The following is a 57,671-nucleotide window of genomic DNA, read 5'->3' on the forward strand; positions in this document are numbered from 1 at the left end:
TACCGTTATATCCGTCAGAAATAATCATTCTGTCTTTCACAATAAGCGCGCCAACCTGTCTACGATTACAGTGAGAAAGTTTCCCCCATTCTCTGGCGATCCTTAAATACGCCCGATCAAACTTAAGCTGCTTTGTTCTTTGCATAGTCAAAAAATTCGTCTGCAATATAGAAAGCTTTTTAAGTTGCTGAAAATTTGGGCTTTACTAAAATATTGCAAGACTTAAATTAATCCAATAAAGGAAAGTTAAATTTTAAAGAGCCAGGTAATTTTCTTTCAGAATAGGCAGAATTATACCTATAACAATCGCCGACACTACAATAATCCAGTCGCGCCTTGCCACCCGCAATACATTTTGTAGCAGGAAGCTGAGCACCAGCACACACAATACCACGATGATTTGAGCAGTTTCTATTCCTAAAGCAAATTCCAGCAAGGGGAGAAAAACACTGTCGGTACCCGATGCGATCATTTTAAAATATGAAGAAAAACCAAGGCCGTGGATTATTCCAAAGAAAGCGGTACTAAAATAAAGTAAACTTATGTTGTTCTGGCTTTCTCTCTTTTTGGCGTTGATAATATTAAACACGGCAGTGGCCAGAATAGTCACCGGAATCAGAAATTCCACCCAGGTAGTGTCAACAAGCACAATTTTATATACCGACAGGAACAGTGAAATCGTGTGTCCCAGGGTGAAGATTGTTACCAGCCAAAAAACTCTTTTCCAGGTGAGGAAGGAGTAGGAGGCAACAAGGACAATAAGAAAAAGAATATGATCATAAGCATTCCAGTCCAGTACATGTTCCAGACCTAACTGGAAATACAACCAAAATTGAGACATAGGATAAAAGATAAGCGCCGAAAATACGATTTCTGCGCAAGATGCGCAAAGGAAGCCAGTCTTGATGAGATTTACATTATTTAGGCCGGGGTCAATTAATTTTTAGGAAAATTTATTAGCAAAAGGAAAAAATTCATACTTTTGCCGTCCAATTGCCTTGGTGGCGGAATTGGTAGACGCGCTGGATTCAAAATCCAGTGACTTCGGTCGTGCGGGTTCGATTCCCGCCCAAGGTACTTAAGAAAAGCTGAGATTCATGTCTCAGCTTTTTTTTTGTTTATAGTTTAGATGTCAAATTGACGCTGAGGGATGACCTTAAAAAATAAAATCCTATCTTTTCTTTCCTGTTATCAAACATTAATTGAAGTAAATGATTAGATCTATATTATTAAAAATAGTAGTTGTAATAAGTGTCATTGTGGTTGTATTGAGTGTTTTATCCTTAATACATGACCTGACTTACTGGTACGCCAAGATCCTGGATTTTCCCCGAACTCAGTATCTAATTCTTTCACTGGTTTTTCTCCTGTTGTTTCTAATTTTAAACAGAAAATGGACCACCACTTCATATGTAATTGCCGCCGGACTCATTATAGCTATAACTATTCATTCAATTAAAATAGCACCTTACTTCTTTGGAGAAAAAGTTGTCCCCGAAGTTTCTCTTGAAGAATCAAATTCCAACTCGAGCGTGGAGATTCTTATTGTTAATGTTCTCATGACAAACAAAAATGCTGCAAGACTGAGGGAAATAATTGATGAACACCAACCGGATATGGTTTTAGCCATGGAAGTGAACAGCTGGTGGGTAGAGCAATTGGATGAAATGGATTATCCATTTGCCATTAAATATCCTTTGGACAATGCTTACGGAATGGTTCTTTACTCCAGGCTTCCTCTTTCGGAAAGTGAGGTGAAATTTTTTCGACATCAGGATGTTCCTTCTTTTCACACGGTGGTGGAACTTAGGTCTGGGGAAAAAATAAAATTTCATGGGGTTCACCCTGTGGCACCTTTTCCAAGTGAAAAATATCCCGATAATGTAGGTCTACAGGAGTTAGCATTATCAAAAGTGGGGAAATTAGTGGCTGCCGATACTCTACCATCAATCGTAGCAGGAGACTTTAATGATGTCTCCTGGTCCAGCACCACAAAGTTCTTTGAAGAGCATGGAAATTTAAAAAACGTAAGGCTGGGAAGAGGCCTGTATAATTCTTTTAGTGCTCAATCTTTTTTGATGCGATGGCCTCTCGATCATTTTTTTGTGACTTCGGAGTTTGGGGCTGTAAAACTTCAAAAGCTCGATGAATTTGGTTCAGATCACTTTCCCATAATAGCAGAATTAGTTCTCCAGTAAACAGGAAGATCTTTATTTGAGGTAGTTTAAAATTTCTGGTTGGTGCCGAGGTTTTATTTTGGAAATCTATCCATTAGCATTTCAACTTCCTTATAGAGCCTATCAAGGGTTTCAAGATCGACCTCGTTTTTTATGGAATGCCTGGACTCCTGCAAAAGCCCTTTAGCCTCCATGCCTAAAATTAGGTGATATTTTGGGTCTCTGGAATTCTGCCTCATTAAAGAAATGAACATCCCGGCAATTTTTTGAACCACCACAACATCCTGGCTGCAATAACTTCTCAAGGAGGTATTAATATTGTAAAGCAACTCTTTAAAAGTTACTCCTCTCAACTTGACATAGTCCTTTCCATCATCTGAAATGAATTCGCGGTCGGATTTCAACATTCTAATCCTTAGCAATTCCGAGAGGTAATCAATTGCGTTTAATGCTGTCCCGGGATCATTAATGCCAGGAGACATAGCTTTTATTATGACCTCGGTAATTTGTTTGAATGCAAGAATGAAATTTCTTGTAACAAGTTGCTCCCTGGACAAATGAAATTTATCTAACAAGTCTTTAGCAACTTCTTTATCCAATTTCTTTTTTGATCGGAACACCGGTTCCCCCTCTAAAACAAAAGAGCCTTTTATAACTAGAACTTCAAGCATGGTATCATTCTTTTTGCAAAAAGAAAGTAGTCCCTCTCTGGTAAAGCTTTGAAAGTAACCACTTTGTGGGGATTTATATTCAAACCAATCATCTGTCCCGGGAAAGGAAGAGGAATTACTTTTCTCTTCCTCCAGGAGATAGAAAAGGGTCTTTCGGGCATCTGTAAATATCTTTTTAAGGATATTGGTGATTTGAATAGTTTCAGAAATATTATGAATAAAATAAATGAAAGCATAAATGGACATTACCGTAAAAAGAATGCCCAGCAGAACAGAAAAACCGGGTATCTGGTATTTGTCTCCTGTGGGCTGAATAGAGAAGAGGGTGAAAATACAGAACAAAATACTTGAGATATATATCCCAAGAATAATCTGGTGACGACGATCGGATATTAAACCCGGAAGCAATCGCGGTGAATAATTACTGGCTGCCTGGTTGAGCAGCACCATTACCATGGAAAAGCTAAAGACCATCATTGATATTAACCCTGTGATGCAGGCGCTTAGAATGGTTAAAGCCGTATCACCACTGTTCACTACCAATAGTGGCGCATTTTCAACAAGATATCCCGAAACCCCCAGGCTCTCCAGGTACATCATAATGAAGGCGAAAATAAGGCCTGTAAGAGCAAATAAGGTAGGATAAAAAGCGATTTTACCTTTGACGTTTCCGTACAGGTAAGACATTTTGGTTAGAAAAGATTGCATTTTTTTCTTTCAAATATTAATGTTTGAAGTTAAGCAAATCCCAAAACAAGATAGCAGTTCAGATGGCTGTTTGCTTCAACTATTTTAAAGCACCACATTTTTTTCTATTGTTCACGCAACCTATTATAAAACCGGGGTCATTATAATAAACAACTAATATTTCCACACATTATGAAGAAGATTGCTCTTTTATTTATGTTCACCTTATTATTGGCCGGTTGTGATATCGAAGATGACGGGCCGGGTTCTGTACAGGTTTTAGCTGAAGTGGTTGATGTAGATCTCCCGGAGTTTTTTGAAAAGGGAAAACTTTATCAAATCAAAGTCACTTATCTTCTGCCCGATGCCTGCCATACCGCTTTGGGATTACAGGCCATTAGAGGTGGGGCTGAAGACGCTTTGAGAAGGGACATCTATGTTGCCGGCGTGGCGTCATATCCCACAGGACTTGAGGATTGTACCTTAGAAAGTGAAGACCTTGAAAAAATGGATTCATTTACTCTTAGAATTGATGAAGATCAGCCTTTTACGTTTTATCTTTGGACAGGCGTTGACGCAAACAAGGAGAGTATTTATACTAAAATAGTCGTTCCCGTAGGGGAGGCTACTCCTACACCTGCCGTCAATTAATTTTGAAAAGGTAGAAACCAACATCGTTTTTAGGTGGGTCTTAAAGAACTAGTTCGGCTGTGTAAACAACAGGATAGAAAGGCGCAGGAAAAGCTTTACCGGGATTATTCCCAACAGCTTTTTGTCCTGTGCCTTAAATATTCGGCGAATTATGAGCAGGCCCGGGACCTGCTGCAGGACAGTTTTATAAAGATCTTTGAGAATATTCAACAGTATAGAGAAAAAGGCACTTTCGAAGGCTGGATGACCCGTATAGTGATCAACACGGCTATTAAAAAAAGCAAGAAGAACGGTATCCACCTTAGTATAACCGGGGATATTTTTGAAGAGATTGACGAAGAGCTGGATGATGAAATTCTATCCCTTGATTTTTTGATAAAAATAATTCAGGAGTTGCCGGATGCTTACAGGCTTGTCTTCAACCTCTATGTAATGGAAGAATTTTCTCATAAAGAAATTGCCCGAATGTTGGGTATATCCGAAGGAACTTCTAAATCCAATCTCGCCCGTGCCCGCATTAAGCTAAGAGAAAGTATCAAACGTCATAAAATGACAAATTACCTGAAATCAATATGAAAATGGGTAAGGACATCGACAGCATTTATCGGGATCGCTTTAAAGGAGCTAAAGTCCCGCCACCGGAAGATTCCTGGGAAAATATCCTGTCCCAATTGCCTCAAAAAAGGGAAAAAAGAAAGCTCTTTCCTCTGTGGTTCCAAATTTCGGGAGTGGCTGCTGCTTTGGCCCTCATCTTTGCTGCGTACCTGCAAAGCCCTACCTTATTTGATAAAAAGGATGATGTGGTTGTGACGCCTGTTACAAAAGAATTGAATATGATTCCTTTGGATGCTTCAGAAACTTTTAATGAGGTGATGAGAGAATCGGAAATAATTCTTCAGGTTTTGATATTGCAAAATTGGCGGGCACAACATCAGGAAAACGACTATCAATTTGCTTCAGCAAGGGAGGAAAATTCGGAAAAGATAAATAATTCAAATGGTGATTTTTCAAATATCAGGCATGGAGAAGATGCCGAAATTGCTAATGATAAGGAGGAGCCGGTGGAGGAAAATTTGGTAGCAGAAACAAATTCCGCAGGGGAATTATCTCCGGCAGTTGCATTAGTTCCAAAAGATGATCCCGATGCTGTTACTCTTAAAAATGAAAGATCCGCCGAAAAATTTAAATTGACCACCAGGATTGCGCCTGTATATTTCAGTAATATGGGGAATGGTAATGCTTTGAATAATAGTTTTTCGCCAAAAGAGGCTTCGGGGCAAGTTACTTTTTCTTATGGGGTAAATGTTGCTTATAAGGTTTCCGAAAAGATCAATATCAGGTCTGGTCTTAATAAGGTGGATCTTGAGTATAATACCCGCGAGGTCTCGTTCAATGATGTAGCCGCTACTAATACTTTTGCCTCAAAAATGGCAGAAACAACGACTCTTTCCTCTCCTTCAAATGGAACCTTAAGCCAAAAAATGGGCTTTTTAGAGGTGCCCCTGGAGGTGGAATATGTTCTTATAAATGAAAAATTTGCATTTGGAATTATTGGAGGTGGCAGTATATTATTTCTCGAAGAAAATGAGCTTTTACTTGACTTTCCGGATAATAAGGCCAATCTTGGGGAGACAAATAACATGAACAACCTTAGCTACACTACAAATCTTGGGCTTAGTATGGGTTATAATTTATCAAAACAGCTACAGTTAAGTTTGGAACCGGTGGTTAAATTTCAAATGAACACTTTTAGGTCTAGCGAAGGACAAACTCCTTATTTCTTCGGGTTATATTCGGGATTTAGCTATAAATTTTAATTTTTCTGTATTCCTTTAAAGCCAAACCTCTCAAAAATGGCATTTTTATCGGTCTTATTTCTGAAGCCTGATTCATAGAGGTCTTTCCTTTTTTATTTCTGAAGAAAGTATTTTAGCCGGGCGTTTCCCCTGAAATTAATTTCTAAATTTGCAGGGCAACAACACAAACTACACACAATGCCTGAAGTTAACACCGCAGCGAAAATTTTTTCCTGTAATCAAAGCCGGGACCTGGCCGAGAAAATTGCTGAATCCTATGGTTCAAAGCTGGGAAATGTTATTACCTCCACCTATAGTGACGGGGAATTTCAACCTTCCTTCGAGGAATCTGTTAGAGGATCGAGAGTTTTTATCATTGGCTCAACTCACCCGGGATCAGACCACCTCATGGAACTGCTTCTTATGCTCGATGCTGCCAAAAGAGCGTCTGCAAGACATATCACAGCCGTAATTCCTTATTATGGATGGGCAAGGCAGGACAGAAAAGATAAGCCACGTGTGCCAATCGCGGCGAAACTTATAGCTAAAATGCTGGAGACTGCAGGAGCTACAAGGATCATCACCATGGATCTCCATGCAGATCAAATTCAGGGATTTTTCGAAAAACCCGTAGATCATCTGTTTGCTTCAACTGTTTTCCTTCCGTATTTACGTAGCCTTGAGCTGGAAAATCTTACAATTGCTTCCCCCGATATGGGGGGATCTAAAAGAGCATATGCTTACTCTAAAACTATGGAAAGCGATGTTGTGATCTGTTACAAACAAAGGGCTAAGGCAAATGTGATTTCCCACATGGAATTGATTGGGAATGTTGAAGGCCGTAATGTGGTACTTGTTGATGATATGGTTGATACCGCAGGAACCCTCACCAAAGCTGCAGATGTGATGATGGAAAGAGGTGCGCTTAGTGTAAGGGCAATATGTACTCATCCCGTACTTTCGGGAGAAGCTTATGAACGCATCGAGAATTCTAAACTTTTAGAACTAATCGTTACCGATTCTATTCCGTTGAAAAAGAAGAGTAAGAAAATCCGCGTGGTCACCTGTGCCGATCTTTTTGCCGATGTTATGAACAGGGTTCATAACAACAGGTCAATAAGTTCAAAATTCATCATGTAAGCTGAAGTGAGAATTTAGAGGTTAGATTTTAGAAGTTATAAGTATCAGGTAGATAAAATTGTTGTCTGGATTGAATCTGAAGCTTCAAAAATGCCATTTTTATTCTCTTTAAAATAATTAGGCTTCAGGCTTTTAATAGCTGAAAAAAAAGATTTACTTTTGCAGCCTAAAATTTTTAACAATGAAATCAATTACGATCAACGGATCTAAAAGAGAAAGCGTAGGCAAGAAAGCTACAAAAGCCTTACGTAATGCTGGACAGGTTCCTTGCGTATTATACGGGGGAGACGAGCCATTACATTTTGCAGCAGATGAGATTGCCTTTAAAAGCCTTGTATACACACCAGATGTGCATACAGTGGAAATTAAATTAAAAGGTGGTGAGAAATTTAACGCTGTACTACAGGACATCCAGTTCCACCCTGTAACAGATGCAATTTTGCATATCGATTTCTACCAGATCTTTGAAGACAAAGAAATTTCTATGGAAATTCCGGTTCACACTACTGGAGTTGCCCGTGGGGTGAAAAATGGTGGGGTATTGAGATTCAACCTGCGCCGAATGAGAGTGAAAGGTCTTCCAGGAAATCTTCCAGATTTTATTGAAGCAGATATCACGCCACTTAAGATTGGTAACAAACTTTATGTTACTGCTCTTAAAAGTGAAGAATTTAAGATCATGCACCCTGATAATACTGTTGTTTGCCAGGTTAGAACTTCTCGTAACGTTATCGCCGATACCGAAGATGAAGAGGAAGAAGTTGCTGCAGATGAAGTGCCTGCAACAGAAGTTGACGAAAACGAAAACGCATAGATTTATAAAATCTTATTCAAAAGATAAAGCATCCCTTATTAGGGATGCTTTTTTTATTTTTACCAAAAAAGAAATCTATGCTCTCGTTCTTTGGTAGGATTTGGACTAAAAAACCTAAAGAAGATTCTAAAGAAGAAATTCCCCCTATGAAAAAATTTCTCATTGTTGGGCTGGGAAATATTGGCCCAAAATATCATAACACCCGTCACAATATTGGATTTAAAGTTCTTGACTTCCTGGCAGAAAAGGAAGGCCTAACCTTCGAATCTCAAAAACTTGGTGATGTAGCAACCTACAAATTTAAAGGCCGCAGCTTTATTCTGCTTAAACCCTCCACCTATATGAACCTTAGTGGAAAAGCAGTAAATTACTGGCTGCAAAAAGAAAAGGTGCCGCTGGAGCATTTGCTGGTAATTACAGATGACCTCAATCTCGGGTTTGGGACTATAAGAATTAAAACCAAAGGCAGCGACGGCGGGCATAACGGCTTGAAAGATATACAGGCGCAATTGGGAACGACAAATTATAATCGTTTTCGTTTTGGGATAAGCGATGAGTTTTCAAAGGGGAGGCAGGTAGATTACGTGCTGGGGGAATGGGATGAAGAGGAAGCAAAGAAACTGCCCGAAAGACTGGAGAAATCGGCCGAAGTTATCAGGTCCTTTGGTACAGCAGGCATGAACAACACAATGAATACCTTTAACGGGAAATAGAAGTAGTCTTGAAAGAACACAAAGGAGCACATGCTTTTAACAGCGATCATCATACAGTAGTCACTATAGGTACTTTTGACGGGGTGCACATTGGGCATCAAAAGATCATTGAAAGGCTGGTAAATACTGCCAGGGCAGGAAATCTTGAATCGGCTATCCTTACATTTTTCCCTCATCCCCGCATGGTGTTACAAAAAGATGCAGGTATAAAACTGATCAATACTATTGAGGAGCGAAAGGAGATCCTGGAGAAAAGCGGTATAGACCATTTGATCATTCATCCCTTCACTCAACAATTCTCACGCCTTTCGGCGCGGGAGTTTGTGCGGGATATTCTTGTAAATAAATTAAAAGCCAGAAAGGTCATAATAGGGTACGACCACCGCTTTGGGCGAAATAGAACTGCAGACATCAATGATCTGCGTGAATTTGGAAGAGAATATGATTTTGAAGTAGAGGAAATTTCAAAACAGGATGTGGAAGACGTAGCCGTAAGCTCTACTAAAATAAGGAAAGCACTTTTAGAAGGTAGGGTAGAAAAGGCGAATCAATATTTAAGCTATCCTTTTGCACTTGCCGGTACTGTTGTAAAGGGCAAAGGTCTTGGGAAAGAATTCAGTTATCCCACCGCCAATCTTCACATTAATGAAAACTATAAATTAATTCCCAAAAACGGGGTATACGTAGTTCGGTCGGTTATTGACGGGAAAGTAGTTTTTGGGATGATGAACATAGGAACCAATCCCACTGTTGGAGGTACCGAGAAAACTGTTGAAACTTACTTTTTCGATCTCGATAAAGATCTTTACGGGGAATATCTCTCCATTGAGCTTCTCACACGGATTAGAGATGAAAAGAAATTTGACACCATTGAAGCCTTGAAGCGGGCGATGAAGCAGGATGAGGCTTTTAGCTTTCAATATATTCGGGATAATTATGCTAAATAAATGGCTCTTCACCCGAATAGATAATTCTGCACTTATTGTGTTCAGGATTCTCTTTGGGTTGTTGCTTGCCATTGAGGCTATTGGAGCCATTTTTACCGGCTGGGTAAAACGGGCTTTTATTGAGCCGGATTTCACTTTTAATTTTATAGGATTTAATTTTCTGCAGCCTCTGCCGGGTAACGGGATGCTGTGGTATTACGCAATTATGGGTCTATTTGGCATCTTTGTGATGCTGGGGTACAAGTACAGGCTAAGTATTTTCATGTACACCATTATGTGGGCTGCGGTTTACCTGATGCAAAAATCCTCCTACAATAATCATTATTATCTTTTAATGCTGTTGTGTTTCCTCATGATCCTGCTTCCTGCGCACAGGTATGCATCGATTGATGTCTGGAAAAAACCGGAATTAAAAAAGTTAAGCATGCCAAGCTGGGTCTGGATATTGCTTGTGGTGCAAATGACCATTGTGTACACCTATGCAGCTGTAGCCAAGATCTACCCCGACTGGTTTGATGCTACCCTGCCGGGAATATTAATGTCTGCAAGAAGGGATTACTGGCTTATTGGGGATTTCCTTCAGCAAACCTGGGTTCATTATACCATTGCCTGGTTCGGATTTTTATTTGACCTCTTGATCATTCCACTACTGCTCTGGAAAAGAACACGAATTTTCGCATTTTTGGCAGCTGTGTTTTTTCACCTCTTCAACAGTCTTATTTTCCACATTGGGATATTTCCCTACCTGGCCCTCGCCTTTACCATCTTCTTTTTTCCAACTGAAAAAATTAACCGCATTTTTCTTCGGAAGAAACCTCACTATTCAGGGAACGAAGTTGAGGTGCCGGAATATAAAACGCCGCTTTTGGTCTTTTTCGGTATCTGGTTCGTTGTGCAGCTGGCTTTACCCGTGCGGCACTGGTTCTTTAAAGATGATGTTTTATGGACAGAAGAGGGACATCGTCTTAGCTGGCGCATGATGTTGAGGTCAAAGGCCGGGAGGATACAGTTTAAGGTGGTGGACAAAGCCAGGCCGCAGGATACAATTTTTGTCCAAACAAGCCGGTACCTTTCCCCTAAACAGCAGCGGGCGGTATCCACAAAACCCGATATGATCTGGCAGTTTTCCCAGCGCCTCGAAGAAGAGTTTGAACTTACGGGGAAGGAGGTAGAGATCTATGTTGACAGTAAGGTGAGCGTTAATGGCAGGCCTTACCAACCTTTTATAGATCCAAAGGTTGACCTGGCAGCAAAGAAATGGAATCATTTTGGACATCATGACTGGATTTTACCGTCCTCGATTGAATAATGTTATAAGGCTTTTGCTATTTTTGTTCCTTTACCCTTGAAATGCCATTACGGCAAATCTTCAAAAACCAATATTATGTTACAGGTAGCCAATATCAGGGCGAATAAAGAGGCGTACTTAAAGGCCTTAAAAAAGAGAAATTTTGATGCTGAAGAAGTTTTTTCTGAAGTGCTTGATTTGGATGAGACACGTCGTTCTACCCAGGCCGAGCTGGATGAAAAATTAGCCGAATCCAATCGTCTTTCAAAAGAAATTGGAATGCTCTTCAAGACAGGAGAGCACCTGAAGGCAAATCAACTGAAACAACAAACTTCAGAACTTAAGGAGTCTACCAAAGAACTTTCAGAAAAGCTTGCGGCTACAACCATGGCTCTTAATCGGGTCCTGTATAACATTCCTAATATCCCAAACGACCTTGTTCCTGCAGGAACTTCAGAAGAAGATAATGTTGAGGTCTATAAAGAAGGGGAAGTGCCGCAACTGGCTACAGATGCACTGCCGCACTGGGAGCTGGCAAAGAAATACGATATTATAGATTTTGAACTTGGAAACAAGATCACCGGTGCCGGGTTTCCGGTTTACAAAGGAAAAGGAGCCCGCTTGCAAAGAGCGCTTATTTCTTACTTTTTAGATAAGAATGTAGGCGCAGGATATACCGAGTTCCAGATGCCGCTTATGGTGAATGAGGCTTCAGGATATGGCACAGGTCAGCTGCCCGATAAAGAAGGGCAAATGTATCATGTCACCGAAGATAACCTTTATCTTATTCCAACTGCCGAGGTGCCTATCACCAACATGTTTAGGGATGATATGTTATCTGAAAATGATTTGCCTATCGCCTGTACAGGCTACACTCCTTGCTTTAGAAGAGAAGCCGGATCTTACGGGGCACACGTTCGCGGCCTTAACCGCCTGCACCAGTTTGATAAAGTGGAGATCGTAAGAATTGAAAAACCCGAAAATTCTTATGCAGCCCTGGATAAAATGGTGGAGCAGATCAAGGATATCCTTAGAGATTTAAAATTGCCTTACAGGATCCTTAGGTTGTGTGGAGGTGACCTTGGGTTTACCTCGTCACTAACTTATGATTTTGAAGTATTTTCAACAGCACAGGACAGGTGGCTGGAGATTAGTTCCTGTTCGAACTTCGAAACCTTCCAGGCCAATAGATTAAAACTTAGGTATAAGTCGGCCGATGGTTCAAAGCAGCTGGCTCATACTTTGAATGGTAGTGCCCTTGCTTTGCCTCGCGTCCTGGCAGGAATTCTTGAAAATTACCAGACACCGGCAGGGATAAAAGTACCCGATGTACTCGTGCCTTATACCGGTTTCGATTTGATAGATTAATTAATTTTTTTGAATAAACTTTAAAGCCTCACAGGTTTCCAGACCTGTGAGGTTTTTTCTTTTCAACAGAATAAGATCCTCACTTTCAGCTTCTAAAAAGGCAATTTAAAGTATATTTACTTAAAACAGTTGCAGATGCGTTTTCTCTACTTCTTTCTCCTTCTTCTTTGCACCCATTTTTCAGGCATTGCGCAGTCAGAGCAGCTGGCGAAGAATTATTTCGACAGGGGTGAATTTGAGAAGGCAGAAAATATCTATGAAAAACTCCTGGAACAGGAGCCTTATAACGCCTCATTTTTCTACGGACTTATTGCGACCTATCAACAACTTGAAAAATACGGCGAGGCAGAAAAACTGCTTAAACACCGGGTGAATAATACGGCTAATGCGCCTCATTTTCTTGTGGAACTCGGGCATAATTTTGAATTGCAGGGGAAAAACACCCAGGCAGATCAATTTTACACTGAAGCCTTAAGGGCTATAGAGTCCAGGCCAAATTATGCTTTTTCCATTGCCCGGTCTTTTGAAAAATACAGCAAGCTCGACAGGGCAGTGACGGCTTATGAACTAGGGATGAAGATGAATCCCGATGCCGAGTATAGTATCCAGCTGGCGCGGCTGTACGGCGAACAGGGAGATATTGAAAAGATGTTTAGCAATTACATTGAGGTGCTGGGGAACAATCCTAATTTACTGCCGGGAGTGAGCCGTATCTATAGCCAGTTTATAAGCGATGATCCTACCAATGAGGCTAATCTCATCTTTAGAAAATTGCTGCTTAAAAAGCTTCAGGAGGACCAGAATATCCTTTATAATAACATGTTGAGCTGGCTTTTTGTGCAGCAAAAGGAATATCAAAAGGCTTTTCAGCAGGAAAAGGCGATCTACCGCAGGTCGAATCAGGGATTGGGATCTATTCTTCGGCTTACAGTGATGGCACAGGAAGAAGGACAGCTGGAGACGGCTCTGGAGGTACTTGATTTTATTATTGCCGAAGCCCCTAATGAAGATCTTAGGTTGCAGGCCCATCAGCTAAGACTGAATATTCTTCAGGAAACACTTCCGAAAGAAAAATATTCGGAGATAGAGGAGGCTTATAAAGCCCTTTTTAAGACCTATGGGAATGCAACGGCTATGTTATCTCTTTACATTGATTATGCAAATTTCCTGGCTTTTAAACAGAATAACATAGCAAAAGCCCGGGAAGTTCTAAATGTATTCCTGGAGCGTGATCTCAAAAAGAATGAAGAAGCAGCTTTAAAAATGGCTTTGGCCGATATTCTTGTGCTCGATGAGAAGTTTAACCAGGCGTTGATCTATTTCTCACAGGTGCAAAACCTGGTTGAGAATGATGTCGTTGCACAAATGGCCCGATTCAAGGTGGCAAAAACCAGCTATTATAAAGGAGATTTTGACTGGGCGACCATACAGTTGGATGTATTAAAGTCGGCCACTTCGCAATTGATCGCCAATGATGCCATGGAATTAAGTCTTTTAATAAGTGAGAATTCCCTGGAGGATAGTACAAGAACAGCTTTGAAACTGTATGCCAGAGCCGATTTGCTGGCTTTTCAGGAAAAGGAAGCTAAAGCAATAGAGGTACTGGATTCTGTCCTTACAAAGCATAAAGGAGAAAAGATTGAGGATGATGCCCTTTTAAAGCAGGCGAAGCTGTATGAGGAGGCAGGGCAATACGAAAAAGCCGAACAGAATTACCTCGCCATCATAGAACATTATAAAAATGAGGTTTTGGGAGATAATGCACATTTTTACCTGGCCGAATTATACGCGGGGAAACTGGATCAACCCGATAAGGCGCAGGAGTTTTATGAAAAAATTATCTTTAATTACGCCGATAGTATTTACTTTGTCGACGCCCGGAAAAAATTCAGGCAACTTCGGGGAGACGAACTCGAATAAATGAATAATTACGATTCCGATTAGGAAAAGGAAATATAGCTTATGTATATCTACAATGTCACAATAAATATCCAGGAAAATGTTCACGAGGAGTGGGTGGAATGGATGAAGAAGGAACATATCCCCGATATGCTCAATACGGGGAAATTCACCAAAGCTCTTATGACCAGGGTAATGGTGAAGGAAGAAATGGGTGGCATAACCTATTCTGTTCAATATACAGCCCCAAACAAAGAAATGCTGGAGCGCTATTACGAGGAAGATGCTCAAGAATTAAGAAAGAAATCTGCCATTTTTGAAGGGCAATTTGTAGCGTTTAGGACCGAGCTGGAGGTAGTAAGCGAACAGTAGAAATCCCGGTTTACATGAAAAAAAAATACAACAGGAAAGGTGAAAACCACCACAATACCTATGTGCCCCAACACCAGGATGGTGATGTAAAGGCCAAAAAACATCTGGGCCAGCATTTTTTGACCGATGAAACTGTGGCACAAAGGATCGCCGATACTTTAAGTTATTCAGGTTATCCTTTTGTGCTTGAAATAGGTCCGGGAATGGGAGTGCTTACAAAATATTTAATCAAAAAGGATGCAGACCTCCACGTGATCGAGATCGATAGGGATAGCGTCGCATATTTAAAGGAACATTATCCTGCGCTGGAAGGAAAGATCCATGAAAAGGACTTCCTAAAATATGATGTAAGTGAGATCTTTGGGCAGGATCAATTCGCAATAATTGGGAATTTCCCATACAATATTTCAACCCAGATCGTTTTTAAGATGCTGGAACTTCGGAGGTTTATTCCGGAGTTTTCGGGCATGTTTCAAAAGGAAGTCGCTCAGCGCATTTGTGAAAAAGAAGGGAATAAGACCTACGGAATTCTTTCGGTCCTGGTCCAGGCATTCTATGAAGCCGAATATCTTTTTACAGTCCCCCCTTCAGTATTTAATCCGCCACCAAAAGTGGACAGTGGGGTGCTTCGGTTTACCCGGAAAGAAGATTTTTCACTGCCTGTGGATGAAAAATTGTTTTTCAGGGTGGTGAAGACGGCTTTTCAGCAACGTAGAAAAACGCTTCGGAATAGCTTGAAAATCTTTGACCTGCCCGATAGTATTAAAGAAGATAGTATCTTTGACCTTCGTCCGGAGCAGCTTAGTACTGCTCGTTTCATAGAACTTACGCAAAAAATTGAGCCTAATGCAATTTGAGGTAACCGAAGAATATATCGAGCATATTGAACTTCTCATAAAAGAGAAGCGCGAAGCCGAACTCCTGGAGCTACTGGAGGAGGTGCACCCTGCCGATATAGCCGAGATCCTCGATGAATTGGACCTCGACGAAGCTACCTACATCATAAAGCTGCTTGACAGCACCAAAACTTCTGAAGCTCTTATGGAGCTAGAGGAAGATGTGCGGGAACGCATTCTCGATAACCTTACGGCCAAAGAAATTGCCGAGGAGCTTGAGAATATGGATACCGATGATGCCGCCGATATCATCGCAGAACTTTCTGAAGAACGTAAGCAGGAAGTGATCCAGGAAATCTCAGATGAAGAGCACGCCGAGCATATTGTGGAACTGTTGCGCTACGATGAGAATTCGGCCGGGGGACTTATGGCCAAGGAACTTGTAAAAGTTAATGAGAACTGGAGTGTTACCGGTTCCCTCGCCGAGATGAAAGCCCAGGGCGAAAATGTAACCCGCGTGCATTCCATTTATGTGGTTGACGATAAGGGGAGATTAAAAGGGAGGCTTTCCTTAAAAGATCTGCTCACGGCTTCAAGCAAAGCCAACATCAGTGATGTTTATATAGATAAGGTAGATTACGTAACTGTACATACCAAAGGGGAGGAAGTTGCGCGTATCATGCAGAAGTATGACCTGGAAGCTATACCCGTTGTTGATGAAATGGGCAGGCTCGTGGGCCGTGTCACTGTCGACGATATCCTTGATTTTGTAAGGGATGAAGCCGAAAGAGATTACCAGCTGGCTGCCGGTATTTCTGAAGATGTTGAGGCCGATGACTCCATCCTGCGCCTTACCCGTGCAAGATTGCCCTGGCTTATTTTAGCACTTTTGGGAGGTTTTGTTTCAGTAACAGTTTTGGGGACGTTTGATGCCGCCATGCAGGAACATGCTGCCCTGTTCTTTTTTGTGCCTCTAATTGCCGCGATGGCAGGAAATGTTGGAGTACAATCCTCTGCTATTGTATTGCAGGGTCTGGCCAATCAAAGTCTAAGTGGTTCCCTTTGGAATCGCCTTGTAAAAGAAATCCTGCTCAGCTTGTTAAATGGAGCTGCATTGGCCCTGTTGCTAATCATTGGCGGAATTTTCCTATTGGGATTTGATTTCAAATTTGGCCTTACCGTTGGGATTTCCCTGATTTCGGTGATCGTGATCGCATCGCTTATTGGTACTTTTGTTCCAATAATCCTGGACAAGTTTGGGATCGATCCGGCTATGGCAACGGGCCCGTTTATTACAACCAGCAATGACATTTTTGGGATCCTTATCTACTTTTCCATAGCGAAGCTCATCCTGGGCTTTTGATCTTCCAAAACCATTTTTGAATTTTGGAATTTGGAATTTGAACATTGTTATTCTTTTCATGGGGGCTGCTGCGCACCGGGCTTTCCGCTGTATTTTTTTACCCTCCAAAAAGGGTAAAAAAGATGCCGCTTCAATCCCTGCCCCAACTTCATTTTTGTAATTTAGTTCATCTTAAAAATGCCATTGTATGATACCTATTGATCCCAGAGAAAAATTGAAAAGCTTCAGCAACCATTGGCATCCGCGTCAAATAGGGGTTGTCAATGACATGCAGGTACTCGTAGCGAAAGTGAAAGATGAATTTGTTTGGCATCAACATGATGAAGAAGATGAATTGTTCCAGGTGCTAAAGGGAACTTTATATCTTCAGTTCGAAGATCACACAGAGACTGTAAGGGAAGGGGAGATCATTATTGTTCCCAAAGGAGTCAAACATTGTCCTATGACTAAAGATGGTGAGGAAGTGCATATTATGCTGTTTGAAAAACTCAGCACCAAACACACCGGGGAGGTGGAAGACAGCCTCACCCAATCTGACTATCCAAAAATCTGATTTTTCATGACCATTCTTCACGCCGACTCCAATCACCCCACTCTTTTACAACAGCTCGAAGCTAAAGGACATATAAACATTGAAGCTTACAATCAAAGTGAGCAGGAGATCCTGGAGAACCAACATCTATATGATGGCATCGTAATAAGGAGCAGGTTTAAAATCGACAGAGATTTCCTTGATGCTGCGCCCAATTTAAAATTCATCGCCCGTGTAGGTGCAGGTTTAGAGAGTATTGATGTAGAGTATGCTAAAAAAAGAGGTGTGAAGCTATTTTCTGCACCCGAAGGAAATAGAAATGCAGTGGGCGAACATGCCCTGGGAATGCTTCTTTCCCTCTTCAACAAACTAAACCAGGCCGACAGGCAGGTTCGGGAAGGCTTGTGGTATCGTGAAGCCAACCGCGGAGTAGAGCTTGAAGGGAAAACTGTTGGGATCATTGGCTATGGAAACATGGGAAAGTCCTTGGCCAAAAAGCTGCAGGGGTTTGATGTAAAGGTGGTTTGTTATGACATTTTAGAGGGAGTGGGAGATGAGCATGCAGAGCAGGTTTCTTTGGAGAAATTCAGGAGAGAATGTGATGTGGTTAGCCTACACACTCCCTGGACTCCGGAAACTAACAGAATGTTCAATAAAGATTTTATTCAGGCTTTCGAAAAATCTTTCTGGCTAATCAACACCGCTCGTGGAAAAAGTGTGGTCACCGAAGACCTTGTTTCGGCCTTACAATCTGGAAAGATCCTTGGTGCAGGACTGGATGTACTGGAGTATGAAAAAGGTTCTTTTGAAGATCTTTTTACTGAAGCTGCCGAAATGCCTCAGGCACTTCAGGAGCTGCTGGTAATGCCCAACGTGCTCCTAAGTCCCCACGTGGCAGGATGGACGGTAGAAAGCCACAAAAAGCTGGCCGATACCATAGCTCATAAGATCATAGCTCATTTTAAGGATCTATAAAGAAAAGGTGCACTACCAGTGCGTCTCCGTTTTTAAACAAAAGGTACTATGAAAAAAAGAGTAACAGGCATAGGCGGGATCTTCTTCAAAACCAAAGATCCAAAAACAACAAAAGATTGGTACAATAAACATCTTGGCCTTAACACAGACCAGTGGGGGAGCACTTTCTGGTGGAAGGATAAAGAAGGAAACGACTGCTCTACCCAGTGGAGCCCAATGAAAGAAGACACAGATTATTATGAGCCTTCAAAAAAGCAGTTTATGATTAATTACCGGGTGGAGAACCTGGAAGAATTGCTTGAGGAACTAAAGAAAGAGGGCGTAGAGATCGTAGGGGAGATGCAGACTTTCGAATATGGGAAGTTCGGCTGGATCATGGATCCCGACGGTAACAAGATCGAACTGTGGGAACCGAATGATAAGGCTTTTTTATAGCAGCTTCCCTGCCACATTCTTATCGTGCTTTATTATCTCGTCATTCAGGTATTCCTTGAAATTCCTTAACAATCCGTCTTCCTCGCTTCTAATGAAGTTCAATAATCCTATGATTGCGAGTGGAAAAATGGCAAACTGGATTAAGAAAATTGGCCATTCGAATTTGATAATTATCTGAAGAAAAACAACCAGCAATGGTAGAACGATCAATAATGTAGCAAGGAAAGTTTTGCTTCTTGTTTTCAGTTCAATTTTCGTTTTTGAATTTTCTATTTCAGTCAATTTCCCATAGAATAAAATTTCACTTTTAGTATTTGGTCGGTTTATATCAAATATTAGGTTGCTGCCGTATGAAAAATTTAAGCTTATTATGAACCTGCGGTCCGTCAACCATTGTAAGTGAAATTTTTCAGGATCTCTATTCAATATTTGTTTTACCTCCGCGGGTTTAATTGTTACTCCAAGATTCTCAGTCCTGGATTCATAAAGGGAGCGAAATTTCATTTTTAATTGGTTGGAGGAATTTCAACGGTCTCGTTTATTTCCAGTTGGCGCAGTAGGGCACTCAAATTTATCGGTTCAGTATTAGTTGGTTTGTCAAATTAATTTTTTTTCTTTCTAACGCTACCGGCTATTGACGATAAACTGTTGTTAGCTGCTGGCTTTTAACTATTTGCCTGTAAAGAAGTCTATTCCCATTGGTGTTAGGATATATTTATAAGTTTTACCAGCTTCTTTTTTTCTGCTAATTAAATTATGCTGTTCGTCTAATTTTTTTGCTCTCCAACCAATCAATTGTCCGCTATAATCTACCTCTTGAGCAATGTCCCTCGCATATAACTCAGTATCTGAATTTTGAAGTTCTTTTAAAATTTTTACTTCAGGTATGGGAAGCATTTTGTTTTTATCGATACGATCAATTTGATCTTTAATATCATCAGATAGTGTTTCGATAATGACCTTTGATTGACATTTATTACACCTATAATTATTAAACTCTAAGAATTTTAAATCCTGAATTTCAAATTGTTTCTCACAATCTGGATTCGAACAGATTATACGTTTAGCGTTAGATAAGAACTCTGTAATTACTTTGGTATAATTAAATGGTCTTTCAATAAAGTATTTACGATATTTTGTGCCTTTTGGCTTACCCCAAATTATATTTTCTTTTTTACATAGACCATAGTTTAGGGAATATATAGAAACCGGTAATCCATCCTTATCACTTAAATCATTATACTTACTTATGAAAAAGTTTAATTCTAACGTCTTAAGAAATTCTTCAAATCTCGGATCGAAATGAAAGTGACTGGAGTAAGGAGTGTTTTGTAAATATATTGAACCTTTTAATTCTTTTGAAGTAATTCTTTTCTTTATGTTCTTAGCTTTTTCTATAAAAATGTTTAGAAGACTTTTTAGCTGAAGAACTGATATTTTTTCATCTAAAGAAATTAGTGAGTGAGTGGTTGTTTCGAAAAATGAAAATATTTTTTCATTGTAATATCTTTGTGAAGCTTCCTCAATGTCGCTTTTATTAATTTTATTATCATAAATTATTCTACTTTGATAACAGTAGGAAAGTATATATCCTAATATTCGAGGAACATTCATAGATGCATTAAAAAGAATTTCAAAGTAATCATCCATTGAGTTCTTAGATGTTTCAAAGAATTCTTCGACTTCTGAATCCGCAAACCTTCTAAATCTCTTTTCTAAAATTCTTTTTGTAAATCCAATTGCATTGGTTTCCATTTTATCTCTATCGAATTCTGAATAAAGATTATAAAAATCTAAATTGATCGTATCTATCTTTCCAGGATCTATTTTCCCAAAATAAATTCGATTAGGATAAGCAGCAACTTTAAACTTGATAAACTCATCGGACCAGTTATTTAGTGGAGCTAGTATTACATCAACAAATGTCTTGATTGAGTCATCGTCAATTTCAGAAAAATCATCTAGGAGTATGTATAAATGTCTTATTTTGAGTAGAGATAAAGTCTCTTTTATCCCCACAATTATTTCTTTGATTTGAAATACTTTCAGAAAAACATTTGAAAAAACATCTTCATTTTCAAAAGATGTTTTTTGGCCTTTTTTCCATCCAATACCCGAATTTGTTCCGGCTTTTCCCGAAACTCCATCTGGATTCGCCTTTACCTCAAAATCAACGCCTTTTAAATCGATATTTCTTTCTTTGGTATTTTCTTCCGAACTTTTTTGAGAAACACTAATTTTCTGTAAAATCGGAATTTCAATATTTTCTAAATATTTATTATCCTCAACATTGTTCTTAAGCTCCTCTAGTTTTTCTTTTACAGCCTCAACTTGAGTAACACCGATGATTTCTAATAACTTGTCAATATTAGAATCAAACTTTTTGGTTACCTGTTCAATAATCGCACTTAGGACATTTTGTATAAAAGCTCTTTCAATTAAGTATTTATCTAATAAGTCAGATGGTATTAAATCATCTAAACCATTAACTCTTGATAATTTTGTCTGTGAAGATTCATAGATTGTTTTAACATCTAAATAGCATGGTAAATAGCCTTTCATTTCTCTTAATTCTTGCTCGATTCTGAGAAAAATTGTCGATTTGCCTGTACCTTTTCTTCCTATTAAAAATGTCGTGTTTTCTTTTAAGGATTTTTGTAATATGTAATCATTAGGTAGTAAATCTGTATATAGTTCCTTAAGTAAATTTCTTCCACGTTGATCAATTAAATCAGCTCTTCTATATTTTTTTAGTGATTCTACTGCTTCAAAGAATCCTGTTTTTTGAGTTTGTGTGTATGTCATAAATTTCTTCTAAAGGCTTGCATAATAGTAGTCTATGCTATCCCAAGTTGCGGGAGTAGGGATCCGGACTTGTCAGCTTAGTTTTCTAATTTCTTGGTTTCCTAAAATTAAACTTCTTCAATAATACCCGTAATTTGGGATGAACCGTAGTTGTGCAAAGTATTATTCATCCATTCTTTCTTTGAAATACTGATCTACCATAGCTTTACCTTTTGGTGTCAAATAGTACTTATCAGTTTTATTTGTCAAATTATGGACTTTTGTTATTAAATCTTCTTCAAAATACATTACTAAACCTAATTCATCTACTTGGTCTTTTGGATACTCTGTTTGCTTTAATAATTCTGTAATATCCTTTATGAATCTATCTATGAAACTTTTATCATAATTATGATACTCTTGATATATTCTTTTTTTCTCTTTCTCTATTTCTTCTTTTTTTTCTAGAAGGATATCGTATTTCTCTGTATTTGATTTCAAATGTTCGTTAGTATCAGATAACTGGGTTTTTAATTCAGAATTTTCCGTTTCTAAGCTATCTATAAAATCATCTTTTTTAATCAACTCGTTACTGAGGTTGGTTATCTTTCGATTTAAATCGGACTTTTCTTTATAGTCTGCTCTTAAATTTTCTAGTTTTACTTCTTCTTCAGCTAGTGCTTGCTGTCCCTTAATATCGATCAGTCTTTGTTGTAAGAAACTATCTTTTCTACCTTTCAATGCAAAATGGCCAATTTTATCAAATAGCCACATAACATAAGGAAGTACTGCAACATATACGACGGCAATAATTAATGGGAGGATTAAATAAGTACTAACACTATTATAATCATTTTCGACAATATCAATTCTTTTTTCTATGATTTTACTCGAAAATAGTATAACTAAAATTGCTTTCCAGTTTAAAGCTAAAAACGAAATAATAAAGGACCCAATAAATGGATTTTTAATTCTTTCTTCGGAGGACCTCAAAATTGAGGAGATTAAATTTTTCATATAATATTTGCCCAACTTCTTATACCCCAAATAAACCTGTTGTTTTCCCTTTTTTATTTACCGGATAAACAATTCTACCTGAGGCTCAGTAAATCTATTAAAATTTTGTTAAGGAACTTGAGGGAAAACCGTAAAGAAGCCGGATTTCAGCCAGAAGAGCTAAAAATTCAGATTACACTTTTCACTGAGAAACCTGCACGAAATCCTTTTCTTTTAAAAATATCCTAAAGAGCAGCTAACTTTTTCCCTGCGGGAATAAGGCCTTACCTTTGCAGCTTCAAAAAAGGCATTTTGAAGGATTATTTTTACTTTCTAAAGGGAAATTTCAGGACCGTAAGCTTTGGTTGGCTGCTCACGCTTCTATCGGGCTTTGGACAAACTTTCCTTATTTCCCTCTACGTACCCGAGATCATCAGGTCTTTCAGTATTTCTGAAGGTGCTTTTGGAGCGATCTATGCCGGCTGTACGATTGCAGCTTCTTTCATCATGCTTTCCGTTGGTCATACGGTAGATCATAAGCCGGTTAAAAAAGTCACTGCTTTTACAGTTGCTGGCCTGGCACTTTCCAGTATCCTGCTTGGAGTTTCTGAAAGTATAATTCTGCTTATAGTTGCAGTTACCGGCCTCCGACTTGCAGGCCAGGGGTTGCTCACGCACATTAGCATGACCATCATGTCAAAGCAATACGTGAATGACCGCGGAAAAGCCCTGAGCTTTTCCTCTCTCGGTTTTTCGGTAGGGGAAGCTATTTTTCCGCTTATCATCGCTTTCCTCATAAGCTGGTTCGATTGGCGGGTTGCCGCAATTGCCAGTGGGGTTGCTCTTTTGATCTACCTCATCCGACTTAAATTCACCCGACTTGAATATTTTGATGAAAAGCTGTCGACAAAGGGAAGTCCGTCTCCCTGGTCTTTATTAAAGGATTATAAATCTGTGGTTTTTGACAGGAAGTTCGGAGTGATGATGCCCGCCAGTTTCATCCTTAGCTTTGGTGCAACTGCGATCTTCTTTTATCAGTATGTATTTGTGGAGAACAAAGGCTGGTCTGTACAATTATACGCCACCTTCTTTACTGTTTATGCAGTAACCCGTTTCCTTTTTTCCCTTTTTGGAGGGATGTGGGTAGATAAATTCACAGCCAGGAAACTCTTCCAGTATTATTTGATCCCAATCAACTTAGGGCTGTTGCCTTTTGCTTTCATGGAAAGCATCGTAGGAGCATTGATCTTTCTCGTCACCGCCGGAATAAGTATGGGAGTGGCAGGAACGGTCAAAACAGCTTTAATAGCCGAACTCTACGGAACAGAAAAAATGGGAGTGATAAGAAGTGTCTTCACCATGTTCTCCGTCATTAGTACCGCACTGGGACCCCTCGTAGTCGGCTTATTAATGGACGCCGGAGTAGGCTTTGAATACCTCATGGCCGGAATTTTTGTCCTCATGGCCCTGATCATCATCAACTCTCAACGGATCAAATCCTATCAGGATCAGGAAATACCTGCATAATGCCTTATTCTCGATACAAATCTGTTCCTGCTATCGCAGTTCCAGATTCACCCAAATTGACACAAAGATTCATTTTTTGTGAAGACATTCGGCTGATTTGAAATAATCGATCATTAAAGAAAATTCTGTTCTTTTTCCATTGATGAAAAAGAACCAAAAAATCGGCTTACGAAAATGTTGCTAAAATTTTCATTCGGAGCCTAAATTTTAGGAACTCGCCACCATCCTTTTGAAAAATTTCATAATCTCGATGGCTCAAAAGCCTAAAATTTTACGGCTCACTCATTTCAATTTTCACGCAAAATTTTCGATAGGCCGTTTGATGATATCCTCTGAATCGACAGCGGAATCTTGTTAATTGGCAATTGTTTATTGCTAATTGATCAGGCAAGCGTGTCTTCAATCTTCTGAACTCTCCCCACTTCTCCCGTTTCCAACCGTACTTTTATTCCGTGGGGATGCATGGGAGATTTAGTAAGTATGTCGGCCACGTAACCATAGGTCAGCCTGCCCGATCGTTGATCTTGCTTTTGCACTATTGCCACCCTGCTTCCGGGGGTAAGATCTTTTCTTGTGGGTTTCATTTTACCCGCGGCTTAGTTCGATCATAGCAGATTTTATTGGTTCTTCGCCTTCAATAGCTTCAAAGGTCATATTTTGAACCAGGGGATCTGCCAGGGACATAATTAAAAGAAAAGCCACATCGTCTCTTGGGATCTCTCCTGCGCCTTCGAGCTTGTGTGCCAGTTCTACTTTTCCGGTGCCCATGTCATCAGAAAGTCTTCCCGGGCGTATAATCGTGTAGTTTAGTCCGCTTTCCTCAAGATGTTTATCTGCTGCTGCTTTTGCTTTAAGGTAGTGCTCCAGCTTTGGATGGCTGGAAGGTTCATCTGCTCCCATTGCGCTTAACATGATGAACTTTTTGACTTTAGCCTTTTTGGCTGCATCGATAATTTTAATAGCCCCTTTTTCATCTACTTCCGTAGTTTTTTCCTCTCCGGTATCTCCTCCCGAACCTGCAGCAAAAATCACTTTTTTGACACCTTTCATCGCTCCGGAGAAGTCCTCCTGCTCCAAGTCGGCAAGTACCCACTTGACTTCCATGTCCTCAAAAATGGTCTTTTGCTCTTCCTTTCTAATCATGGCCATCGGCTCAAAACTCTGACTGTTGTTGAGGATCTCAATAATCCTTTTTCCTGTACTTCCGGTTGCTCCTACTATTAATATCTTTTCCATGTTTTCTATTTTTTTCCTAAAACAGCAAGTTAAGCATCAAAAAATCTAAATCCAACTTCATGTTTTTAATATGAAGAGCAGGTTTACTTTGGAAGTTCTCCGTTTTTCCGCATTTCTGTGACCTTGCGCTCCAGTTCCTGCTGAAATTCTTCCATTACCGGGCGTACAGTGCTTTCCGGAAGGTCGGCTATTCGAATGTACATAAGTCCGTCAACTGCGTCATTGAACATAGGATCCACGTTGAAGGCTACTACTTTGGCATTTTGCTTAATATACTTTTTTATAAGCACAGGAAGGCGCATGCTTCCCGGTTCTACCTCGTCAATGATCTTGTCAAATTTATTGAGATCGGCTTTGGTCTCATCGAAAATTAGATCCTTATCCTGGTCCTTAAGTTTTACTTTGAATTCTTTTTTAGGCCTTATGTATTGAGCTACATATGGGTCATAATAATTTGACCTCATGAACTCTATCATTAAAGACTTTGAAAAGTTGGAGAACTTGTTGCTAATACTTACCCCTCCTATAAGGTATTTGTGCTTCGGAAATCTCAAGGTGCAGTGTACTATCCCTTTCCAAAGTAAAAACAGTGGCATGGGACGCTGCTGATATTCCTTAATAATGAAGGCCCGGCCCATTTCGATAGATTCGCTCATCATTTTATGCAGCTCTGGCTCAAACCTGAAGAGATCCTGCAGGTAAAATCCATTGATCCCATACTTCTCAAAGATCTCGGCGCCCATACCCATTCGATATGCTCCTGCAATTTTGTTGGTCTCATTATCCCACAGGAACATGTGATAATAATAATCATCAAATTTATCGAGGTCGGTAGACATATTGGTCCCTTCGCCTATTGCCCTGAAGGTGATTTCCCGAAGCCTTCCAATTTCCTTGAGCACATTGGGAATGATCTCTTTTTTGGCAAGAAAAACTTCATAGTTTTTACTTTCCAGTAGTCTTTTGTCCAGTTTGCGGCAGAGTTCCACCTCTGCCATCATAAGATCGGAATGTGTTTCTTCCACGATCTTTTTCGGAGGTTTCGGGATCTTAAAGTTCTTGGGAATACCTTTCAAAAATGGCTTTTTTTCAAAGGCATTGGCAAGCATATAAGTCTTTCGGCGTAAGAAAGCCGTTAATGATTCTACGGTGGTGATCTCCTCCAGGTCCTTGGGTTGGATAGGGTTTCCAATCCGCACTTTGATCTTGCGTCTCTTTTGTGAAAGCATCTCACTGGGCAGCTTGGCAGTTCTAAGGACATCACTTACCGAAGCCAGTTTATAGAAAAAGGTGCTGTTCTTGGCATGAAAATAAACCGGGATCACGGGTACTTTGGCCTTCTGAATAAGTTTCATCGCCGCAGGATCCCACGGCCGGTCCACGATCCTTCGTTCATCGCGATAGGTGGAAACTTCTCCCGCCGGGAAAATTCCCAGAGGTTTCCCCTCCTGTAAATGGGTTATGGCTTCTTTTATACCTCTTGTGCTGGATTGTGCTTCCTTGTGATCTTCAAAAGGATTGACAGGCATAATAAACGGCTGAATAGGCTCAATACGCTGTAGCAAAAAATTGGCGATCACCTTAAAATCCTCCCGCTGTGACAGTAAAAGCTTAAGCAAGATCATCCCGTCAATCCCTCCCAGGGGATGATTTGAAATGGTAATAAAAGGTCTTGACTTTGGGATTCGCTTCAGGTCATCTTCAGGAATCTCAAAATCTATTTCAAAACCTTTCAGAATAGAATCGATAAATTGAGGGGCAGTCATATGCTTCCGCTTATCATATTCCTTATTGATCACCGAAAGTTGGGTGGTTTTTAAGACTATCCACCCTATAGAAGTTCCTATAAATCCGAATTTGTCCAAATTCATGACTTTGGCAACTTCTTTTGCACTTACAATTCCCATTCAGTATGTTTTTTAAATCTTAAGGTATGGCTACTAATTGCACGGTTTCCCGGGTAGTCTGTTTAAGCAGGATCTTCTTGTCTTTTTCCAGTGCCTCTACGGCTTTTTCATCAAAATGCCTTATGGTGTAAAGGGAAACCCCGGTGTTGTAACTCACTCTAAAGGTCGCCTTTAAATGATTGATCAACTTTTCCAGGTTATTAAATTTATTATCAATACAAACAGAAAAGCTAATGGCCGAATTCTGAATAAGGTCCACTTTTATCTGGTATTTATGAAATAAACTGAAGATCTCGCTTATATTTTTTTCCAGGATAAAGGAAAAGTCCAAGGAAGATAAAGAGATCAAAACCTGGTCTTTTTTGACAATAAAGCAAGGGATCTTCGGAAGTATAGGCTGCCCCTTTCTTACTGCCGTTCCCGGGTTCCCCGGATTCAAAAATGATTTCACAAACAACGGAATTTCCTTTCGCTGCAACGGCTGAAGCGTCTTTGGATGGATCACCGAAGCCCCGTAAAATGCAAGTTCTATGGCTTCTTCATACGAGATTTGCTCCAGCAGGTGCGGATTTTCAAATGCTCTTGGATCTGCATTCAACACTCCGGGGACATCTTTCCAGATGGTTACGCTGTCGGCATTCAGGCAATAGGCGAAAATTCCGGCGGTGTAATCACTTCCTTCCCGTCCCAAAGTAGTGGAAAAGTTATTAGGATCTCCACCAATAAAACCCTGTGTTATCGTGAGGCTCTTAGGATTAACTTTTAATTTTATTTGTGCCTGTGTTTCGTCCCATTGCACTTGTGCATCACGGTAAGTACTATCAGTTCGAATGCAGTTTCTCGCGTCAAGCAGGTCATTTTTAATTCCGCGGGAAGAAAAATATGTGCTAACAATATTGGTTGAAAGTAACTCCCCGTAGATCACAACCTGATCGTAAACGAAGTCATAATTGGTCGAGCGGTTATGATTAAGGAAATTCTCCAGTTCCTGAAATATATCCCGCACTTGAGCAAAAGCAATATGATCTTTATTTTCGAAAAGTCCCAGCAGGATCTCTCTGTGATATTCCTTTACCGGCTGTAGAGCATCATTAAATTGCCCTTTTTGAAGATAATCTTTTACAACCTCCTCCAGGGCATTGGTGGTCTTCCCCATAGCCGAGATGACTATAAGCTTTTCATTAATTCCTTCTCCCTCGAGTACCTTGAGAACGTTCTTTACTCCGCCGGCATCTCTTACAGATGCGCCTCCAAATTTGAATACCTTCATCTGGCAGTTTCTACGTAGTTGGTGATTCCGTTCTCATCCATCTGCACTGTGTACCAACCCTCAAGAATATTAGCTCCGCTGCGTTTGTAAAAGTCAATGGCATGCGTGTTCCAGTCCAGCACCACCCATTCCACACGTTTTAATCCCTGTTCCTTGGCATATTCAATCACCTTTCGATATAATTGGTTTCCAAGCCCGGTACCACGTTTTTCCTCTCTTACAATAAGATCCTCCAGATGCAGCGTTCGGCCTTTCCAGGTGGAAAAACGATAGTATACAAGGGCCATACCTTCGATCCTGCCATCAACTTCAGCCACAAAAACATGAAAAAGCGGATGCTCTCCAAAACCTTCCTTTTCCAAAGTCTCGACAGTGGTGATTACTGCATCGGGTTCTTTCTCAAAGGCGGCCAGTTCTTTAATAAGTTCCAGCACTGCCGGCATGTCTTCCTTTCTTGCATCTCGAATTATGGTATCCATAGCTTTTGTTTACTGACAAAAATAGAGATTTGATTTTAAGATTAAATTACGAAAACGTTATAGTCGCTTAAAATATTTTGGTTTAGTTTTGTCCGGTAAAGCATATTTACTACTTCCATGATCAAGAAAAATCAAACATTAGGCGAGTTTATTATTGAAAACCAGGCAGAATTCGCTTACTCCTCCGGAGAACTTTCCAGATTAATCAATTCCATAAGACTTGCCGCCAAAGTGGTAAATCACGAGGTGAACAAAGCCGGACTGGTAGATATTACAGGAGCAGCAGGAGAAACTAATGTTCAGGGCGAAGATCAACAAAAACTGGATGTATATGCTAACGAGAAGTTTATCCAAACCCTCACAAACCGTGAGATTGTGTGCGGGATCGCTTCCGAAGAAAATGACGATTTCATAACCATTGCCGGTTCAAATAATGACCACAAAAACAAATATGTAGTTCTAATGGACCCGCTGGATGGTAGTTCTAACATCGATGTAAATGTTTCTGTAGGTACCATCTTCTCCATATATAGAAGAGTTAGTCCTGTGGGAACGCCTGTTCAACTGGAAGATTTTCTACAGCCCGGGAACAAACAGGTCGCTGCAGGCTACGTGGTTTATGGGACTTCAACTATGCTTGTGTATACCACCGGGCACGGAGTGAATGGATTTACGCTTAACCCGGCATTGGGATCATGGTATCTGTCTCATCCCAATATGAAGTTCCCCGAAAAAGGATGTATTTACTCTGTTAATGAAGGGAATTACGTACATTTTCCAAAGGGAGTGAAAAATTATATAAAATATTGCCAGGAAGAAAAGGAAGACAGGCCTTATACCTCAAGGTATATAGGATCTCTGGTTTCCGACTTTCACCGGAATATGATCAAAGGTGGTATTTATTTCTATCCAACCACCTCCAGTGCCCCGAATGGAAAGTTGAGGTTGCTTTATGAATGTAACCCTATGGCCTTTATTGCCGAACAGGCCGGTGGGAAAGCGAGTAACGGCTTCGACAGAATTCTTGATATTGATCCTACCGAGTTGCACCAACGGGTGCCCTTCTTCTGCGGTAATAAGGAAATGGTGGAGAAAGCCGAAGAATTCATGGCGAAAGACCCCGAATAACTTCAGCTTCTAAAAAGGCATTTTAAGAACCTATTTATTCTTGTATAACAGGTAGCGGTAGTCATCAAAGCTCATCCCGCTAAAGATTTCCATGGAACGTTTAATGATCCCTTCAGAAACCTGGGGCGAGAAGCCCATACCTATTGCGTATTTGCGCAGCAATTCTACCTCTTCCTCATCTATGTCATGGTCTGAATAAATGATCCTGAAAAGATCATAAAGTCTCTCAAGCCGTCCTTCCATTGAATTATTAGGGTGAATTGGAAATGCATTTGGATTTTTAAGCACCTTAGTATACTCGTCTTCCTGAATATCGAGCTTCATCGCGAATCTCTTTAACTGGGCTTCTTCCCGGTCATTAATAGGTCCGTCTGCAGCGGCAAGATTTACAATTGAAGCAAAATGCCCTAAATTTCTAAGGTGTTCCCCGGTTCCAAATAGGTCTGAAAATGACATAGTCTAGTATTTTTTACTCAAATATAATAAAATAAGGAGTATTTAATGATTGTGCTTTGGGGGTTTCCCCCACTTTAAAAGCGGGGGCCGCGCTTTCCGCTCATAGTCCCTCGCCTTTACAGGCTTCGGGAGCTATCCGCTGCAATCGCTAACCCAAAAAAATCCCATTTTCAGGTTTAATATTTTCCTAATACCACAGCTGTCCTGCTCAAAAAATCCTAACTTGAATTTATGCCGCTCAAAAAACAGATAAAACCCCTGCTTTGTTTTGATGACAAAGGTATCTACTGCGAACCTGCGGGTGTTTATTTGGATCCCTGGAAACCTGTTGATAAAGCTATTATTACCCATGGCCATGCCGATCATTCCCGCTGGGGCCACAAGCAATATATCACGCATAATACCAATGTTCCCATTATAAAACATCGATTGGGGGAGATCGAAGTTTCCGGAAAAGAATACGGAGAAACATTCCTTATCAACAACGTAAAATTTTCCCTTTTTCCGGCAGGTCATATTATAGGTTCTTCACAAGTACGGGTAGAGCATAAAGGAGAAGTCTGGGTTTTTAGTGGAGATTATAAGACCGAAGATGACGGTATTTCTACTCCTTTTGAACCCGTTAAATGTCACGCCTTCATTACCGAATGCACCTTTGGATTGCCCGCTTTTAAATGGCTGCCGCAGGAGCAGGTGATGAATGATATCAACAGCTGGTGGCAGCAAAATCGATCTGAGGGAAAAACATCAGTTTTGTTCGGTTATTCCCTCGGAAAAGCTCAGCGATTGCTGAAGTTTTTGGATCCTTCTATCGGAAAGATCTTTACCCATGGCGCCATTGAAAATATGACGGAAGTGCTCAGGCCGTTAGCCGATTTTCCCGAAACTACCCGCATCACCCGCGAAACAAAGAAGGAAGAAATTAAAGGAGGAATGGTACTGGCACCGCCCAGCGCCCACGGCAGTACCTGGATAAGGAAAATGGTGCCCTACGAAACCGGAATGGCCAGTGGCTGGATGGCCTTTAGAGGCGCCCGCCGCCGCAGGGCCGTTGACCGCGGATTTGTATTGTCAGATCATTGTGATTGGCAGGGACTGTTGTCATCGATCAAAGCCACAGGTTGTGAAAGAGTAATCTGCACCCACGGTTATTCGGAGATCTTCTCCCGCTTCCTAAATGAACAGGGCTACGACGCCCGCACCGCCGATACTCAATACGAAGGAGAACTGGCGGAGATGAATTCTAAAAAGGAAGAAAATGAAGAAGATTAAAAAAGTGGTCAGTGGTCGGTGGTCAGTAGCTCCCTCGCTGAATAGCGGAGTTGCCGGGCAAAAATAACCTTGCAGTAAAGTAGAAGTCAGATTTTTGAAGTACGAATTTTGATTTTCTGCTTTGTCAGCCCCAGCGGGGCGAAATATTGGTAGCCCGGGGTGAAACCCCGGGTTGTAGATATTCCGAATCATGCCGTCCGTAGGAGCGACCCCGGGGTAGTAATATGATAGTGGTCAAAAAAGAGATAAAAGAAAGACAAAAGCAGCAAATGAAATAATCAGCAATTAATAAAAAATAATCAGTATTTAATAGAAAATATTCAATCCCAATTAACCAATCACTAATCCCTAATTAACTAATTAACCAACGTGGAGGAATTCGCAGCACTTATAAGAGAACTTGACAGCACCAACAAAACCACGGTGAAGGTGGCGGCATTGACACGTTATTTTCAGCGGGTGCCGAATAAGGATAAGGTGTGGGCAATTGCTATCCTCTCGCACCGCCGTCCGCCAAGACCGGTGAATACAACCTTGCTGCGTCAATTTGCAGCCGAACTCGCTAATATTCCGCTGTGGTTATTTGAAGAATCCTATCATATTGTAGGAGATTTGGCTGAAACTATTGCATTGGTCATTCCGCCGGCAGAGGAATCCAGTGAAAAAAGCCTTACCCAATACCTTGAGGAGATCATCGACCTTAAATCTGCCACCGAAGCCGATAAAAAGGAATACCTGCACGAGAACTGGGCAGCATTGAATTATTACGAACGCTTTGTTTTTACAAAGCTAATTACCGGAAGTTTCAGAATTGGGGTGAGTCAGAAGTTGATGACCCGCGCCCTTTCAAAAGCCGCCGATATAGATGAAGATGTACTTGCCTATAAATTAATGGGTAATTGGAATCCGCAAAAAATCTCTTTCCAAAAGCTCATTTTAGAAGAGAATGAAGAAGATTTTCTTTCAAAACCATATCCGTTTTACCTGGCGTATGCTATTGAAGGAGAACCTCAGGATCTGGGTGATCCCGCCGACTGGTCTGCCGAGCATAAATGGGACGGAATAAGATCTCAGGTGGTGATTCGGAACCGGGAGATCTATGTGTGGAGCCGGGGAGAGGAGCTCGTTACCGATAAATATCCTGAATTTTCCTCCTTTTTGGAGATCATCCCCGACGGAACGGTAATAGACGGTGAGATCCTTCCTTTTCCGGAAGGAGATATTGGAACATTCAACGACCTGCAAACCCGCATCGGCCGAAAAACCGTTTCAAAGGCGCTGCTGGAAAAGACTCCGGTAATATTAAAAGCTTACGACCTGTTGGAGTGGCAGGGAGAAGACATTCGTACAATGCCTTTTTTGGAAAGAAGAAAGATCCTGGAGAAGCTGCATTCCACGGCAGCAACAGAAGAAACTCCTTTTCATCTCTCCAAAACTATTTCCTTCAACAAATGGGAGGAAGCTACTGAAGAACGGGAAAGGGCGCGGGAGGTCAAAAGCGAAGGCCTGATGCTCAAGCGGTGGGATTCGCCGTACCTCGTAGGAAGGAAAAAAGGCGATTGGTGGAAATGGAAGGTAGAGCCATTGACCGTTGACGCTGTCCTCACCTACGCTATGCGTGGCCACGGCCGCCGCTCCAATCTTTTTACCGATTACACCTTTGCGCTCTGGCAGAATAACGAGCTGGTCACCTTCGCCAAAGCCTATTCAGGCCTTACAGATGCAGAATTCCGCCAGGTGGATGCCTGGATCAAGAAGAACACGGTCGAACGTTTTGGTCCTGTCCGCTCGGTCACACCTCAGCTGGTTTTCGAAATAGCCTTCGAAGGCATAGCCGAATCCAAAAGACATAAAAGCGGAGTCGCCACAAGATTTCCTAGAATTTTAAGGTGGAGGCAAGACAAAAAAATTGAAGAAGCAAATACAATAGAGGAATTAAAGCAGTTGATCCCGAAATAAACCACCCCGTCTCCGCTACCGCGGATCCACCCCTCCTTAAAAAAAGGAGGGGAGCTTTTCGGAACAGCTTTGCTGTTCCCGTAAACAAATGTGGGTTTAAAAAATTTATAAAAGTGAAGTAAAATTATCAATAGTAGTACAAATAGCTCCTTCCCTTGCTAAGGGAAGGTGGATCCGCCGCAAGGCGGAGACGGAAGGGTCTGACGGCTGCTTCTAAATTATTACACAGCCAAAATGAAAAAGAAAATCCACAACCGTAAACCCCTCGAACCATACCGCAAGAAGCTCCGCCACCACGGCACAACTGCCGAGGCCTACCTGTGGATGCATCTGCAAAAAAAGAAGCTGGAGGGAAGGAAATTCAGGAGGCAGCATAGTATTCTAAATTTCATTGTAGATTTCTATTGTGCAGAAGAAAGGCTGGTGATCGAACTCGATGGGCAGTATCATATGAATCCTACTAACCAAGAAAAAGACAGTGTGAGAACAAAGAGGCTGGAGGAATTAAATATGAGAGTGCTAAGATTTGAGAATAAGACAGTATTTGATAATTTGGAGTGGGTGTTGGAGGAGATAAAGAAAAATTTCAGGAACGGACCACCCCGTCTCCGCTCCCGCGGATCCACCCCTCCTTGAAATAAGGAGGGGAGCTTTAGGGAACAGCTTTGCTGTTCTATGGACAGATGTGGGTTTATCGAAAAAGTGAAAAAGAAACTAAAAATATAAATAGTACCACAAACAGCTCCTTCCCTTGCTAAGGGAAGGTGGCATTCCGAAGGAATGACGGAAGAGTTCCATGGGAACACGAATTTAAATTTTTAACTAAAGAAATATTCATAGGAGTACCAAACAAAAGCTCCTTCCCTTGCCAAGGGAAGGTGGCTCCGCCGAAGGCGGAGACGGAAGGGTCCAACCGGAGACGAAAAAATGAACAAACCCCAACTCATAAAACTCGCCAACGACTGGTTCAAATCCCGGTCCTGGAAGTCCTTTGCTTTTCAAAAAGAGTCCTGGAAGGCTTTTTTGGATGGTAAGCACGGACTACTCAATGCCCCCACCGGGAGCGGGAAAACCTACGCTCTCTGGATCCCGATCGTGCTGGATTACATTAGACAAAATCCGGATTATAAAACTAAACACAAACCCGGACTCAAAGCTATCTGGATCACGCCGCTGCGGGCGCTCTCGGTGGAGATCGAGCAGGCGGCGAACCGGTTTGCTCAGGATATTGGCAGCGGACTTACGGTAGGTATCCGCACCGGCGATACTTCCCAAAAATTACGTGCTGCCCAGAAGAAACAAATGCCCGACCTCCTTATCACCACACCCGAAAGTCTGCAACTGCTACTTGCTTCCAAGAGTTATGCAAAGACTTTTAAGGATCTCAATGCTATTGTTATTGATGAGTGGCATGAGCTTTTAGGAACCAAGCGCGGAGTCCAGATCGAACTCGCAATTTCCAGGCTCAAAACTGTGGCTCCAAAAATGAAGATCTGGGGGATCTCTGCTACCATAGGAAACCTTCAGGAGGCACGTGAGGTTTTGCTGGGCCCGAAATCTGAAGCTTTTGAAAATTCAGTACTTATTCGGGCAGATATTAAGAAGAAGATCACTGTAAAATCTATTATTCCGGAGAAGATGGAAACTTTCCCCTGGCGGGGGCATCTGGGATTACACCTGATCGATGAGGTGGTGCCAATCATCCGGAAGTCCAGAACAACACTGCTCTTTACAAATACAAGGTCACAATGTGAGATCTGGTTTCAGCGGATACTTCAGAAGTATCCAGAATTTGCGGGAGAATTGGCTATGCATCACGGGAGTATCAACAAAGAGACACGACTATGGGTGGAGCAGGCGATACGGGATGAGCAATTAAAAGCGGTGGTAGCAACTTCCAGCCTCGACCTCGGAGTGGATTTCGCCCCGGTGGAGACCATTATTCAGATCGGCGGACCAAAAGGTGTTGCCCGATTTCTCCAGCGGGCGGGAAGAAGCGGCCACCAGCCGGGGAAGGAAAGCGTCATCTACTTTTTACCCACTCATGCCATGGAACTTATAGAAGCTTCAGCCTTACAAAAGGCAGTGAAGCATACGGTGGTGGAGGATCGTATTCCATACCTGAATTCGTTCGATGTTCTGGTTCAGTATTTAACAACTCTTGCAGTTTCAGACGGATTCTTTCCGAAGGAGATCTGGCCCGAGGTCAAATCCACCTTCTGCTATCAGGCACTTTCCGAAGAGCAGTGGGAGTGGCTGCTGAATTTCATCACTCAGGGAAGTCAGACGCTGCAGGCTTATGACGAATACAAAAAAGTAGAGATTGAGGAGGATGGGCTATTTAAAGTGAATAACAGAGCAATCGCCATGCGGCACCGGTTGCAGATTGGCACAATAGTAAGTGACGCGGTGCTGGCGGTGAAATATTTGGGCGGAGGATATATTGGTACCATCGAGGAATGGTTTATCTCAAAGCTGAATCCCGGGGATGTTTTCACCTTCGCCGGAAAGAACCTGGAGCTTTACCAGATCAAGAACATGCAGGTGATCGTGAAAAAATCGAAGGTAAAAAATTCCCGCTTCCCCAGCTGGGCGGGGGGACGCATGAGCTTTTCGGCACAAATGAGTGAGCTGCTGCGGGAGGAGATGTTTGTAGCTTCAGAAATTGAAGAAGCCGAATCGCCGCAGAATGTCACCCCAAGTACCTCGGCTGCGCTCGGTATAGGCTCCGCCGAGAAGTCAATTGAACTTCAGGCCATGACCAACATCTTCAAAAGACAAAAAAAGGAATCCATTATCCCAAAAAAAGATGAATTCCTCATTGAAACGTTCAAAACCCGCGAAGGATATCACGCTATTTTTTATCCTTTTGAAGGAAGATTTGTTCATGAAGCCATGGCCAGTCTGCTCGCCTACAGGATTAGTCTGCTGTCGCCCATCACTTTTTCACTGGCCTTTAATGACTACGGATTTGAACTGCTTTCCGATCAGGAGATCGATATGCAACAGGTCTTCGATAATGATCTTTTTTCTCCGGAACATCTCATGGATGATTTGCAAACCAGCCTGAATGCCACTGAGATGGCAAGAAGAAAATTCCGTGATATTGCCGTGATCGCCGGAATGGTCTTCACCGGCTTTCCGAACAAGATGATCAAAACCAAGCATCTTCAGTCCAATTCACAGCTGCTTTTCAGTGTTTTCAGAGACTATGAACCGGACAATTTATTGTTTCAGCAGGCGTTTAGAGAAACGTTCGAACATCAGTTGGAGGAAGGTCGTTTGAGATTGGCCATGGAGCGAATTTCGGAACAAAAATTGGTATGGAAACAATGCCAGAAACCCACGCCTTTCGCCTTTCCGATCATCACCGACAGGATGCGCGAGAAATTATCTTCAGAAAAACTGGAGGACAGAATTAAAAAGATGATGGCACAATGGGAAGACCTGTAGCTTCAAAAATGACAAAAACGCTTACTCTTAATAATCAGACTTTTATTTTACACCCTTCCGGCGCCATGTTCTGGGAGGAGGAAGATCTGCTGGTGATAAGTGACGTTCACCTGGGGAAGGTCTCCCATTTCCGGAAGTTTGGAAGTGCCGTGCCCCAACAGGCGGTGAAAGGTAACTTCCAAAAAATGGATGCTGTAATCACATTTTTCACACCTCAGAAAATTGTTTTCCTGGGAGATCTTTTTCACAGTTCCCTGAATAAGGAATGGCTGATCTTTGCAACCTGGCTGGAGAAAATTTCTGCGGAAGTCACTTTAGTAGAAGGAAATCACGACATCATTTCTCCGCTAAAATATGAAGCTTTGGGAGTAAAACTCACTCCGGAGATCGTGCTCCACAATTTCCTCTTCACCCACCACCCCGAAGAAAGAGCCGGATTCTTCAACTTTTCGGGACATATACATCCGGGAGTGAAAATCCACGGTTTGGGCCGACAACAACTCAAACTTTCCTGTTTCTTCAAATCAAGAGATCAATTGATCCTGCCTGCTTTCGGTGAATTCACCGGCAAGCATATCCTCATTCCGCAGGGAGATGATGAGGTGTATGTGGTGACAAATGAGGAGGTTATTTGTTTGAATGAATAAGGTATAATTGCAAAATAAGCCTGGAAATTAGTACTAAGACTCTTTGGAGAACCTAAAATTGGGCTAAAGCCCTTTCATAATGCCAATTTTTAACCACTGGCTGAAGCCAGTGGCAATTCATGGGTTCCAACAAATAATTCATTTTCAAATTCATCAATTGTCTCCGCTGAATTGCCTCCGCCTTCAGGCGGAGGATTAGGATATAGTATAAAGAAGGGCTTTAGCCCAAATTATCTCCATTGTAATGATGGAATATTTTAAAAGGAAACAATAAAGATGTTTCATGAATTGCCTCCGCCTTTAGGCGAGGATCAGAGAAGAGGTAAGCAAAACGGCTTTAGCCCAAATGTTCATCCTGGAATTTCTTAAAATTGTATTTTTTTATGAATTGCTCATATTCTTCCTGAAATGATTTCTTTCTGTGATGCTCTTCCTGATTTTTAATATAGTCTCTTACCCTATCAAGATTAGATTCTGAAACAGAGACAGCAAAATAATCATCCTGCCATTCAAATTTATGAGCGGTTAACTTGTTCTTGTTGATCCAATAAGAAGATTCACCTTTAATTAAATTTATCACCTTTTGAATAGTTTGATCTACACCTAAGGAAACTAAGCAGTGACAGTGATCTGCGTGTCCATTGACAAAGTCTACAAATATTCCTTTTGATCTGGCATTTTCTTCTATATGCTGCCACACTTTTCTTCGAAGTTCAGGAGAATTGAGGAAGGGAATCCTGTTTTTGGTGCTCCAAACAAAATGAAGGTAAACTTTAATGTAAGGCATGGTTTTGTGCTAATTGGCTGATGATGAATTTAATTAATAAATTTGATACAAAAAGATTGGGCTAAAGCCCTTGGGATTTTGTCATTCTAAACCACTGGCTGAAGCCAGTGGCAATTCATAGGTTGCAACATAAATTACTTTCAAATTCATGAATTACCTCCGCTGAATTGCCTCCGCCTTAAGGCGGAGGACCAGAGAATGATGAGAAATAGGGCTTCAGCCCAATCCTTTTCTTTTAACTCTTCCTTAATTCCTTCAGCTTTAGCTGAAAGGCAATAACTTCTTATCTTTGCACCAAATTTTTAATTTTTGAGTAAATCTTCTATTGCCCAAAGCTTTGCACAGTCGGCTCAACAGCTTGAACTGGGGAAAGCCCTTGCCCTGCCGCGAAATAATGTTCAGTTAAAAGGGCTGGTTGGTTCGGCACTTTCTTTTGTCATTGCCAATGCTTTTGAGGAAGCTGAGAAACCTTTTCTGCTGATCTTTAATGACAAGGAAGAAGCTGCCTACTATCTAAATGACCTCGAGCAACTTTTAGGTGACAAAAATGTGCTTTTTTACCCCGGAAGCTATCGCAGGCCATACCAACTGGAAGAAACCGATAATGCTAATGTGCTGCTCAGGGCAGAAGTACTCAACCGAATCAACTCCCGTAAAAAGCCGGCGCTAATAATTACTTATCCGGATGCCATTTTTGAGAAGGTAGTAACGCGGAAGGAACTTGAAAAAAACACACTGAAGATCAAGGTTGGCGACGAATTGTCTATTGACTTTGTGAACGAGGTGATGTTCGAGTACAAGTTCAAGAGAGTGGATTTTGTGACCGAACCAGGAGAATTTTCTGTTCGTGGAGGAATTCTGGATGTTTTCTCCTTCAGCAATGATGAACCGTACAGGATTGAATTTTTCGGTGATGAGGTGGAGAGCATCAGAACTTTTGATGTGGAGACGCAGCTGTCGACAGATCAGGTGAAGAAGATCACAGTGATCCCGAACGTAGAGCACAAGAAGCTTCAGGAAGTAAGGGAGAGTTTTTTGAAATATATTTCAGAAAAAACGGTGATCTTCAGCAAAGATACCGAGCTGCTTTTCTCAAGAATAGACAAACTCTTCGGAAAAGCCGAAGAAGCTTTTAAAGATCTTTCCGAAGACATAAAGCACAACGAGCCGGAAGAATTGTTCTGTAATTCGGCACTTTTGAAGGAGCAAATGCAGGATTATTCGCTGGTGACAATGAACTCAAACCAGACCCTGAAACAAGTTCAGGGTGACGGGGATTTTCAGCAAATACTTTTCAACACCAAACCTCAACCTTCTTTTAATAAACAATTCGACCTGTTGATCCAGGATCTGCATGATCATTCGGAAGGGGGATATTCCAATTATATTTTCTGCGTCAGTGAGCAGCAGGCCAAGCGTTTTCACGACATATTTGATGATGTAGATAAAGAGGTAAAGTATAAAACCGTGGTTCTTTCCATGTATCAGGGGTTTATTGATGAGGCTTCAAAAATGATTTGCTATACAGATCACCAGATCTTTGAACGCTACCATAAATTCCACCTCAAGAACGGCTATGCGAAGAAGCAGGCGATCACGCTGAAGGAATTGACCAATCTTGAAGTCGGCGATTATGTTACGCATATTGACCACGGAATTGGAAAGTTCGGCGGACTTCAAAAAATTGATGTTGAGGGCAAAAAGCAGGAAGCGATCAAGCTCATCTATGGCGAACGCGACATCCTGTACTTGAGCATTCACTCGCTGCACAAGATCTCAAAATATAACGGCAAAGACGGGAAGCCGCCCAAGATCTATAAACTGGGCAGCAACGCCTGGAAAAACCTGAAACAAAAGACCAAGGCGCGGGTAAAACATATCGCCTTCAACCTTATCGAATTATACGCCAAGCGCCGACTGCAGAAAGGCTTTGCCTATGGCCCGGATTCTTATCTACAGCATGAACTCGAGGCCTCCTTTCTTTACGAAGATACGCCTGATCAAAGTACCGCCACAGCAGATGTTAAAGCCGACATGGAGAACGAACGCCCGATGGACCGCCTGGTGTGCGGGGATGTCGGCTTCGGAAAGACTGAAGTTGCGATAAGAGCCGCGTTTAAAGCTGTGGATAACGGAAAACAGGTAGCAGTGCTGGTGCCGACGACAATTCTGGCTTTTCAGCATTACAAGACTTTTACCGAACGCTTGAAAGATTTTCCAGTAACTGTCGATTACCTGAACCGTTTTAGGACCGCAAAGGAACGAAAAACCACGCTGGAGGAGCTGGAGAATGGAAAGGTGGATATAGTCATTGGAACCCATCAGCTGGTGAACAAAGCAGTTAAATTCAAAGATCTCGGACTACTTGTTGTGGACGAGGAGCAGAAATTTGGTGTGGCTGTAAAAGACAAGCTGAAGACCATTAAGGAAAATGTAGATACACTTACGTTGACCGCGACGCCAATTCCGCGTACCCTGCAATTCAGTTTGATGGCTGCCAGGGATCTATCTACAATAACAACTGCGCCTCCAAACAGGTATCCTATTGAGTCGCATGTGATAAGATTTTCAGAAGAAACCATTCGCGATGCCGTTTCCTATGAAATTCAGCGGGGCGGGCAGGTTTTCTTCATTCACAACCGGGTGGAGAACATCAAGGAAGTCGCGGGAATGATCCAACGACTGGTACCCGATGCGAAGATTGGGATCGGTCATGGACAAATGGAAGGAAAAAAGCTGGAGACTTTAATGCTGAAGTTCATGAACGGCGAATTCGACGTGTTGGTTTCCACGACTATCGTGGAAAGCGGACTCGACGTTCCAAATGCCAACACCATCTTTATCAATAACGCCAATAACTTCGGACTCTCAGATTTGCACCAGATGCGGGGACGCGTGGGTCGAAGCAATAAAAAAGCATTTTGCTATTTCATCACTCCGCCATACTCTGCCATGACCGATGATGCGAGGAAGCGAATCACAGCCCTGGAGCAGTTCAGCGAATTGGGCAGCGGATTCAATATTGCGATGAAAGATCTGGAAATTCGCGGCGCAGGTGATCTTTTAGGAGGGGAACAAAGCGGATTCATCAATGAAATAGGCTTTGATACTTACCAGAAGATCCTGAATGAAGCCATAGAGGAACTGAAGGAAAATGAATTCAGGGATCTTTATGAGGGGCAGGAGACAGAGGATAAGGAATATGTGAAGGATACGCAGATCGATACCGACTTTGAGCTGTTGTTCCCCGATGACTACATTAACAACATTTCCGAAAGGCTGAATCTTTACACTCAGCTCAACAACCTGAAAACGGAAGAAGAGCTTCAGAAATTTGAAGCCGAACTTGTCGATCGTTTCGGAGAACTACCTTCAGAGGCCGAAGATCTTCTAAACAGCGTCCGCATCAAATGGATCGCTTCTAAGATTGGACTGGAGAAGATCGTGATGAAGCAGGGAAAACTCATTGGTTATTTCATTGCCGATCAGCAGTCGCGTTTCTATCAGAGCAAAGCCTTTACAAAAGTGCTGCAGTATGTACAAACGCATCCGCAGTCTTGCACCATGAAAGAAAAGAAAACCCGCAGCGGGTTAAGGTTGCTGCTTACGTTTGAAAAAGTGACTACTGTAGATAGAGCGTTAAAGGTACTGCAACCTCTGGATGTGAAGGTGCCGGTGGAGATAGAGGAAAAATAAAACCTCTGAAAAAGATTTTAGACTTCACAGCCTCGATAATTATCGGGGCTGTGAGGTCTTTTTAAGTCCTACTCTCCAGGTTCTCCCGTTCATTAGTTCCTTCAGTGGAGTTGTGATACAGTTTTTCAAAAGGGACGCTGGTCAAACCATGGACAACTGTCGAAGCCGCAACAATGAGGCTTGGGATGATCCATGCATTTTCAAAATGCGCCTTGTCTTTGGATAGTACCGCATAGTAAAGAGCAGCAACTCCGATAGGGCCGAACCAACCCATAAGCAGCACACTGTATATTTTCTTCCGGAATTGAGGCATAATGGGCATGAGCAGCAAAAGTGCAGGTAGTCTTCTAAGGAAAAGGATAAGGATCACTATCCAAACCGAAGTCCAGCCCATACTATACCATTCCTGCCAGGGCAGCATTAGTCCCAGGATAAAAAACACGGGTATGGTTGTTAGTCGTTCCTTCGTCTCCTGAACTCTCTGTTCTTTGAGGTCTTCATTTGCTGTAATATCCTTGGCAAATGCGAAGCCACCGACAAATACAGCGATGATAGGATTCATTTTAAGCAGGTGAAAACCGCCTAAAAGAAGGAGGGCCACACCTATTGAAAAGGAAAGGAGAGTTTTCTCATTCAGATATCCTGCTTTGTGTGTTTTCTTCATTAGGAATCCGCAACCATACCCTACTCCGTAAGCCAGGATTGCACAGAGGATACTCTCGTAAAGCAGGACTTTTATGAACCATTCCGAAAGGTCGCCGCCGCCCTCTGCTCCTAACAGGTAGAGCGCTAAAAATACAATAGGATAGGCAAAACCGTCATTCGCACCTGCTTCAAAGGAAAGGGTATTCCTGATCTTTTCCGGGAGATATTTTTCAGCTTTTTCTCCCGTGACAAGAGTGGATGCGACTACGGGATCTGTAGGCGTCACAATAGCACCAATCAAGAGACATTCAAAAACAGATAACTTAGGAAGGAGCAGGTAAATTATTCCACTGCTCAAACCCCACATGAAGATCATTCCGAAGATAACAAGGTTAGAATAGGATACAGCGTTTTTCCTGAAGATGTGAGTTGGTAGTCTTAATGCTGTTGCCATTAAAGCCATTGCTATGGTGAATTGACAGGCGTATTCAAGCACCTTGAATTCCGAAATGGAATCTGATGTTTTTATGATGTTAAGAACATCTGGTCCAAGAAGTACTCCTAATAAAAGGGCAAGAAGTGGTTCTGTGACAGAAATATTCTGGATCTTTTTAAAGAAAGCCCCCGAAAGAATGATCAAAAAACTTATAAAGAATAAGATGAGCATTAAGTCCATGGCCTCAAATTTTTGTGCGGGTTTTCTTAAAGTTAAGTAGTCACTGCTCCTATTCTCTTAAGAATTTTATAAAATTCCTTTTTTGGCCGATTGGCTCCTGTCTATGCCTTAAAGTTCCCTTAACGGCATGGCTCTTTTTACCGCTTTCTTTTATCTTGTGGTGAAGGAGATTCTCAAAACTTTATCTGCTTTACATCAAAAGTGTTACATGCGACAACTTATAATTAAAATTCCAAAAGGACACAAAGAGGAAATTTTTCAGACTATTGAAGAATTTGAAGGAAGGAACACTATTTTTCTTCCAAATGAGGAGCAGGATGTATTCATAATTTTCCTGCCAAACAGGAAGGTCAATAATTTTCTAAAAAGGCTTGATGATTTTGAAGAGCCGGAGATCAATTTGATCCCGAGAGGAGTGATCACACTTTATCCGCCTGCGTCGGAATCTCCCGACCAGGTGGCCGATGTGCAACCAAAAAGCTCCCTGGAGATCTATTTGGGAGGGATCCAAAGTGTGGGTTCCATCAAAGGCCTTATAGGTTATTCCATCGCAGCGGGAATCATCGTATGGATAGGCCTGTACACCACCAGTGTTTTTTTATTGATCGCCGCCATGTTGGTCGCTCCTTTTGCAGGCCCCGCTATGAATGCTGCACTGGCCACGGCAGCAGGGAAAATGCCGTTGCTAAAAAGCAGCCTGAAACGCTACGGCATGGCCATAGGAATTGGGATTATTGCAAGCTTTTTAATGACCGTTATTTTTCCTCTTGAAACACTTACTCCGCTAATGGTGGAGGTTAGTCATGTGTCAAAAGTTGCAATTTTACTTCCTCTTATTTCAGGTTTTGCAGGCGCTATTAACGTTGTACAGTCAGAAAGGGACAGCCTTGTTTCCGGCGCGGCAGTAGGTATTCTTGTTGCAGCTTCCCTCGCCCCGCCGGTTGGCCTGGTGGGTGCAGGTCTCTACCTTATGGATTGGGAGGTGGTTTGGAGTAGTATCTTCAGGATCATCCTGCAACTGCTGGGCATTCATCTTACAGCTACGCTGGTTTTCTACTTCTTTGGTAAAGTAACACCCAGCGGAGTTCGATTTCTAAAAGGAAATAAATGGATCACATATATTACCAGTGGAATAGTAGTTCTTGGAATTGCTGGTATGATGTTTTGGCAGTTTAGTCAGCCTCCTTTTCTGCGGAAGGCCAGCATGAATACAGAGCTAACCGAAAAACTTGATAGTGAATTGAACAAGCTCAACTATATTGAAGTAATAGGAAAAGATGTGAATTTTACGAACACCATGATCAAGGGAAATCCTACTGTGAGCTATAATGTGACCGTGCTTCCGAAGGATTCAACTTTATCAGAAGCTGTTTTGAAAAAAAGAATAATCGATCACCTCAAAGAAAATATTCGTCACCAGGAGGACAATATTTATGAGGTATACCAGATCAATGTGGCCGAAGATTAGAATATTGAAAATGTTCAAGTATGGATGACACTACTTTTTTATGGAACGGCATACAACCAATATTGCGAATTGTAATTGTTGGGATTACTGCTTATGTGGCGATCGTTCTTATTTTAAGAATATCGGGTAAAAGAACCCTTGCTAGCATGAGCGCTTTTGACTTTATCATCGCCGTGGCTGTGGGTGCAGTTTTTGGCCGTACCCTAACAACCAAAAACCTTTCTATTTCCGAAGCCCTTACAGCCTTTATTCTGTTGGCGGTGCTTCAGTTCGTTTTTGCTTATCTGGAGGGAAGATCAAAAGCATTTAAAAAGATCTTCAGTACTTCTCCAACACTGCTCTTTTATGATGGGAAATTTATTCAGAAGAATCTTCATAAGGAGAGACTTGATGAAAGTAAGGTGATAGGTGCAGCCAGAAAAAAAGGTTTTGGAAGTATGGATGATGTCGCTGCCGTGATTCTTGAAATAGATGCCACTCTTTCTGTCATTGGAAAATCCAATGAAGGGGAATCTTCTACTTTTAGTGAACTGCTGGAGAGAGAGGACCTCTAAAAGTGTAAAAAGGCATCCTCTAAATGTTCCAGTCTTGTGCCGGCTTTGTTCTTAATAATGGCAATAATGTCAAACCGCACCTCCACATCGAGGTTGTGTTCGTTTACAAAATAGTCGATCGCCTTAACCAGTTGATTGATCTGTTTCTTCTTTACAAAATCCTGTGGATCCCCAAAGTCGGGTGTACTGCGGGTTTTGACTTCTACAACCGCCAGGATATTATCTTTTTGGGCGATGATGTCAACTTCAGCTTTTTGATAAATAAAGTTACGGGCCACAATTTCATAACCTGTAGCAAGAAGATGGGCTACGGCCATTTCCTCACCACGTTTTCCAAGTTCATTGTGTTGTGCCATAATTTGTAGTGATCCTTCAAAAATGGGTTTTTATTCTGCCTTTTTTGAGAGGTAATTCTTTTAACTTTTCTGAATTGAGGAGGATTAATTTTCTTTCTGAAAAATAATAGCCCTAACCTTTAGATCCAGGTTAATAATATCTTCGGGGTCTGCTTCAATGATTTGATCACCGTAAAAACTTTTTGGAGGTGCAGCCACCGGTGCCAAAAATACCCTGACATTGGAATCCTTCATCTTACCGTCTTTCCAGTCAACTGCGCCGCTATAATCCCATCCAAAGCCATAGAAGTCTATATTTCCTTCATTGATTTCGACCAGATCTTCATAACTGGTTCCCACTTCAATTCCTTCCCTGGTTCTCCAACGGCCATCATTTTCAGTATATATCTGGTGAGGTTTATTTCTTGTTTTATCATCCCATATAATTAGAAGCTCGTCATCTGTTTTGGGATATAGAATGCTGTAGGCCCTTTTTTCGGTTCCCTCTGCGAAGAAGTCAACACCTTCAGAAATCTCTGCTTCGGGATAGATTTCTTCTAAATTGTTCTCTTTTATGACCTCGGCTAAATTTTCAAGACGGAATTTTTCCGAAGAATTGGCCGTCAACTTTTTGCTTTTACAACCTGAAGCTAAAATTATAAGCCCCAGTATTAGTAGTTTCTTCATTTTTACTTTTTTACTAAAATGCACAACATTTGCCGCACCTGCACTGCCTTTTACTAAAATTTAACGTGTAATCCCCTGTACTTGCTTAACTTTACAGCCTTTAATTTTGACCATGGAATTACCAAAAAGATATACTATTACGGCTGCCCTGCCGTACACTAACGGACCTATACATATTGGCCATTTAGCAGGCGTGTACGTGCCTGCCGACATCTATGCCCGCTTCATGAGGATGCAGGGGCGCGAGGTGGCTTTTGTGTGCGGAAGTGACGAGCACGGGGTGCCTATTACCATAAAAGCAAAAAAGGAAGGCGTTTCTCCCCAGGATGTGGTGGATAAATATCACAAGATTATCAAAACGAGCTTCCAGGACTTCGGAATTTCCTTTGATAATTATTCAAGAACATCTGCTGAGGTACATCATAAAACTGCTTCCGAATTCTTTAAAAAGCTTTACGACGCCGGAAAGTTTACTGAAGAAACTACACAACAGCTCTATGATGAGAAAGCAGACCAGTTTCTTGCAGACCGGTTTGTTGTTGGAACCTGTCCAAAGTGCGGGTATGAAGAAAGCTATGGCGACCAATGCGAGAAGTGCGGGACCAGCCATAACGCCACAGACCTTATTAACCCAAAGTCGGCCATAACGGGTTCAATTCCTGTGCTTAAGGAAACACGGCATTGGTTTTTGCCTCTTGATCAATACGAGGGCTGGCTAAAAGAGTGGATCGTCGAAGGGCATAAGAAAGACTGGAAGTCCAATGTCTACGGACAGGTGAAATCCTGGATCGATGATGGGCTTCGTCCCCGTGCAGTAACCCGGGATTTGGACTGGGGGATCCCTGTGCCGGTAGAGGGTGGCGAAGGAAAAGTGCTTTACGTATGGTTCGACGCGCCAATTGGATACATTTCTTCCACAAAAGAGTGGGCAGAGAAAACAGGTAAAGACTGGGAACCCTTCTGGAAAGATGAAGGGACCAAACTGGTACATTTTATAGGGAAAGACAATATAGTTTTTCACTGCGTGATCTTCCCGGCCATGTTAAAAGCTGAAGGAAGTTACATACTTCCCGAAAATGTGCCTGCAAACGAATTTTTAAACCTTGAAGGCAACAAACTTTCAACCTCGAAAAACTGGGCAGTTTGGTTGCATGAATACCTGGAGGAATTTCCCGGTCAGCAGGATGTGTTGAGGTATGCTTTGACCGCTAATGCACCCGAAGCCAAAGACAATGACTTTACGTGGAAGGATTTCCAGGCTCGTAATAACAACGAGCTTGTTGCGATCTTTGGAAACTTCATCAATAGAGTGGTAGTGCTTACCAATAAATATTATGATGGGATTGTGCCTAAACCGGGAGAGTTTTCTGAAGTTGACGAGCGGACTTTAGCCGAATTAAAGGCTTATCCTGCAGTGATTGCCAGTTCCATTGAACGTTACAGGTTTAGAGAGGCCCAGGGAGAGTTGATGAATGTCGCCCGCCTCGGAAATAAATACCTGGCCGATGAAGAGCCTTGGAAATTAATTAAAACTGATGAAGAAAGGGTTAAGACCATTATGTATGTAGCGCTGCAGATTTCTTCGGCTTTAGCCAGTCTCAGCGAACCTTTCCTTCCTTTCACCTCCCAAAAATTGAAGAGCATGCTTGATTACGGCCGTTCAACTTCCGAAGCTGTTATCTACACTAGCGGAGTAACTTTTGGAGTAGAAAATGAGGAGAGCGAATGGGATAATATTAGTGCCGGGAAGGAACTTTTAGAACCGGGACACGCCATTGGTAAAGCAGAATTGCTTTTCTCAAAAATCGAAGACGAACAAATTCAGAAACAATTGGATAAACTTGAAGCCACCAAAGCGGCAAACATAGCTGACAATAAAAAAGCAGAACCACAGAAGGAAACTGCCACTTTTGAAGATTTTTCAAAAATGGATCTTCGGGTTGGGACTATTGTAGAAGCCGAAAAAATGCCAAAGGCGAATAAGCTTTTAGTACTAAAAGTAGATACAGGTCTTGACGTGCGAACCATAGTATCTGGAATTGCTGAAAGCTTTAAGCCCGAAGATATCATTGGAAAAAAGGTGACCGTTCTGGTGAACCTTGCTCCAAGAAAACTTCGTGGGGTAGAAAGTGAAGGCATGATCCTCATGACCGAGAATACTGGAGGTAAGCTGGTCTTTGTAAACCCAGATGAAGACGGAGTGAAGGAGGGGACGGTGATTTCTTAAGGGAAACATTTAGCCAGTTTTGGAAGTTCTGATCCTAAAATTTGACTAAAAATGGATAAAAATAAAACCTCACTAGCGAAAAGTTTAGTGAGGTTTTATGATTTTAGAGCTGCAAAATATTGATTTACAGCCTGATGCAGAAGACTTTAGAAAATCGTATTTTGGCGTAGTTGTTGAATTTTTATTGATCCCTACCTTAAAAGATTATTAATTCTTCAACAAATCTTTCGCTTTATGCAGAAACTACTACTTCTTGCCTCCCATTTTCTATTAATTATTTTTAGTTCCTCCTCAATGGCCCAGGAACAGCAGGTGAATTTACTTCCTCACCAGGAAGAAATGATCCAGAGTCTCGATGAATATTTTGCTGTTCAAAGAGAAGCGGTGTATCTTCATTTAAACAAAAACCTTTTTCTCAAGGGCGAGCAATTGGGTTTTTCTGCTTACGTCCTTAATAAGCATAACCTGCAACCCTCCTTTTCCACGACTAATTTATATGTTCAAATTAAAGATCCTGAGGGAGAAGTGGTAAAAGAGGAGCTGCTTCTTGTGAACAAAGGCATTGCTTCGGGCGTTGTAAATATTGATTCAGATTTTAGTTCAGGCAATTATACCGTCACCGCTTTTACAAATTATATGCGCAATTTTAAGGAACAGGATTTTTTCTCTGAATCCATTCAAGTCCTGGAATCAAATATTGTTTCAGCAGAAAACAGAAGCGGAGTAGAAAAAGTAGATGCACAGTTCTTACCCGAAAGTGGTCACCTGCTTAGCGGTATCTTAAACAACGTAGGAGTCATTGTTAAAGACAGTTTGGGATAAGGATTGCCCAATGCAGAAGTGGTTATGAAAGATAGCAAAGAGCAGGTTGTTGCCCGTACCCGGCTCAACGAATTTGGAATAGGAAAGTTATCTTTTATTCCTGAACCTCATGAAAAATACGAGGGACTGGTTTTAACCGGTGAAAAAGAAATTCCTGTTGGTTTCGGGAAGAAGGTAGATCAAACGGGGGTAATAATTTCTGGAAGTCAAAGAAAAAACCAGTTGAATATCCTTGTAAAGACGAATTTGGAGACCATGCCCCAGGTTCACTCAAGGCCTTACGTCCTGCGTATCCAGGGAAGGAATCTTTCCGGCACTTTTATAATCGATTTTGAGGAGGAGAAAACGATTCCTTTGATGGTTGACCTGTCCGTCCTGGATGCAGGAATAAATGTTGTCACCCTATTTAATGAAGAACAAAGACCTGTAGCCGAAAGGCTTTTCTTTAATTACAATGGATTACCGATAGCAAAGGCCGCAAAATTATCTCATAAGGAAGTAAATGATTCTCTACAACTAAAGCTTTCCTTTGGTGATAAACGGGATAGAGCCATGAGTATATCAGTGCTACCCACCAACAGTGTTTCATATTCAAGAAATCACAATATAGTGTCCCACAACCTCCTGCAACCTTACATTAGAGGTGCGGTTGAGAACGGAGGCTGGTATTTTGAAGACATAACTGAGGCTAAAAAAAATGAGCTGGACAATCTTTTGATTACTCAGGGCTGGAGTAGTTATGACTGGCAAAACATCTTCAATTTCGACAAGAATCTTCAATATAATTTTGAGGATCATATTTCCTTGAAGGTTCATGTCTCAAAAAAGGATCAGAAGAGGAAGAATTTGAAGTACATGATCCATGCTTCAGATATAAATCCGCTTCAGGTTATTGATTTGCCCGAAGGAACTCCGGAGTTTTTCTTTGATGGATATCTTCCGACCAAGGATGAACAAATGATCATTTCCAGAATGCAACCCGACGGGGATTTACTACCTGCACAGGTATCTATTCAGTTTTTCCCCAACTCTATACCAGATTTTCGGCCACAAGTGGCTGCCCTGACTCCAAAGTTTATAAAATTCAATAAGCAAAATACCTCCCTCGTCCCGGCCTTTGCTGATGTTGAGCAGGACGCAGAAGAACTTGATGAGGTGCTGCTTACAGCGACAATCGACAAAGTAACAGAGCGGGAAAGAAAGCTCAATCAACACTCCTGGGGAAGAGTTTCGGTTATACGGGAACAGGATATTCGGGGCTATGGTACGTTAGGAGATTATTTACGATCCAAGGGTGTTTTTGTTAAAGAAGTGGGGGGAACATTTACGGCGACCTCAACTGGTGCAGGAGGAGGCGGGATTTTTACTACCGGCTACGGGAATGATGAGGGAACTCCTGACGACGGTGCTAATACAGGCCCTCAAGCCCCGGAAGATCCTATGAAATTTATGGCATTTTACCTGGACGACAATTACATGCCCGACACTTCCATGTTCTACGGCTATTCTCTTACTAATGTAGATCGGGTGGAAATTAATAAAACAGGAATGGGTAATGGATTCATTGGAGCCAGGGGAAGTGTCAAGGTATATACAAATTTTAAGTTGAGGATGGGACAGGCTTTAAAACGAAACAGGATTCAACAATTAGATGTTCCTTTAGGATACAGTGAAGGCAAAACCTTTTATACCCCCACATACGAAAACCGTCACGACAAATTCTTTGAAGAATATGGAGTGATAGACTGGAAACCTTTTGTAAGGACTGAAGATAGCGATGAGATTAGCGTTGTAGTTGAGAAACCCGAAGTAGATTTTCAAATGGTCATAGAAGGAATAACAGCAGATGGGGATCTTATTTATGATGTCCAAACGGTGTCAGTGGAAGAGTAGGTTCATATATTTGCAGGACATGCTCAAGATCGCTTTTCATCCCATATACGTGCTGCCTTTACCTGAAGGTCACCGATTCCCAATGGAGAAATATGAGCTGGTGCCGCAGCAACTATTGCACGAGGGCACATGCACGCGAGAAAACTTCTTTGAACCCGATTATCCAGATGAAGCCGATATTCTGGCTGTACATGACCGGGATTATGTGGAGGCACTAAAAAACCAGACACTGAGCTACAGGGAAGCGAGGAAAATTGGACTACCATTGTCTGAACAGCTGGTGGAGCGCGAGTTTATCATTGCTTCGGGCACCATAAAGGCTGCGGAATACGCCCTGCAGCATGGCATCGCCATGAACATTGCCGGCGGCACTCACCACGCCTACACAAACCAGGGGGAAGGATTTTGCATGTTCAACGATCAGGCGGTGGCGGCACGATGGCTACAGCGGAACAAACTGGCTGAAAAGATATTTATTGTGGACCTCGATGTGCACCAGGGAAATGGAACAGCAGAAATATTTCAGAATGATCCTTCAGTTTTTACTTTTTCAATGCACGGCAGGAACAATTATCCATTCAAAAAAGAAAAATCTGATCTCGATATTGAGTTGGAAAATGGCACCGGGGATAAGGAATATCTCAAGATCCTTAAGAATACTTTGCCCAATCTCATCGAAGAACAAAAACCTGATTTCATCTTTTACTTAAGTGGTGTCGATATCCTTTCGACCGATAAACTCGGAAAACTTGGCTGCACAGAGGCCGGATGTAAGGAGCGGGACCGATATGTGCTGCAAACCTGCCACGATCTTAAGATTCCCGTAGAGGTAAGCATGGGCGGCGGCTATTCACCTCATATTAAAAATATAATTGACGCCCATGCCAATACCTTTCGGCTGGCGCAGGAGATATATTTTTAAAACAATAAGCGCAGGAGATCTCCTGCGCTTGTTGTTTTAAAAGGTCATTTTTTCAGGCTTGCTTTTCCGGTAATATCAACTCTCTGCACACGATCTCTGTGACATATTTTTTGTTGCCGTTCTTGTCTTCATAGCTGCGGCTGCTAAGTTTTCCTTCGATCTCAATTTCCCTTCCTTTGGGAACCTGTTTTTCGACCATTTCGGCCAGTTTTCCCCAGGCAACTACGTTATGCCACTGAGTGACGGTTGTCTTTTGACCATTCTGTTTGGTAAATGTCTCCCGGGTGGCAATTGAGAATTTTGCAAGTTTTGTTCCGGTGCTAAGGGTCATGATCTCCGGGGCTTTGCCCACATTGCCCGATAGCTGCACGTTGTTCTTTATTGTGTTCATGATAGTATGGATTATGTTGGCCAGATCGTTATTTTCCGAGAAGCAGTACCTCATTGCAGATGACTTCGGTTACATATTTTTTTACTCCGTCTTTGTCATCATAACTCCGGCTGGTGAGTCGGCCTTCCAGGCCTATCTCTTTTCCTTTTGGTACGTAATTTTCAATTAGTTCGGCGGTCTTGCCCCAGGCGACCACATTGTGCCACTGGGTATCGGTTACTTTTTCTCCCTTGTTGTTCTTATAGGTTTCATTAGTGGCGATTGAAAATCTAGCCATTTTCTTACCCGATTCAAATGTGAGGATCTCCGGTGTCTGACCTACATTCCCAATCAACTGTACTTTGTTTCTTAGTGCATTCATGATTTCTGTTTTTTAATGTTTTTAATTATTCTCAGTTTCTTACTATTTCCCCAGTAAAAGGACTTCGCTGCATAGTACTTCGGTTACGTATCTGGTAACACCTTCTTTGTCCTCATAGCTGCGGCTGGTAAGTTTTCCCTCAATACCGATCTCTTTTCCTTTCGGAACATAATTTTCGATGAGCTCTGCAGTCTTTCCCCAGGCTACTACATTATGCCATTGGGTGTCGGTTACTTTCTCGCCCTGGGCATTTTTATAGGTTTCATTTGTGGCGATGGAGAATCTTGCCATTTTCTTACCCGATTCGAAGCTGAGGATCTCCGGTGCGTTGCCTACATTCCCAATCAACTGTACTTTGTTTCTTAGTGCATTCATGTTATAAAGAATTAAATAAGTTGAAAATCATTCGTTCATTTCAACAGGACAAACCTACTACCACCAACAAATGATAATCGGTTGATACTGATTTGTTTTCGTTTAGATCTGTTTGTAAGCATTTGTAAATGGCTATGCTTGCAGCTAATTTTTTCGTATTATTACATGTATAGACCTTCTGCCATGAAAAAGCTGATCCTTTTACTCCTTATCTCTACTCTGCTTTCTTCCTGCAGGGAAAAACAACAGGCTGAAGAACAGGTGGTAGTTGAAAGCTCTCTTTTTGAAACGGAATTCACTGACTACAGGCATTTGAAGATGTTGGCAGGTTACGAAAAGGTGATTGATACTTCAGTATATATGGGCACCCCCGAGGATACCTACAGGCTATTGAACCTTAGGAAGAATGGAGATTACCTTGTGCTCTTCTACAAGGTGGCAGGGCGGGATGAGCAGGAAATCAAGCACACAACTTACCTTGCATTAGATACGCTTCTGGTAAAAAAACTGCAGAACGATGAACGCGTAACCGTGGGTTACTGTTATCATGTAGACTATCATGAAGGTGAGATCGTAGCCCTTGTCAAAGGGACAGGTAAAACAGATGTGATGGAGACAGTTAGGGCCTGGAGGGCAAATCCCGAATCTGAAGAAATCGAACCTCTACAGGACTTTGGTGACATCAAATGTCTTGATCAATTCTTTGAGAGTGAGAATTCGACAATCCCTATAGAAGATATTTCATGAATTTGAGAGCCTTCTGGAAGTATTACCGGGATTTTAATTTCTTCAATCTCGTCTTTTCTGTTATAAGCGCAATTTATTTTGGAGTGATAATCGGCCTGCTCATTTTTATTTCATTTGGTATGTTTATCGGTTTTTTTGGATTCCATTATTTCAGGAAGAATGAATATTATCTTTATTTCAACCTCGGCTTAAGCAGGAGTTATTTGATCAAAAGGGTCTGGATCCTGAACGTTATCTTTATTTTGCCTGTCCTCCTAATACTTTTCTTATTTATATGAATCGGTTAGAGGTAACAGGAGTGAATAAGAGCTTCGGAAAAAGGCAGATTTTAAAAGAAATTTCCTTCAGCTGCAAAAAGGGAGAAATAATTGGCCTTTTTGGAAGGAATGGTTCCGGTAAATCCTCTTTACTTAAAGGAATGATGGGAACTTTAAAAGTGGGTTCATTAAATTTGAATATTGATGGTGTGAAGATGAAGGCTTCAGAGGTTATTCCGCAGCAAAAAATTGGCTTTTTACCGCAGGATACTTTCCTTCCGAAGGAGATGAAAGTGCGCGATGTTATTCCATTAATTTTTCCGGAAGGGGAAGCACAGGACAGGATTTTTTACGCTCCCGGGGTTGCTGCTTTTGATGGTCAAAAGACAGGAAAGCTCTCTGCCGGACAGTTAAAATACCTGGAGGTGCTGTTACTTTCCCACCTGCCGCACCCTTTCCTGCTGCTTGATGAACTATTTTCAATGGTGGAGCCGCAGTATATTGAAAAAATAAAAGAACTTCTACTCAATCTAAGAACTACTAAGGGATTAGTAATTACTGATCATTACTATCGTGATGTGCTGGAAATCTCCAACCGTAGCTTTGTTTTAAAGGATGGAAATTTGTTTGGAGTAGAGAATGAGAAAGACCTGGCAACCTTTGAATATTTAAAAGAAAGAAATTAATGAAACCAGCTTCTGCTAAAGAGATAAGAGATGAATTAAAACATCAGGACAGGGAAGAGCTGCTGCAAATAGTCCTGCGGCTGTCCCGCTTTAAAAAGGAAAACAAAGAGCTGCTAACCTATCTTCTGTTTGATGCAAATGATGAAGAAGAATATAAAGCAAAGGTGAAAGCCGAAATTGATACCGAGTTTGCCGCCATCAATCGCAACAACTTCTACTACACGAAAAAGAGTATGCGCAAGCTGCTCAAAAATGTGAAAAAATATAGTCGTTATTCGGGTAAAAAAGAAACTGAAATAGAATTACTCATCTATTTCCTTCAGAAAATGGAAGATTATAAACCTTCCATTCACCGAAATAAGATCCTCCAAAATATGTACGACCGTCAGCTGGAACTGGTGAAAAAGAATATGGAAAAGCTGCACGAAGACCTGCAGTACGACCTGAACCTGGAACTGGAGAAGCTTAAGTAGTACTGAGTATTTAGTATTGAGAAATTTTAAGCATCAAGCACCAAATTTCAGGCACCAAATTTCAGACAGGATACAGAATTCCAAGTATTATTTTTTTTAACCTGCAACCTGCAACCTGCAACTTTTTTAATTGTTTATTGATAATTGTTAATTATGAAAAATGGATTTTCCTAACCTAACCACCTCGCGATTAAACCTTCGGCAGATTACAGAAGACGATCTGCAAAATATCTATAACGGGCTTTCCCATCCTAAAGTAATTAAATATTACGGTGTGAATTATAGCACTCTTGAAGAAACCTGGGAACAGCTGGAGTGGTATGCAGAGCTTGAAAGGACTCATTCCGGCATCTGGTGGGCAATTATTTCAACTGAAGATGAGGAATTTTGTGGTGCAATTGGTTTCAACAACCTGAGTCGGGAACACAAAAAAGCCGAACTTGGATTCTGGCTGCTTCCGAAGTATTGGGGCAGGGGATACGTCCAGGAGTCCATGGAGGTGGTGCTTGACCATGGTTTTGGAAAGTTGGATCTACACCGGATCGAAGCCTTTGTGGAAACAGAAAACATTAGTAGCCAAAAAGCTCTTGAAAAACAACATTTTCAGCAGGAAGGAATCATGAGAGATTCAGAGATAAAGGACGGGAGGTTTATTAGTGTGGTGGTTTTTTCAAAATTGAAAAAATAAAGCGCACCAAACACCAAATTTTTACCCGCCGGAGCCTGTGGCGAAGGAGGGTCAAGCTCCAAGCGCTTACCCACCGAAGCTTCAGCAGAGGAGGGCTAAATTCAATAATGATTTGATGATTCGAAGGCGCAGGTAAAAACATGTCCCGTAGGGACAGAATATTGGTAGCTAATAAACCGCCGCCAGATCAATGTCCCGTAGGGACAACATATAGATAAACCTTTAGGAACTATAGAAATCGTCACGGATTACAAATCCGCGCCATCTTCGATTCAAAACATTTTCGTGGCCAAAATTCAATTAACAATTACCAATTAATAATGAACAGGGGTAACAGGTCTGAGTGAGAAGATCTGAGTATATACAAACTATTCGTGTATTCGTGGCAAAAAAATCAAACCATGTAACCTGGAAACCTTCATCAGCAGATTAATCAAAAAATCACTATTTTTAATAACATGGAAAAAAACTGTCTTGAATGTGGGGAAAAGATCGTAGGGAGAACCGATAAGAAGTTTTGCAGTGATTACTGTCGCAATTCCTATAATAACAACTTGAACAAGGACAGCAAAAACATGGTGCGCAACGTGAACAACCAGTTGCGTAAAAATTACCGTATCCTGGAGGAGCTAAATCCCGATGGGAAAATCAAACTTCCAAAATCCAGGCTTGCCGCAAAAGGATTTAATTTCGATTACTTCACCAGCATCTATACTACAAAAACCGGCAATACCTACTACTTTGTCTATGATCAGGGATACCTGCCGCTGGATGGGAACTTTTATGCGCTGGTAAAAAGAATATAAGCTAAAAGCCTCCCGGTTCTAAGATTCCAAAGAGGCTTCAGTAAAAAATATTTTAAATACCAGGGTTCCAGCTCTGCCCTTTAAGATTTAAGGCTGCCCGCAATACATCACTCTGGCTTAACTGGCCCACGAGTTCCCCATTCTTAACTATGGGAAACCGCCTGAACCTGTTTTCAATGAATATTTTTGCAGCGTCCAGCACGTTCATATCGGCGTCTATCGTCATCGCGTTACAGGTCATGCGTTTTTCCACAAGATTATTATCCATTGGCATGTTGTAATAGCGACTGTCGGAGATATGTTTCATACAATCCCCTTCAGAAATTACACCCAGCAGCTTGTTATCTTCATCTACCACGCAACCCCCGGAAATTTTATGTTTCAAAAAGAGTTCCAT

56 protein-coding genes and 1 tRNA gene (2 of these 57 running past the window's edge) are annotated in these 57,671 nt (G+C 41.5%); 37 read left to right on the forward strand and 20 right to left on the reverse strand.

The features are described from left to right. Both LA313_RS07270 and LA313_RS07275 read right to left on the reverse strand, forming a co-directional pair. Positions 1 to 145, reverse strand: the 5' end (the start) of a protein-coding gene (locus LA313_RS07270) for a deoxycytidylate deaminase (RefSeq protein WP_228914014.1). It extends 287 nt beyond the left edge of the window; 145 of the gene's 432 nt are visible here — the first part of the coding sequence; it begins with the start codon at positions 143 to 145; its stop codon lies beyond the left edge, outside the window. A 108-nt stretch (positions 146 to 253) separates the two neighbouring features. Beyond that, the gene (locus LA313_RS07275) at positions 254 to 841 is read right to left on the reverse strand and encodes a HupE/UreJ family protein (RefSeq protein ID WP_228914015.1); all 588 of its coding nucleotides are present in this window, start codon (positions 839 to 841) and stop codon (positions 254 to 256) included. Between the two features lie 154 nt (positions 842 to 995). On the opposite strand from LA313_RS07275, the gene LA313_RS07280 reads away from it, so the two are divergent. After that, a tRNA-Leu gene (locus LA313_RS07280) sits at positions 996 to 1,077 on the forward strand. Between the two features lie 134 nt (positions 1,078 to 1,211). Further along, positions 1,212 to 2,198, forward strand: coding sequence for an endonuclease/exonuclease/phosphatase family protein (locus LA313_RS07285; RefSeq protein ID WP_228914016.1), 987 nt, complete (start codon positions 1,212 to 1,214; stop codon positions 2,196 to 2,198). Between the two features lie 53 nt (positions 2,199 to 2,251). Here LA313_RS07285 and LA313_RS07290 read toward each other — a convergent pair whose 3' ends face one another. Then, positions 2,252 to 3,556 (reverse strand): DUF2254 domain-containing protein, encoded by a 1,305-nt coding sequence (locus LA313_RS07290; RefSeq protein ID WP_228914017.1) that lies wholly within the window; start codon positions 3,554 to 3,556, stop codon positions 2,252 to 2,254. Between the two features lie 171 nt (positions 3,557 to 3,727). Between LA313_RS07290 and LA313_RS07295 the strand changes: the two genes are divergently transcribed. The 16 genes from LA313_RS07295 (at position 3,728) to LA313_RS07370 (ending at position 18,664) form a co-directional block, all read left to right on the forward strand. Further along, the gene (locus tag LA313_RS07295; protein ID WP_228914018.1) at positions 3,728 to 4,186 is read left to right on the forward strand and encodes a putative periplasmic lipoprotein; all 459 of its coding nucleotides are present in this window, start codon (positions 3,728 to 3,730) and stop codon (positions 4,184 to 4,186) included. 33 nt (positions 4,187 to 4,219) lie between these two features. Beyond that, the gene (locus LA313_RS07300; RefSeq protein ID WP_228914019.1) at positions 4,220 to 4,762 is read left to right on the forward strand and encodes an RNA polymerase sigma factor; all 543 of its coding nucleotides are present in this window, start codon (positions 4,220 to 4,222) and stop codon (positions 4,760 to 4,762) included. Between the two features lie 2 nt (positions 4,763 to 4,764). Beyond that, on the forward strand, positions 4,765 to 6,003 hold the full coding sequence (locus tag LA313_RS07305; protein ID WP_228914020.1) for a PorT family protein: 1,239 nt from the start codon (positions 4,765 to 4,767) through the stop codon (positions 6,001 to 6,003). Positions 6,004 to 6,180: 177 nt separating this feature from the next. After that, positions 6,181 to 7,122: a ribose-phosphate pyrophosphokinase gene (locus tag LA313_RS07310; protein WP_228914021.1), complete on the forward strand. Its 942-nt coding sequence runs from the start codon at positions 6,181 to 6,183 to the stop codon at positions 7,120 to 7,122. A gap of 181 nt (positions 7,123 to 7,303) precedes the next feature. Further along, positions 7,304 to 7,936: a 50S ribosomal protein L25/general stress protein Ctc gene (locus LA313_RS07315; protein ID WP_228914022.1), complete on the forward strand. Its 633-nt coding sequence runs from the start codon at positions 7,304 to 7,306 to the stop codon at positions 7,934 to 7,936. A gap of 77 nt (positions 7,937 to 8,013) precedes the next feature. Continuing rightward, the gene (gene pth, locus LA313_RS07320; RefSeq protein WP_228914023.1) at positions 8,014 to 8,649 is read left to right on the forward strand and encodes an aminoacyl-tRNA hydrolase; all 636 of its coding nucleotides are present in this window, start codon (positions 8,014 to 8,016) and stop codon (positions 8,647 to 8,649) included. Between the two features lie 8 nt (positions 8,650 to 8,657). Further along, complete coding sequence (locus tag LA313_RS07325; RefSeq protein WP_228914024.1) at positions 8,658 to 9,596, forward strand: bifunctional riboflavin kinase/FAD synthetase; 939 nt, start codon at positions 8,658 to 8,660, stop codon at positions 9,594 to 9,596. Then, on the forward strand, positions 9,586 to 10,905 hold the full coding sequence (locus LA313_RS07330; RefSeq protein WP_228914025.1) for an HTTM domain-containing protein: 1,320 nt from the start codon (positions 9,586 to 9,588) through the stop codon (positions 10,903 to 10,905). Before LA313_RS07325 ends, LA313_RS07330 begins: the two co-directional genes overlap by 11 nt. Positions 10,906 to 10,980: 75 nt before the next feature. Beyond that, on the forward strand, positions 10,981 to 12,252 hold the full coding sequence (serS, locus tag LA313_RS07335) for a serine--tRNA ligase (RefSeq protein ID WP_228914026.1): 1,272 nt from the start codon (positions 10,981 to 10,983) through the stop codon (positions 12,250 to 12,252). A 135-nt stretch (positions 12,253 to 12,387) separates the two neighbouring features. Further along, entirely contained in the window at positions 12,388 to 14,172 is a 1,785-nt protein-coding gene (locus LA313_RS07340) for a tetratricopeptide repeat protein (RefSeq protein ID WP_228914027.1), read from the forward strand. A 42-nt stretch (positions 14,173 to 14,214) separates the two neighbouring features. Then, positions 14,215 to 14,523, forward strand: coding sequence for a DUF4286 family protein (locus tag LA313_RS07345; protein WP_228914028.1), 309 nt, complete (start codon positions 14,215 to 14,217; stop codon positions 14,521 to 14,523). Between the two features lie 14 nt (positions 14,524 to 14,537). Continuing rightward, positions 14,538 to 15,380: a 16S rRNA (adenine(1518)-N(6)/adenine(1519)-N(6))-dimethyltransferase RsmA gene (rsmA, locus tag LA313_RS07350; protein WP_228914029.1), complete on the forward strand. Its 843-nt coding sequence runs from the start codon at positions 14,538 to 14,540 to the stop codon at positions 15,378 to 15,380. Beyond that, the gene (gene mgtE, locus LA313_RS07355; RefSeq protein ID WP_228914030.1) at positions 15,370 to 16,722 is read left to right on the forward strand and encodes a magnesium transporter; all 1,353 of its coding nucleotides are present in this window, start codon (positions 15,370 to 15,372) and stop codon (positions 16,720 to 16,722) included. The genes rsmA and mgtE overlap by 11 nt, the downstream gene beginning before the upstream one ends. Positions 16,723 to 16,909: 187 nt before the next feature. Then, positions 16,910 to 17,275, forward strand: coding sequence for a cupin domain-containing protein (locus tag LA313_RS07360; protein WP_228914031.1), 366 nt, complete (start codon positions 16,910 to 16,912; stop codon positions 17,273 to 17,275). Positions 17,276 to 17,281: 6 nt separating this feature from the next. Continuing rightward, a complete protein-coding gene (locus LA313_RS07365; protein ID WP_228914032.1) occupies positions 17,282 to 18,229 on the forward strand; it encodes a 2-hydroxyacid dehydrogenase in 948 nt (315 codons plus the stop codon). Between the two features lie 48 nt (positions 18,230 to 18,277). Beyond that, positions 18,278 to 18,664 carry a VOC family protein gene (locus LA313_RS07370; protein WP_228914033.1) on the forward strand — a complete coding sequence of 129 codons (387 nt, stop codon included), beginning with the start codon at positions 18,278 to 18,280 and terminating at the stop codon, positions 18,662 to 18,664. On the opposite strand, the gene LA313_RS07375 is transcribed toward LA313_RS07370, so the two are convergent. The 3 genes from LA313_RS07375 to LA313_RS07385 all read right to left on the reverse strand — a co-directional run bounded on the left by LA313_RS07375 (position 18,659) and on the right by LA313_RS07385 (position 22,465). Continuing rightward, positions 18,659 to 19,168 carry a hypothetical protein gene (locus tag LA313_RS07375; protein ID WP_228914034.1) on the reverse strand — a complete coding sequence of 170 codons (510 nt, stop codon included), beginning with the start codon at positions 19,166 to 19,168 and terminating at the stop codon, positions 18,659 to 18,661. The two genes, LA313_RS07370 and LA313_RS07375, sit on opposite strands and share 6 nt — an antisense overlap. 165 nt (positions 19,169 to 19,333) lie before the next feature. Next, positions 19,334 to 21,469: a hypothetical protein gene (locus LA313_RS07380; RefSeq protein WP_228914035.1), complete on the reverse strand. Its 2,136-nt coding sequence runs from the start codon at positions 21,467 to 21,469 to the stop codon at positions 19,334 to 19,336. Positions 21,470 to 21,631: 162 nt separating this feature from the next. Next, complete coding sequence (locus LA313_RS07385; protein ID WP_228914036.1) at positions 21,632 to 22,465, reverse strand: hypothetical protein; 834 nt, start codon at positions 22,463 to 22,465, stop codon at positions 21,632 to 21,634. A gap of 291 nt (positions 22,466 to 22,756) precedes the next feature. Between LA313_RS07385 and LA313_RS07390 the strand changes: the two genes are divergently transcribed. Further along, a complete protein-coding gene (locus LA313_RS07390; RefSeq protein ID WP_228914037.1) occupies positions 22,757 to 23,971 on the forward strand; it encodes an MFS transporter in 1,215 nt (404 codons plus the stop codon). A 383-nt stretch (positions 23,972 to 24,354) separates the two neighbouring features. Here LA313_RS07390 and LA313_RS07395 read toward each other — a convergent pair whose 3' ends face one another. From LA313_RS07395 to LA313_RS07415, 5 genes are all read right to left on the reverse strand, one after another. Continuing rightward, complete coding sequence (locus LA313_RS07395; RefSeq protein ID WP_228914038.1) at positions 24,355 to 24,555, reverse strand: YwbE family protein; 201 nt, start codon at positions 24,553 to 24,555, stop codon at positions 24,355 to 24,357. A gap of 1 nt (position 24,556) precedes the next feature. Continuing rightward, positions 24,557 to 25,207 (reverse strand): SDR family oxidoreductase, encoded by a 651-nt coding sequence (locus LA313_RS07400; protein WP_228914039.1) that lies wholly within the window; start codon positions 25,205 to 25,207, stop codon positions 24,557 to 24,559. A gap of 83 nt (positions 25,208 to 25,290) precedes the next feature. Continuing rightward, the gene (locus LA313_RS07405; RefSeq protein WP_228914040.1) at positions 25,291 to 27,114 is read right to left on the reverse strand and encodes a GNAT family N-acyltransferase; all 1,824 of its coding nucleotides are present in this window, start codon (positions 27,112 to 27,114) and stop codon (positions 25,291 to 25,293) included. A gap of 19 nt (positions 27,115 to 27,133) precedes the next feature. Next, positions 27,134 to 28,384 (reverse strand): aspartate kinase, encoded by a 1,251-nt coding sequence (locus tag LA313_RS07410; RefSeq protein WP_228914041.1) that lies wholly within the window; start codon positions 28,382 to 28,384, stop codon positions 27,134 to 27,136. After that, positions 28,381 to 28,863 (reverse strand): GNAT family N-acetyltransferase, encoded by a 483-nt coding sequence (locus tag LA313_RS07415; protein ID WP_228914042.1) that lies wholly within the window; start codon positions 28,861 to 28,863, stop codon positions 28,381 to 28,383. Before LA313_RS07415 ends, LA313_RS07410 begins: the two co-directional genes overlap by 4 nt. Positions 28,864 to 28,980: 117 nt before the next feature. Here LA313_RS07415 and fbp point away from each other — a divergent pair, with 117 nt between their 5' ends. Continuing rightward, positions 28,981 to 29,991, forward strand: coding sequence for a class 1 fructose-bisphosphatase (gene fbp / locus LA313_RS07420; RefSeq protein ID WP_228914043.1), 1,011 nt, complete (start codon positions 28,981 to 28,983; stop codon positions 29,989 to 29,991). A gap of 30 nt (positions 29,992 to 30,021) precedes the next feature. Here fbp and LA313_RS07425 read toward each other — a convergent pair whose 3' ends face one another. Then, positions 30,022 to 30,447, reverse strand: coding sequence for a tellurite resistance TerB family protein (locus LA313_RS07425; protein ID WP_228914044.1), 426 nt, complete (start codon positions 30,445 to 30,447; stop codon positions 30,022 to 30,024). Positions 30,448 to 30,678: 231 nt separating this feature from the next. Between LA313_RS07425 and LA313_RS07430 the strand changes: the two genes are divergently transcribed. The 5 genes from LA313_RS07430 (at position 30,679) to pdeM (ending at position 37,778) form a co-directional block, all read left to right on the forward strand. Beyond that, positions 30,679 to 31,719 carry a ligase-associated DNA damage response exonuclease gene (locus LA313_RS07430; protein ID WP_228914045.1) on the forward strand — a complete coding sequence of 347 codons (1,041 nt, stop codon included), beginning with the start codon at positions 30,679 to 30,681 and terminating at the stop codon, positions 31,717 to 31,719. A gap of 369 nt (positions 31,720 to 32,088) precedes the next feature. Beyond that, positions 32,089 to 33,678, forward strand: coding sequence for an ATP-dependent DNA ligase (locus tag LA313_RS07435; RefSeq protein ID WP_228914046.1), 1,590 nt, complete (start codon positions 32,089 to 32,091; stop codon positions 33,676 to 33,678). A 234-nt stretch (positions 33,679 to 33,912) separates the two neighbouring features. Next, positions 33,913 to 34,314 (forward strand): endonuclease domain-containing protein, encoded by a 402-nt coding sequence (locus tag LA313_RS07440; protein WP_228914047.1) that lies wholly within the window; start codon positions 33,913 to 33,915, stop codon positions 34,312 to 34,314. Between the two features lie 291 nt (positions 34,315 to 34,605). Continuing rightward, positions 34,606 to 37,131 (forward strand): ligase-associated DNA damage response DEXH box helicase, encoded by a 2,526-nt coding sequence (locus LA313_RS07445; protein ID WP_228914048.1) that lies wholly within the window; start codon positions 34,606 to 34,608, stop codon positions 37,129 to 37,131. Further along, complete coding sequence (pdeM, locus tag LA313_RS07450) at positions 37,116 to 37,778, forward strand: ligase-associated DNA damage response endonuclease PdeM (RefSeq protein ID WP_333473551.1); 663 nt, start codon at positions 37,116 to 37,118, stop codon at positions 37,776 to 37,778. Before LA313_RS07445 ends, pdeM begins: the two co-directional genes overlap by 16 nt. Positions 37,779 to 38,115: 337 nt before the next feature. Here the strand turns inward: pdeM and tnpA are convergent, their stop codons facing one another. Further along, positions 38,116 to 38,565: an IS200/IS605 family transposase gene (gene tnpA / locus LA313_RS07455; RefSeq protein ID WP_228914049.1), complete on the reverse strand. Its 450-nt coding sequence runs from the start codon at positions 38,563 to 38,565 to the stop codon at positions 38,116 to 38,118. A 309-nt stretch (positions 38,566 to 38,874) separates the two neighbouring features. On the opposite strand from tnpA, the gene mfd reads away from it, so the two are divergent. Beyond that, positions 38,875 to 42,261, forward strand: a complete 3,387-nt coding sequence (gene mfd, locus LA313_RS07460; protein WP_228914050.1) for a transcription-repair coupling factor — start codon at positions 38,875 to 38,877, stop codon at positions 42,259 to 42,261. A gap of 61 nt (positions 42,262 to 42,322) precedes the next feature. Here the strand turns inward: mfd and LA313_RS07465 are convergent, their stop codons facing one another. Beyond that, positions 42,323 to 43,582, reverse strand: a complete 1,260-nt coding sequence (locus LA313_RS07465) for a cation:proton antiporter domain-containing protein (RefSeq protein ID WP_228914051.1) — start codon at positions 43,580 to 43,582, stop codon at positions 42,323 to 42,325. Positions 43,583 to 43,790: 208 nt separating this feature from the next. Between LA313_RS07465 and LA313_RS07470 the strand changes: the two genes are divergently transcribed. Both LA313_RS07470 and LA313_RS07475 read left to right on the forward strand, forming a co-directional pair. Then, complete coding sequence (locus LA313_RS07470; RefSeq protein WP_228914052.1) at positions 43,791 to 45,050, forward strand: DUF389 domain-containing protein; 1,260 nt, start codon at positions 43,791 to 43,793, stop codon at positions 45,048 to 45,050. 20 nt (positions 45,051 to 45,070) lie between these two features. Further along, positions 45,071 to 45,604, forward strand: coding sequence for a DUF421 domain-containing protein (locus LA313_RS07475; RefSeq protein ID WP_228914053.1), 534 nt, complete (start codon positions 45,071 to 45,073; stop codon positions 45,602 to 45,604). Here the strand turns inward: LA313_RS07475 and LA313_RS07480 are convergent. Together LA313_RS07480 and LA313_RS07485 are read right to left on the reverse strand one after the other, a co-directional pair. Continuing rightward, the gene (locus LA313_RS07480) at positions 45,601 to 45,960 is read right to left on the reverse strand and encodes a YraN family protein (protein WP_228914054.1); all 360 of its coding nucleotides are present in this window, start codon (positions 45,958 to 45,960) and stop codon (positions 45,601 to 45,603) included. The genes LA313_RS07475 and LA313_RS07480 overlap by 4 nt on opposite strands. A gap of 84 nt (positions 45,961 to 46,044) precedes the next feature. Next, entirely contained in the window at positions 46,045 to 46,626 is a 582-nt protein-coding gene (locus LA313_RS07485) for a hypothetical protein (protein WP_228914055.1), read from the reverse strand. A gap of 112 nt (positions 46,627 to 46,738) precedes the next feature. On the opposite strand from LA313_RS07485, the gene metG reads away from it, so the two are divergent. From metG to LA313_RS07505, 4 genes are all read left to right on the forward strand, one after another. Beyond that, a complete protein-coding gene (metG, locus tag LA313_RS07490) occupies positions 46,739 to 48,853 on the forward strand; it encodes a methionine--tRNA ligase (RefSeq protein WP_228914056.1) in 2,115 nt (704 codons plus the stop codon). 234 nt (positions 48,854 to 49,087) lie between these two features. After that, positions 49,088 to 49,675 carry a hypothetical protein gene (locus LA313_RS07495; protein WP_228914057.1) on the forward strand — a complete coding sequence of 196 codons (588 nt, stop codon included), beginning with the start codon at positions 49,088 to 49,090 and terminating at the stop codon, positions 49,673 to 49,675. A 24-nt stretch (positions 49,676 to 49,699) separates the two neighbouring features. Continuing rightward, a complete protein-coding gene (locus LA313_RS07500) occupies positions 49,700 to 51,568 on the forward strand; it encodes a hypothetical protein (protein WP_228914058.1) in 1,869 nt (622 codons plus the stop codon). A 19-nt stretch (positions 51,569 to 51,587) separates the two neighbouring features. After that, positions 51,588 to 52,490, forward strand: coding sequence for a histone deacetylase family protein (locus LA313_RS07505; RefSeq protein WP_228914059.1), 903 nt, complete (start codon positions 51,588 to 51,590; stop codon positions 52,488 to 52,490). A 52-nt stretch (positions 52,491 to 52,542) separates the two neighbouring features. On the opposite strand, the gene LA313_RS07510 is transcribed toward LA313_RS07505, so the two are convergent. From LA313_RS07510 to LA313_RS07520, 3 genes are read right to left on the reverse strand one after another with little or no spacing between them, the layout of a single operon-like run. Next, entirely contained in the window at positions 52,543 to 52,881 is a 339-nt protein-coding gene (locus tag LA313_RS07510) for a single-stranded DNA-binding protein (RefSeq protein WP_228914060.1), read from the reverse strand. 28 nt (positions 52,882 to 52,909) lie between these two features. Continuing rightward, positions 52,910 to 53,242, reverse strand: a complete 333-nt coding sequence (locus LA313_RS07515) for a single-stranded DNA-binding protein (protein ID WP_228914061.1) — start codon at positions 53,240 to 53,242, stop codon at positions 52,910 to 52,912. Positions 53,243 to 53,284: 42 nt separating this feature from the next. Continuing rightward, entirely contained in the window at positions 53,285 to 53,617 is a 333-nt protein-coding gene (locus LA313_RS07520; RefSeq protein ID WP_228914062.1) for a single-stranded DNA-binding protein, read from the reverse strand. 183 nt (positions 53,618 to 53,800) lie between these two features. On the opposite strand from LA313_RS07520, the gene LA313_RS07525 reads away from it, so the two are divergent. The 5 genes from LA313_RS07525 to LA313_RS07545 all read left to right on the forward strand — a co-directional run bounded on the left by LA313_RS07525 (position 53,801) and on the right by LA313_RS07545 (position 57,274). Continuing rightward, positions 53,801 to 54,364 carry a hypothetical protein gene (locus LA313_RS07525; RefSeq protein ID WP_228914063.1) on the forward strand — a complete coding sequence of 188 codons (564 nt, stop codon included), beginning with the start codon at positions 53,801 to 53,803 and terminating at the stop codon, positions 54,362 to 54,364. Positions 54,365 to 54,638: 274 nt separating this feature from the next. Continuing rightward, positions 54,639 to 55,307 (forward strand): ATP-binding cassette domain-containing protein, encoded by a 669-nt coding sequence (locus LA313_RS07530; RefSeq protein ID WP_228914064.1) that lies wholly within the window; start codon positions 54,639 to 54,641, stop codon positions 55,305 to 55,307. Beyond that, the gene (locus LA313_RS07535) at positions 55,307 to 55,780 is read left to right on the forward strand and encodes a hypothetical protein (protein WP_228914065.1); all 474 of its coding nucleotides are present in this window, start codon (positions 55,307 to 55,309) and stop codon (positions 55,778 to 55,780) included. The genes LA313_RS07530 and LA313_RS07535 overlap by 1 nt, the downstream gene beginning before the upstream one ends. Positions 55,781 to 55,940: 160 nt before the next feature. Next, positions 55,941 to 56,468 carry a GNAT family N-acetyltransferase gene (locus tag LA313_RS07540; protein WP_228914066.1) on the forward strand — a complete coding sequence of 176 codons (528 nt, stop codon included), beginning with the start codon at positions 55,941 to 55,943 and terminating at the stop codon, positions 56,466 to 56,468. A gap of 458 nt (positions 56,469 to 56,926) precedes the next feature. Next, a complete protein-coding gene (locus LA313_RS07545; protein ID WP_228914067.1) occupies positions 56,927 to 57,274 on the forward strand; it encodes a hypothetical protein in 348 nt (115 codons plus the stop codon). 52 nt (positions 57,275 to 57,326) lie between these two features. On the opposite strand, the gene LA313_RS07550 is transcribed toward LA313_RS07545, so the two are convergent. Beyond that, positions 57,327 to 57,671 carry the 3' portion of a CBS domain-containing protein gene (locus tag LA313_RS07550; protein ID WP_228914068.1) on the reverse strand. 129 nt of this gene lie beyond the right edge of the window, so 345 of the gene's 474 nt are visible here — the last part of the coding sequence; its start codon lies beyond the right edge, outside the window; its stop codon occupies positions 57,327 to 57,329.

Source organism: Salinimicrobium sediminilitoris, assembly GCF_020866905.1.
GTDB classification, from domain to species: domain Bacteria; phylum Bacteroidota; class Bacteroidia; order Flavobacteriales; family Flavobacteriaceae; genus Salinimicrobium; species Salinimicrobium sediminilitoris.

Excerpts from the sequence above, each read along its gene's own strand:
- LA313_RS07275 (WP_228914015.1), bottom strand. The coding sequence starts at position 841 with ATGTCTCAATTTTGGTTGTATTTCCAGTTAGGTCTGGAACATGTACTG.
- LA313_RS07285 (WP_228914016.1), top strand. The coding sequence starts at position 1,212 with ATGATTAGATCTATATTATTAAAAATAGTAGTTGTAATAAGTGTCATT.
- LA313_RS07290 (WP_228914017.1), bottom strand. The coding sequence starts at position 3,556 with ATGCAATCTTTTCTAACCAAAATGTCTTACCTGTACGGAAACGTCAAA.
- LA313_RS07295 (WP_228914018.1), top strand. The coding sequence starts at position 3,728 with ATGAAGAAGATTGCTCTTTTATTTATGTTCACCTTATTATTGGCCGGT.
- LA313_RS07305 (WP_228914020.1), top strand. The coding sequence starts at position 4,765 with ATGGGTAAGGACATCGACAGCATTTATCGGGATCGCTTTAAAGGAGCT.
- LA313_RS07310 (WP_228914021.1), top strand. The coding sequence starts at position 6,181 with ATGCCTGAAGTTAACACCGCAGCGAAAATTTTTTCCTGTAATCAAAGC.
- LA313_RS07315 (WP_228914022.1), top strand. The coding sequence starts at position 7,304 with ATGAAATCAATTACGATCAACGGATCTAAAAGAGAAAGCGTAGGCAAG.
- pth (WP_228914023.1), top strand. The coding sequence starts at position 8,014 with ATGCTCTCGTTCTTTGGTAGGATTTGGACTAAAAAACCTAAAGAAGAT.
- LA313_RS07330 (WP_228914025.1), top strand. The coding sequence starts at position 9,586 with ATGCTAAATAAATGGCTCTTCACCCGAATAGATAATTCTGCACTTATT.
- serS (WP_228914026.1), top strand. The coding sequence starts at position 10,981 with ATGTTACAGGTAGCCAATATCAGGGCGAATAAAGAGGCGTACTTAAAG.
- LA313_RS07340 (WP_228914027.1), top strand. The coding sequence starts at position 12,388 with ATGCGTTTTCTCTACTTCTTTCTCCTTCTTCTTTGCACCCATTTTTCA.
- LA313_RS07345 (WP_228914028.1), top strand. The coding sequence starts at position 14,215 with ATGTATATCTACAATGTCACAATAAATATCCAGGAAAATGTTCACGAG.
- rsmA (WP_228914029.1), top strand. The coding sequence starts at position 14,538 with ATGAAAAAAAAATACAACAGGAAAGGTGAAAACCACCACAATACCTAT.
- mgtE (WP_228914030.1), top strand. The coding sequence starts at position 15,370 with ATGCAATTTGAGGTAACCGAAGAATATATCGAGCATATTGAACTTCTC.
- LA313_RS07360 (WP_228914031.1), top strand. The coding sequence starts at position 16,910 with ATGATACCTATTGATCCCAGAGAAAAATTGAAAAGCTTCAGCAACCAT.
- LA313_RS07365 (WP_228914032.1), top strand. The coding sequence starts at position 17,282 with ATGACCATTCTTCACGCCGACTCCAATCACCCCACTCTTTTACAACAG.
- LA313_RS07370 (WP_228914033.1), top strand. The coding sequence starts at position 18,278 with ATGAAAAAAAGAGTAACAGGCATAGGCGGGATCTTCTTCAAAACCAAA.
- LA313_RS07375 (WP_228914034.1), bottom strand. The coding sequence starts at position 19,168 with ATGAAATTTCGCTCCCTTTATGAATCCAGGACTGAGAATCTTGGAGTA.
- LA313_RS07380 (WP_228914035.1), bottom strand. The coding sequence starts at position 21,469 with ATGACATACACACAAACTCAAAAAACAGGATTCTTTGAAGCAGTAGAA.
- LA313_RS07385 (WP_228914036.1), bottom strand. The coding sequence starts at position 22,465 with ATGAAAAATTTAATCTCCTCAATTTTGAGGTCCTCCGAAGAAAGAATT.
- LA313_RS07395 (WP_228914038.1), bottom strand. The coding sequence starts at position 24,555 with ATGAAACCCACAAGAAAAGATCTTACCCCCGGAAGCAGGGTGGCAATA.
- LA313_RS07400 (WP_228914039.1), bottom strand. The coding sequence starts at position 25,207 with ATGGAAAAGATATTAATAGTAGGAGCAACCGGAAGTACAGGAAAAAGG.
- LA313_RS07405 (WP_228914040.1), bottom strand. The coding sequence starts at position 27,114 with ATGGGAATTGTAAGTGCAAAAGAAGTTGCCAAAGTCATGAATTTGGAC.
- LA313_RS07410 (WP_228914041.1), bottom strand. The coding sequence starts at position 28,384 with ATGAAGGTATTCAAATTTGGAGGCGCATCTGTAAGAGATGCCGGCGGA.
- LA313_RS07415 (WP_228914042.1), bottom strand. The coding sequence starts at position 28,863 with ATGGATACCATAATTCGAGATGCAAGAAAGGAAGACATGCCGGCAGTG.
- fbp (WP_228914043.1), top strand. The coding sequence starts at position 28,981 with ATGATCAAGAAAAATCAAACATTAGGCGAGTTTATTATTGAAAACCAG.
- LA313_RS07425 (WP_228914044.1), bottom strand. The coding sequence starts at position 30,447 with ATGTCATTTTCAGACCTATTTGGAACCGGGGAACACCTTAGAAATTTA.
- LA313_RS07430 (WP_228914045.1), top strand. The coding sequence starts at position 30,679 with ATGCCGCTCAAAAAACAGATAAAACCCCTGCTTTGTTTTGATGACAAA.
- LA313_RS07440 (WP_228914047.1), top strand. The coding sequence starts at position 33,913 with ATGAAAAAGAAAATCCACAACCGTAAACCCCTCGAACCATACCGCAAG.
- LA313_RS07445 (WP_228914048.1), top strand. The coding sequence starts at position 34,606 with ATGAACAAACCCCAACTCATAAAACTCGCCAACGACTGGTTCAAATCC.
- pdeM (WP_333473551.1), top strand. The coding sequence starts at position 37,116 with ATGGGAAGACCTGTAGCTTCAAAAATGACAAAAACGCTTACTCTTAAT.
- tnpA (WP_228914049.1), bottom strand. The coding sequence starts at position 38,565 with ATGCCTTACATTAAAGTTTACCTTCATTTTGTTTGGAGCACCAAAAAC.
- LA313_RS07465 (WP_228914051.1), bottom strand. The coding sequence starts at position 43,582 with ATGGACTTAATGCTCATCTTATTCTTTATAAGTTTTTTGATCATTCTT.
- LA313_RS07470 (WP_228914052.1), top strand. The coding sequence starts at position 43,791 with ATGCGACAACTTATAATTAAAATTCCAAAAGGACACAAAGAGGAAATT.
- LA313_RS07475 (WP_228914053.1), top strand. The coding sequence starts at position 45,071 with ATGGATGACACTACTTTTTTATGGAACGGCATACAACCAATATTGCGA.
- LA313_RS07480 (WP_228914054.1), bottom strand. The coding sequence starts at position 45,960 with ATGGCACAACACAATGAACTTGGAAAACGTGGTGAGGAAATGGCCGTA.
- LA313_RS07485 (WP_228914055.1), bottom strand. The coding sequence starts at position 46,626 with ATGAAGAAACTACTAATACTGGGGCTTATAATTTTAGCTTCAGGTTGT.
- metG (WP_228914056.1), top strand. The coding sequence starts at position 46,739 with ATGGAATTACCAAAAAGATATACTATTACGGCTGCCCTGCCGTACACT.
- LA313_RS07495 (WP_228914057.1), top strand. The coding sequence starts at position 49,088 with ATGCAGAAACTACTACTTCTTGCCTCCCATTTTCTATTAATTATTTTT.
- LA313_RS07500 (WP_228914058.1), top strand. The coding sequence starts at position 49,700 with ATGAAAGATAGCAAAGAGCAGGTTGTTGCCCGTACCCGGCTCAACGAA.
- LA313_RS07505 (WP_228914059.1), top strand. The coding sequence starts at position 51,588 with ATGCTCAAGATCGCTTTTCATCCCATATACGTGCTGCCTTTACCTGAA.
- LA313_RS07510 (WP_228914060.1), bottom strand. The coding sequence starts at position 52,881 with ATGAACACAATAAAGAACAACGTGCAGCTATCGGGCAATGTGGGCAAA.
- LA313_RS07515 (WP_228914061.1), bottom strand. The coding sequence starts at position 53,242 with ATGAATGCACTAAGAAACAAAGTACAGTTGATTGGGAATGTAGGTCAG.
- LA313_RS07520 (WP_228914062.1), bottom strand. The coding sequence starts at position 53,617 with ATGAATGCACTAAGAAACAAAGTACAGTTGATTGGGAATGTAGGCAAC.
- LA313_RS07525 (WP_228914063.1), top strand. The coding sequence starts at position 53,801 with ATGAAAAAGCTGATCCTTTTACTCCTTATCTCTACTCTGCTTTCTTCC.
- LA313_RS07530 (WP_228914064.1), top strand. The coding sequence starts at position 54,639 with ATGAATCGGTTAGAGGTAACAGGAGTGAATAAGAGCTTCGGAAAAAGG.
- LA313_RS07535 (WP_228914065.1), top strand. The coding sequence starts at position 55,307 with ATGAAACCAGCTTCTGCTAAAGAGATAAGAGATGAATTAAAACATCAG.
- LA313_RS07540 (WP_228914066.1), top strand. The coding sequence starts at position 55,941 with ATGGATTTTCCTAACCTAACCACCTCGCGATTAAACCTTCGGCAGATT.
- LA313_RS07545 (WP_228914067.1), top strand. The coding sequence starts at position 56,927 with ATGGAAAAAAACTGTCTTGAATGTGGGGAAAAGATCGTAGGGAGAACC.